General features: G+C 61.2%; 54 protein-coding genes and 1 riboswitch (1 of these 55 running past the window's edge). Of the genes, 34 read left to right on the top strand and 20 right to left on the bottom strand.

What is annotated here, in order from left to right; genetic code table 11:
- Together C4J85_RS19440 and C4J85_RS19435 are read left to right on the top strand one after the other, a co-directional pair.
- A protein-coding gene (locus C4J85_RS19440; RefSeq protein ID WP_124410515.1) for a methyltransferase domain-containing protein crosses the window boundary here: on the top strand, window positions 1-211 show its 3' portion. 551 nt of this gene lie to the left of the window's left edge; the window shows 211 of its 762 coding nt (coding positions 552-762); its start codon lies off the left edge, out of view; its stop codon occupies window positions 209-211.
- 139 nt (window positions 212-350) lie between these two features.
- Window positions 351-1,697, top strand: coding sequence for a DEAD/DEAH box helicase (locus C4J85_RS19435; protein WP_124363855.1), 1,347 nt, complete (start codon window positions 351-353; stop codon window positions 1,695-1,697).
- Window positions 1,698-1,809: 112 nt separating this feature from the next.
- Here the strand turns inward: C4J85_RS19435 and C4J85_RS19430 are convergent, their stop codons facing one another.
- Window positions 1,810-2,082, bottom strand: coding sequence for a hypothetical protein (locus tag C4J85_RS19430; RefSeq protein WP_124371465.1), 273 nt, complete (start codon window positions 2,080-2,082; stop codon window positions 1,810-1,812).
- 156 nt (window positions 2,083-2,238) lie between these two features.
- On the opposite strand from C4J85_RS19430, the gene C4J85_RS19425 reads away from it, so the two are divergent.
- On the top strand, window positions 2,239-2,640 hold the full coding sequence (locus C4J85_RS19425) for a transcriptional regulator (protein WP_124410514.1): 402 nt from the start codon (window positions 2,239-2,241) through the stop codon (window positions 2,638-2,640).
- Window positions 2,641-2,681: 41 nt separating this feature from the next.
- Here the strand turns inward: C4J85_RS19425 and C4J85_RS19420 are convergent, their stop codons facing one another.
- From C4J85_RS19420 to C4J85_RS19410, 3 genes are all read right to left on the bottom strand, one after another.
- The gene (locus C4J85_RS19420; protein ID WP_124407861.1) at window positions 2,682-3,551 is read right to left on the bottom strand and encodes a DUF6279 family lipoprotein; all 870 of its coding nucleotides are present in this window, start codon (window positions 3,549-3,551) and stop codon (window positions 2,682-2,684) included.
- 67 nt (window positions 3,552-3,618) lie between these two features.
- Window positions 3,619-4,341, bottom strand: coding sequence for a TorF family putative porin (locus tag C4J85_RS19415; protein ID WP_124410513.1), 723 nt, complete (start codon window positions 4,339-4,341; stop codon window positions 3,619-3,621).
- A 206-nt stretch (window positions 4,342-4,547) separates the two neighbouring features.
- On the bottom strand, window positions 4,548-4,727 hold the full coding sequence (locus tag C4J85_RS19410) for a hypothetical protein (RefSeq protein ID WP_003193095.1): 180 nt from the start codon (window positions 4,725-4,727) through the stop codon (window positions 4,548-4,550).
- Window positions 4,728-5,051: 324 nt separating this feature from the next.
- On the opposite strand from C4J85_RS19410, the gene C4J85_RS19405 reads away from it, so the two are divergent.
- The 3 genes from C4J85_RS19405 to C4J85_RS19395 all read left to right on the top strand — a co-directional run bounded on the left by C4J85_RS19405 (window position 5,052) and on the right by C4J85_RS19395 (window position 7,980).
- The gene (locus C4J85_RS19405; protein WP_057721276.1) at window positions 5,052-5,888 is read left to right on the top strand and encodes a S1 RNA-binding domain-containing protein; all 837 of its coding nucleotides are present in this window, start codon (window positions 5,052-5,054) and stop codon (window positions 5,886-5,888) included.
- Window positions 5,889-5,941: 53 nt separating this feature from the next.
- Window positions 5,942-6,340: a DUF2177 family protein gene (locus C4J85_RS19400; RefSeq protein WP_124410512.1), complete on the top strand. Its 399-nt coding sequence runs from the start codon at window positions 5,942-5,944 to the stop codon at window positions 6,338-6,340.
- 197 nt (window positions 6,341-6,537) lie between these two features.
- On the top strand, window positions 6,538-7,980 hold the full coding sequence (locus C4J85_RS19395; RefSeq protein ID WP_124410511.1) for an NCS1 family nucleobase:cation symporter-1: 1,443 nt from the start codon (window positions 6,538-6,540) through the stop codon (window positions 7,978-7,980).
- On the opposite strand, the gene C4J85_RS19390 is transcribed toward C4J85_RS19395, so the two are convergent.
- Window positions 7,892-9,091: an MFS transporter gene (locus C4J85_RS19390; protein ID WP_124407858.1), complete on the bottom strand. Its 1,200-nt coding sequence runs from the start codon at window positions 9,089-9,091 to the stop codon at window positions 7,892-7,894. The two genes, C4J85_RS19395 and C4J85_RS19390, sit on opposite strands and share 89 nt — an antisense overlap.
- Before the next feature lie 103 nt (window positions 9,092-9,194).
- On the opposite strand from C4J85_RS19390, the gene C4J85_RS19385 reads away from it, so the two are divergent.
- The 3 genes from C4J85_RS19385 to C4J85_RS19380 all read left to right on the top strand — a co-directional run bounded on the left by C4J85_RS19385 (window position 9,195) and on the right by C4J85_RS19380 (window position 12,830).
- Complete coding sequence (locus C4J85_RS19385) at window positions 9,195-10,088, top strand: LysR family transcriptional regulator (RefSeq protein WP_124410510.1); 894 nt, start codon at window positions 9,195-9,197, stop codon at window positions 10,086-10,088.
- A 143-nt stretch (window positions 10,089-10,231) separates the two neighbouring features.
- Window positions 10,232-10,354, top strand: a complete 123-nt coding sequence (locus C4J85_RS27770; protein WP_017737772.1) for a PA1414 family protein — start codon at window positions 10,232-10,234, stop codon at window positions 10,352-10,354.
- 397 nt (window positions 10,355-10,751) lie between these two features.
- Window positions 10,752-12,830 (top strand): FAD-dependent oxidoreductase, encoded by a 2,079-nt coding sequence (locus C4J85_RS19380; protein ID WP_124410509.1) that lies wholly within the window; start codon window positions 10,752-10,754, stop codon window positions 12,828-12,830.
- 67 nt (window positions 12,831-12,897) lie between these two features.
- Here C4J85_RS19380 and C4J85_RS19375 read toward each other — a convergent pair whose 3' ends face one another.
- Genes C4J85_RS19375 through speB form a run of 4 tightly spaced genes read right to left on the bottom strand, consistent with a single transcriptional unit; the run spans window position 12,898 to window position 17,269 of the window.
- A complete protein-coding gene (locus C4J85_RS19375; protein ID WP_124410508.1) occupies window positions 12,898-14,280 on the bottom strand; it encodes a sodium:solute symporter in 1,383 nt (460 codons plus the stop codon).
- A gap of 23 nt (window positions 14,281-14,303) precedes the next feature.
- The gene (locus tag C4J85_RS19370; RefSeq protein ID WP_124410507.1) at window positions 14,304-15,875 is read right to left on the bottom strand and encodes a cytosine permease; all 1,572 of its coding nucleotides are present in this window, start codon (window positions 15,873-15,875) and stop codon (window positions 14,304-14,306) included.
- Between the two features lie 21 nt (window positions 15,876-15,896).
- Window positions 15,897-16,319 carry a nuclear transport factor 2 family protein gene (locus C4J85_RS19365; protein WP_124407855.1) on the bottom strand — a complete coding sequence of 141 codons (423 nt, stop codon included), beginning with the start codon at window positions 16,317-16,319 and terminating at the stop codon, window positions 15,897-15,899.
- Window positions 16,319-17,269, bottom strand: a complete 951-nt coding sequence (speB, locus tag C4J85_RS19360; protein ID WP_065909690.1) for an agmatinase — start codon at window positions 17,267-17,269, stop codon at window positions 16,319-16,321. The genes C4J85_RS19365 and speB overlap by 1 nt, the downstream gene beginning before the upstream one ends.
- A gap of 152 nt (window positions 17,270-17,421) precedes the next feature.
- Between speB and C4J85_RS19355 the strand changes: the two genes are divergently transcribed.
- The 7 genes from C4J85_RS19355 to C4J85_RS19325 all read left to right on the top strand — a co-directional run bounded on the left by C4J85_RS19355 (window position 17,422) and on the right by C4J85_RS19325 (window position 25,862).
- Complete coding sequence (locus C4J85_RS19355; RefSeq protein ID WP_124367890.1) at window positions 17,422-18,315, top strand: LysR family transcriptional regulator; 894 nt, start codon at window positions 17,422-17,424, stop codon at window positions 18,313-18,315.
- Between the two features lie 5 nt (window positions 18,316-18,320).
- The gene (locus tag C4J85_RS19350) at window positions 18,321-18,920 is read left to right on the top strand and encodes a tRNA-uridine aminocarboxypropyltransferase (protein ID WP_124410506.1); all 600 of its coding nucleotides are present in this window, start codon (window positions 18,321-18,323) and stop codon (window positions 18,918-18,920) included.
- Window positions 18,921-19,696: 776 nt separating this feature from the next.
- Window positions 19,697-20,599 carry a cysteine synthase CysM gene (cysM, locus tag C4J85_RS19345; RefSeq protein WP_124363840.1) on the top strand — a complete coding sequence of 301 codons (903 nt, stop codon included), beginning with the start codon at window positions 19,697-19,699 and terminating at the stop codon, window positions 20,597-20,599.
- The gene (gene rlmD, locus C4J85_RS19340) at window positions 20,599-21,951 is read left to right on the top strand and encodes a 23S rRNA (uracil(1939)-C(5))-methyltransferase RlmD (protein ID WP_124410505.1); all 1,353 of its coding nucleotides are present in this window, start codon (window positions 20,599-20,601) and stop codon (window positions 21,949-21,951) included. The genes cysM and rlmD overlap by 1 nt, the downstream gene beginning before the upstream one ends.
- A gap of 119 nt (window positions 21,952-22,070) precedes the next feature.
- A complete protein-coding gene (gene relA / locus C4J85_RS19335; protein ID WP_124363838.1) occupies window positions 22,071-24,314 on the top strand; it encodes a GTP diphosphokinase in 2,244 nt (747 codons plus the stop codon).
- A 143-nt stretch (window positions 24,315-24,457) separates the two neighbouring features.
- Window positions 24,458-25,291: a nucleoside triphosphate pyrophosphohydrolase gene (mazG, locus tag C4J85_RS19330; protein WP_124410504.1), complete on the top strand. Its 834-nt coding sequence runs from the start codon at window positions 24,458-24,460 to the stop codon at window positions 25,289-25,291.
- 25 nt (window positions 25,292-25,316) lie between these two features.
- Window positions 25,317-25,862, top strand: coding sequence for a DUF2058 domain-containing protein (locus tag C4J85_RS19325; protein ID WP_014719402.1), 546 nt, complete (start codon window positions 25,317-25,319; stop codon window positions 25,860-25,862).
- Between the two features lie 66 nt (window positions 25,863-25,928).
- On the opposite strand, the gene C4J85_RS19320 is transcribed toward C4J85_RS19325, so the two are convergent.
- The 7 genes from C4J85_RS19320 to purM form a co-directional block, all read right to left on the bottom strand.
- Window positions 25,929-28,043 carry a TonB-dependent receptor gene (locus tag C4J85_RS19320; protein WP_124410503.1) on the bottom strand — a complete coding sequence of 705 codons (2,115 nt, stop codon included), beginning with the start codon at window positions 28,041-28,043 and terminating at the stop codon, window positions 25,929-25,931.
- Entirely contained in the window at window positions 28,040-29,266 is a 1,227-nt protein-coding gene (locus C4J85_RS19315; protein WP_124410502.1) for an MFS transporter, read from the bottom strand. Before C4J85_RS19315 ends, C4J85_RS19320 begins: the two co-directional genes overlap by 4 nt.
- Window positions 29,256-31,181 (bottom strand): IucA/IucC family siderophore biosynthesis protein, encoded by a 1,926-nt coding sequence (locus tag C4J85_RS19310; RefSeq protein ID WP_124410501.1) that lies wholly within the window; start codon window positions 31,179-31,181, stop codon window positions 29,256-29,258. Before C4J85_RS19310 ends, C4J85_RS19315 begins: the two co-directional genes overlap by 11 nt.
- A gap of 219 nt (window positions 31,182-31,400) precedes the next feature.
- Window positions 31,401-31,589: a hypothetical protein gene (locus C4J85_RS19305; protein WP_124367883.1), complete on the bottom strand. Its 189-nt coding sequence runs from the start codon at window positions 31,587-31,589 to the stop codon at window positions 31,401-31,403.
- 379 nt (window positions 31,590-31,968) lie between these two features.
- Window positions 31,969-32,682 (bottom strand): DUF3108 domain-containing protein, encoded by a 714-nt coding sequence (locus tag C4J85_RS19300; protein WP_124363833.1) that lies wholly within the window; start codon window positions 32,680-32,682, stop codon window positions 31,969-31,971.
- An 8-nt stretch (window positions 32,683-32,690) separates the two neighbouring features.
- Window positions 32,691-33,341 carry a phosphoribosylglycinamide formyltransferase gene (gene purN / locus C4J85_RS19295; protein ID WP_124410500.1) on the bottom strand — a complete coding sequence of 217 codons (651 nt, stop codon included), beginning with the start codon at window positions 33,339-33,341 and terminating at the stop codon, window positions 32,691-32,693.
- Complete coding sequence (gene purM, locus C4J85_RS19290; RefSeq protein WP_124410499.1) at window positions 33,341-34,399, bottom strand: phosphoribosylformylglycinamidine cyclo-ligase; 1,059 nt, start codon at window positions 34,397-34,399, stop codon at window positions 33,341-33,343. The genes purN and purM overlap by 1 nt, the downstream gene beginning before the upstream one ends.
- Before the next feature lie 340 nt (window positions 34,400-34,739).
- On the opposite strand from purM, the gene C4J85_RS19285 reads away from it, so the two are divergent.
- The 5 genes from C4J85_RS19285 (at window position 34,740) to C4J85_RS19265 (ending at window position 39,343) form a co-directional block, all read left to right on the top strand.
- Window positions 34,740-35,780: a DUF2066 domain-containing protein gene (locus C4J85_RS19285; RefSeq protein ID WP_124410498.1), complete on the top strand. Its 1,041-nt coding sequence runs from the start codon at window positions 34,740-34,742 to the stop codon at window positions 35,778-35,780.
- Between the two features lie 52 nt (window positions 35,781-35,832).
- Window positions 35,833-36,906, top strand: a complete 1,074-nt coding sequence (locus C4J85_RS19280; RefSeq protein ID WP_124404888.1) for an AI-2E family transporter — start codon at window positions 35,833-35,835, stop codon at window positions 36,904-36,906.
- A 205-nt stretch (window positions 36,907-37,111) separates the two neighbouring features.
- The gene (gene hda, locus C4J85_RS19275) at window positions 37,112-37,816 is read left to right on the top strand and encodes a DnaA regulatory inactivator Hda (RefSeq protein WP_124363828.1); all 705 of its coding nucleotides are present in this window, start codon (window positions 37,112-37,114) and stop codon (window positions 37,814-37,816) included.
- A gap of 213 nt (window positions 37,817-38,029) precedes the next feature.
- Window positions 38,030-38,659: a C40 family peptidase gene (locus tag C4J85_RS19270; protein WP_124410497.1), complete on the top strand. Its 630-nt coding sequence runs from the start codon at window positions 38,030-38,032 to the stop codon at window positions 38,657-38,659.
- Between the two features lie 144 nt (window positions 38,660-38,803).
- Window positions 38,804-39,343, top strand: a complete 540-nt coding sequence (locus tag C4J85_RS19265) for a C40 family peptidase (protein ID WP_124363826.1) — start codon at window positions 38,804-38,806, stop codon at window positions 39,341-39,343.
- 134 nt (window positions 39,344-39,477) lie between these two features.
- Here the strand turns inward: C4J85_RS19265 and C4J85_RS19255 are convergent, their stop codons facing one another.
- Window positions 39,478-40,791 carry a sorbosone dehydrogenase family protein gene (locus C4J85_RS19255; RefSeq protein ID WP_124410495.1) on the bottom strand — a complete coding sequence of 438 codons (1,314 nt, stop codon included), beginning with the start codon at window positions 40,789-40,791 and terminating at the stop codon, window positions 39,478-39,480.
- Between the two features lie 99 nt (window positions 40,792-40,890).
- Window positions 40,891-41,149, top strand: a riboswitch (cobalamin riboswitch).
- A 78-nt stretch (window positions 41,150-41,227) separates the two neighbouring features.
- On the opposite strand from C4J85_RS19255, the gene cobO reads away from it, so the two are divergent.
- From cobO to C4J85_RS19190, 13 genes are all read left to right on the top strand, one after another.
- Window positions 41,228-41,839 carry a cob(I)yrinic acid a,c-diamide adenosyltransferase gene (gene cobO, locus C4J85_RS19250; protein WP_124367878.1) on the top strand — a complete coding sequence of 204 codons (612 nt, stop codon included), beginning with the start codon at window positions 41,228-41,230 and terminating at the stop codon, window positions 41,837-41,839.
- Window positions 41,836-43,218 (top strand): cobyrinate a,c-diamide synthase, encoded by a 1,383-nt coding sequence (locus tag C4J85_RS19245; protein WP_124410494.1) that lies wholly within the window; start codon window positions 41,836-41,838, stop codon window positions 43,216-43,218. Before cobO ends, C4J85_RS19245 begins: the two co-directional genes overlap by 4 nt.
- Window positions 43,215-43,865: a 5,6-dimethylbenzimidazole synthase gene (bluB, locus tag C4J85_RS19240; RefSeq protein ID WP_124410493.1), complete on the top strand. Its 651-nt coding sequence runs from the start codon at window positions 43,215-43,217 to the stop codon at window positions 43,863-43,865. The genes C4J85_RS19245 and bluB overlap by 4 nt, the downstream gene beginning before the upstream one ends.
- A complete protein-coding gene (cbiB, locus tag C4J85_RS19235) occupies window positions 43,862-44,770 on the top strand; it encodes an adenosylcobinamide-phosphate synthase CbiB (protein ID WP_124410492.1) in 909 nt (302 codons plus the stop codon). Before bluB ends, cbiB begins: the two co-directional genes overlap by 4 nt.
- Entirely contained in the window at window positions 44,763-45,752 is a 990-nt protein-coding gene (cobD, locus tag C4J85_RS19230; protein ID WP_124410491.1) for a threonine-phosphate decarboxylase CobD, read from the top strand. Before cbiB ends, cobD begins: the two co-directional genes overlap by 8 nt.
- A complete protein-coding gene (locus tag C4J85_RS19225; protein WP_124410490.1) occupies window positions 45,749-47,200 on the top strand; it encodes a cobyric acid synthase in 1,452 nt (483 codons plus the stop codon). The genes cobD and C4J85_RS19225 overlap by 4 nt, the downstream gene beginning before the upstream one ends.
- Before the next feature lie 148 nt (window positions 47,201-47,348).
- Window positions 47,349-47,870 carry a bifunctional adenosylcobinamide kinase/adenosylcobinamide-phosphate guanylyltransferase gene (cobU, locus tag C4J85_RS19220; protein ID WP_124410489.1) on the top strand — a complete coding sequence of 174 codons (522 nt, stop codon included), beginning with the start codon at window positions 47,349-47,351 and terminating at the stop codon, window positions 47,868-47,870.
- Entirely contained in the window at window positions 47,867-48,922 is a 1,056-nt protein-coding gene (gene cobT, locus C4J85_RS19215) for a nicotinate-nucleotide--dimethylbenzimidazole phosphoribosyltransferase (RefSeq protein ID WP_124410488.1), read from the top strand. Before cobU ends, cobT begins: the two co-directional genes overlap by 4 nt.
- Window positions 48,919-49,494 (top strand): alpha-ribazole phosphatase family protein, encoded by a 576-nt coding sequence (cobC, locus tag C4J85_RS19210; RefSeq protein ID WP_124410487.1) that lies wholly within the window; start codon window positions 48,919-48,921, stop codon window positions 49,492-49,494. Before cobT ends, cobC begins: the two co-directional genes overlap by 4 nt.
- A gap of 2 nt (window positions 49,495-49,496) precedes the next feature.
- Window positions 49,497-50,246 carry an adenosylcobinamide-GDP ribazoletransferase gene (locus C4J85_RS19205; protein WP_124410486.1) on the top strand — a complete coding sequence of 250 codons (750 nt, stop codon included), beginning with the start codon at window positions 49,497-49,499 and terminating at the stop codon, window positions 50,244-50,246.
- A 21-nt stretch (window positions 50,247-50,267) separates the two neighbouring features.
- Window positions 50,268-50,672 (top strand): MarR family winged helix-turn-helix transcriptional regulator, encoded by a 405-nt coding sequence (locus C4J85_RS19200; RefSeq protein WP_124363814.1) that lies wholly within the window; start codon window positions 50,268-50,270, stop codon window positions 50,670-50,672.
- A 54-nt stretch (window positions 50,673-50,726) separates the two neighbouring features.
- Entirely contained in the window at window positions 50,727-51,935 is a 1,209-nt protein-coding gene (locus tag C4J85_RS19195; RefSeq protein ID WP_124367868.1) for an MFS transporter, read from the top strand.
- Between the two features lie 150 nt (window positions 51,936-52,085).
- Window positions 52,086-52,637, top strand: coding sequence for a glutathione peroxidase (locus C4J85_RS19190; protein ID WP_124371436.1), 552 nt, complete (start codon window positions 52,086-52,088; stop codon window positions 52,635-52,637).
- A gap of 65 nt (window positions 52,638-52,702) precedes the next feature.
- On the opposite strand, the gene C4J85_RS19185 is transcribed toward C4J85_RS19190, so the two are convergent.
- From C4J85_RS19185 to C4J85_RS19175, 3 genes are all read right to left on the bottom strand, one after another.
- Entirely contained in the window at window positions 52,703-53,980 is a 1,278-nt protein-coding gene (locus C4J85_RS19185) for an OmpP1/FadL family transporter (protein WP_124410485.1), read from the bottom strand.
- 145 nt (window positions 53,981-54,125) lie between these two features.
- A complete protein-coding gene (locus C4J85_RS19180) occupies window positions 54,126-54,608 on the bottom strand; it encodes a hypothetical protein (RefSeq protein WP_124410484.1) in 483 nt (160 codons plus the stop codon).
- Between the two features lie 276 nt (window positions 54,609-54,884).
- Entirely contained in the window at window positions 54,885-55,109 is a 225-nt protein-coding gene (locus tag C4J85_RS19175) for a hypothetical protein (RefSeq protein ID WP_010208698.1), read from the bottom strand.
- Window positions 55,110-55,954: the final 845 nt, after the last annotated feature.

Here is a 55,954-nt window from a genome sequence, read left to right as displayed (position 1 = left end):
CGTCGTACAAACCCCTGATACACCTTACGGCCTGGGCTACATCGTACGTGCCTGCTTGCCACGCATCGTCGCGCTGGGGGTTGCTACACCCGACGAGGTCAACATTGAAACGCTGGAACAACGTCTGGACGATGAGCGAAGCCAGTCAGGCGGAATATACGTCGGGGACGTAATGTTCGGGGCATGGGCCTATAAGCTGGGGCAGTCTTGATCCCAGGCACCTCGGTATGGAGAAAAATGCTGACAAAAAAACAGCTGATTAGCCCTGTTCGCGTAAAGAAACTCGGTTTGGACGCCCGAAACCGGTACCCTATGCAGCTGATATTTTGTATTTCTTCGAGGTAGCACCCGTGTTTTCCCAATTCGCCCTGCACGAACGCCTGCTCAAAGCCGTGGCCGAGCTTAAATTTGTCGAGCCTACGCCTGTGCAAGCAGCGGCCATCCCGCTCGCGCTCCAAGGGCGTGACCTGCGGGTGACGGCGCAAACCGGTAGCGGCAAGACCGCTGCGTTCGTCCTGCCGATTCTCAACCGCCTGATCGGCCCGGCCAAAGTTCGCGTCAGCATCAAGACCCTGATCCTGCTGCCGACCCGCGAGCTGGCCCAGCAAACCTTGAAGGAAGTGGAGCGCTTTTCCCAGTTCACCTTCATCAAGTCCGGCCTGATCACCGGCGGTGAAGACTTCAAGGTCCAGGCCGCCATGCTGCGCAAGGTGCCGGACATCCTGATCGGCACCCCAGGCCGCATGATCGAGCAACTCAATGCCGGCAACCTCGACCTCAAGGAAGTCGAAGTGCTGGTATTGGACGAAGCCGACCGCATGCTCGACATGGGCTTTGCCGATGACGTGCAGCGCCTGGTAGCCGAGTGCGTCAACCGCCAGCAGACCATGTTGTTCTCCGCCACCACCGGCGGCTCGACTCTGCGCGAGATGGTTGCCAAGGTCCTGAACGATCCCGAGCACCTACAGGTCAACAACGTCAGCGATCTGAACGCGACCACGCGTCAGCAGATCGTTACCGCTGATCACAACGTGCACAAAGAACAGATCCTCAACTGGCTGCTGGCCAACGAGACCTACCAGAAGGCGATCGTGTTCACCAATACCCGCGCCGCTGCCGACCGCATCTACGGCCGCCTGGTGGCGCAGGAATACAAGGCGTTCGTGCTGCACGGCGAAAAGGACCAGAAGGACCGCAAGCTGGCCATCGACCGCCTCAAGGCCGGTGGCGTGAAGATCCTGGTCGCCACCGACGTCGCCGCGCGCGGCCTTGATGTGGATGGCCTGGACCTGGTGATCAACTTCGATATGCCGCGCAGCGGCGACGAATACGTGCACCGTATCGGCCGTACCGGGCGTGCTGGCAACGATGGCCTGGCCATCTCGCTGATCTGCCACGGTGATTGGAACCTGATGTCGAGCATCGAGCGCTATCTGAAGCAATCGTTCGAGCGCCGCACCATCAAGGAAGTCAAAGGCACCTACACCGGGCCGAAGAAGGTCAAGGCGTCGGGCAAGGCCGTCGGCGTGAAGAAGAAAAAGACTGACGCCAAGGGCGACAAGAAGAAGGCCGGCGCCAAGTCGCCGACCAAGCGCAAGATCGCCAACCGGCCGAAGACCGACAACCTGTCGCTCGTCAGCAAGGACGGCATGGCCCCGCTCAAGCGCCGCAAGCCGGAAGCACCCGCTGCCGAGTAAGGCCTGCGCTATACGAAAAAACCGGACATTGTCCGGTTTTTTTATGCTCAGTTTGATCGCTCCCATGCTCCGCGTGGGAGCGCAGCCAGTGGCGCTCCGCGCCGCTCTTCATTCATTCAGTCTTGGCAGCAGCTTCCTTCAACTCTTTGAGCCGGGCATCGATCAACTGGCATTTGTCGGGAAATTGCGCGCTTTCGGTGTCCAGATCCATCTTCTGCAACTGGTCATTCATCTCCTTGGCTTTGGCAGGGTTCTGCTCAGTGAGCCGGCTCACTTCCTTGGCCAGCGCCTCACGCTTGGCCGTGGCCTCTTCGGGCGTGCAGGCCCAGGCGGGCAGGGCGCCCAGCAGCGTGGCGGCAATGGCCAGGTTCATCAGGGTTTTCATGGTTCGGACCTCCTTGGCGATGATGTTCGGTTGAGGGGGCAAACGCCTGGAAAGTTCAGGGGAATGACGCCCTGTCCATCCAGCTGAACGGCCAGCGCGCGGGCGGGTCACTAGTTTTGACGGGCTAATTTTTCTACGCCTGCAGGAGGAATCAGGATGACGACTTACAACTGGGATCTGATCGAGCGGCTGTTGCATGAAGTGCAAAACGGCGAGGGCAGTTTTGCTCCCCGCAAATACGCTGAGCAGGAAGTCGCCGAGAAGGCCACGGCGGGTGAGCCCACCGGCAATCTGGATGCGTTGAAGAAGACTGCCGCCGATTATGAAGCGCTGTTGTTCAAGCGCGGGTTTATTGAGTCGCGTCCGGAGGAAGAGGGCGGCAATGGTGAGAATTTCATTCTGACCCCGCGAGGAGCAAGCCTGCTCTCGCTGATCGATAGCTCAATCCCGGGGGAGAATCACCCGCGTCATGTGCTGGACCAGCAGGACGACGCGCTGGATGAACAAACCTTTGATCGTGTCGCGTCCGAGGCGGCTATTGCCGGCGGTGCGATTTAGCGTTCACGCGCGAGTGGTAGCGGGTGTGCCTGCTTCCACGTTTATTGGGAAGGTGTGGCCTTCAGGCACTTCAGCGCCTTGAAGTCGCTGCGCACGGCGTCGATTTTCTGGGTCAGCTTCAGGCGTTGCTGCGCGGTGCTTTCAGCCATCAGGTCAACGATCAGGCTGCGCGCGGCGGCTTCGGTCTGTGCGTAGGCGCTGCGGTACTCCGGGGTCCACAGGCTTTCACGGTCGACCAGCAGTTGCTGCATCTTGCGCGGGAAGTCGACGCTTTGGCGCTGCTGCACGGCGTCGATGAATTGAGCCTGCCAGCGCGCGCGGTTGCCGATCCATTCGGTGTTCTGATCACCCAGCGCGGCGGACCATGCCATCACCCGGCTTTGCTGGCGTGTACTGAGCGGGCCGATCCAGGCGTCCAGGCGCTTGCTCATGCGTTCGGCGCGTTCCTTGATCTGCTGGGGCAGCGGTGGCTTGAGGTATTCGTCCTGGCGCTTGCGCAGGTCCTTGGCCAGGGCGTCGTTCATCTCCTTGACCTGTTGGTCATCCAGACCTTGCAGCAATTGCACCGCAGTCGGGGTGATTTCGCGCGCAATCTCGGCGATGGCCTGCTTGGCTTCGACGGTACGGGTTTGTAAGGCCGCGTCCGTGACCTGATTGCTGTCGACCATCAGTTGCAAGCGGTCCAGCCAATCCAGGTAACCCGGTAATTGCGTGGTGCAGTGCCATGCCAGGTGCTGCTTGAGGCTGTCGTTGAACCAGCTCTTTTGCCCGGCGTTCATGTCCAGGTAGTCGTTGAGGGTCCAGGGGATGATCACATCGAGATTGCGGTAGGCCAGGCCTACGCGGTTGCAGCCGGCGAGCGCCAGGCTCAGGGTCAGCAATAACGCCAGAAATTTGAGCCGACGCAACATGGGCGGGTCCTTGCACGGATGGGGGTTAATGCATGTGAACCTGCGGCGGGGGCGACAGTTCAGCCCATCAATAAAACGATCGCACGGCCTTCAAGGTCAACAGCCCATCACATTGCGAATTGTGTCCGGAGTAGGCCGAACAATCCCCGCCGCTGAGGCTGGAGTCGCTGTAGATCAAGTCCAGGTCAATGCCTTTCCATTCTCGGGAGAACTGTACCGACCAGTCGCTGAACGTGCGGATGGAGCCGTTTTCCACCGAAACCGGGGTGCCCAGCTGATGGGTGGTGTACTTCATGCTGACGCCGATGCCGAAAGGCTGGGTACCGCCGAGGTCGGCAAACAGCGTGCTGTCTTGGCGGTCGGGGTCGTTGCTGAAGGAGGCGCCGAAGCGGTTGCCCAACAGGTTCAGGCCACCGTAGAACTCTTGGCTGTCCAGAGGGCTGAGCTTGGGATAGCTGTAGTGGATCAGGCCGACTTCGTAGCCCAGGGTCTGGTCGAAAGGGTGTTTGAAACCCATGTAGGAATCGATTTCGAGCGTGCTCTTGGAGGACAGGTCCATATTCGGCGAGAACTGCCCGAAATACACGCCGCTGTCGTGGCTCAAGTCCAGGCCGCCGTGGAACGAGTCGCTGCCGGGCGCGGTGGGCTTGACCAGACCCTGGGCCATGCTGCGGCTGGGCGTGGTGCCCAATTTAAGGTCAAAGTCGCCCAATTCGCGCTGGAAGATCTGCGCTTGGGCGAACGGACTGGCAATTAACGCAACGATCAGAAACGTGCAGGGTTTGAACATGCTTCACTCCATGAAAAGCGAGGAGCAGTAACGAAAAATCAGGCGGATGCCCGTGCTAGACGTGTGCAAGGATACCGGCGAATGCGCGCAGATGAGGCCCGTTCGTCGTTTTTGCGCAATAAAGGGTGAAGCAGAGGGTGTTTCGGGGCTCTAGTCCTAGCGCCTTGAAGGCAAGACGCTTAGGGACCAGGTGCGTTGCGCAGGTGTTACTTCTTGCCCAGGCTGATCTGCTTGGACGGGCCGAAAGTCTGGCCGCTTACGCCCTTGGCAATTTGCTGGATTTCGCCACCGGACTTGAGAAACGCAGCAATCTGGCTGTTGATCGATTCGCTGGTTTCGACGGCGGGAGCTGGCTTTGCTTTGCTGTTGGATGCTTTTACACGCATGGCGGCCACTAACCTGTAGAAAATTAACTTGGCCAGGCATCGTACAGGAAATACTTGACAATTGCTTGGCAAATATCCCCCAGGACTTAACCTCGCGTCTGGAAAAGTGCAGAACTTGATCAATGATTTAATCGGCTAACTTACTGTTTTAATTCGAAAGCTTGTGATGACGGGGCGTTGGCGACCGGTAAAATTTGTAGGAATGATCAGACGAGCGGGGCGGTGCCACTGTAGCGCCACGTCAGCCTGCGGATTTTTCAGGCGCGCGGGCGTGCCTGACACAAACCGGGTAGAATACCGCCCACGCAATGAGGGTATCTGGAAATGGCTTTAGTCGGGCGCTACAACAGCTTGCAAGTGGTTAAACACACTAACTTTGGTTTGTACCTGGATGGTGCGCAGGACGGTGAAATCCTCTTGCCTAATCGGTATATCCCCAAAGATATTCCCAGTGAAGATGAAGACTGGCTTAACGTTTTCATTTATCTGGACAGCGATGACAAACTTATCGCCACCACTGAAAAACCCAAAGTTCAAGTGGGCGAGTTTGCCAGTTTAAAAGTGGTGGAAGTCAACAGTATCGGCGTTTTCCTCGATTGGGGGCTGCCAAAGGACCTGTTGCTGCCCTACTCAGAAGAAAAACGTCAGTTGAGCGCCGGTGAGTATTGCGTAGTGCATGTCTACCTCGACAAGCACACCAAACGCATCACCGCTACCGCGCGCCTTGACCGCTACCTCGACAAAACGCCGGCCAATTACCAGGTGGGCCAGGAAGTCGACCTGTTGGTGGCCGAAGCCACGGACATGGGCTTCAAGGCGATCATCAACAACAAGCACTGGGGCCTGATCCACAAGAACGAGGTGTTCAAGTTCCTGCGTCCAGGCAAGGAAGAGAAAGGCTTTATCAAGGAGATCCGCGCCGATGGCAACATCAGCCTGAGCCTGCAGCCGGTTGGCCAGGAAGCGGCGTCCAGCCTCAACTCGAAGATTCTTGCCAAGTTGCGTGACAACAACGGCACCTTGCCGGTCAGTGATAAAAGCGATCCTGCTGTGATCAGCAACTTGTTTGGCGTGAGCAAAGGCAACTTTAAAAAGGCCATTGGTGCGCTCTACAAGCAGGGACAGATTGTGATTCATGCGGACCGCATTGAACTAAGCTGAGTGCGGTTTGCTCTGCTGTAGGAGCACGCTCGCTCCTGCAGTGGACCGGTCAAATGTCGAAGAAAATGCTGTTTGCCTATCTTGGCACCCTGTTCGCCTTCCTGGTGCTCGACGGCCTTTGGCTCGGCGTCCTCATGGGGCCTACCTATAAAAGCCTGCTCGGTTCGCTGATGCTCGATCAGCCGCGTCTGTTGCCGGCCGTTGTGTTTTATTTGCTCTACGTCCTCGGTTGCGTGGTGTTCGTGGTCTTGCCCAGCGCCAGCTGGCAACGCGCTGCGCGTTTGGGCGCCTTGCTCGGGTTGGTCGCCTATGGCACTTACGACCTGAGTAATTGGGCCACGCTGCAAGGCTGGTCTGCGGGCCTGGCGGTGATGGATATGGCGTGGGGCACGGTTCTGACAGCGATCTGTTGCACCGTCGGCTACCTGTGTGCACAACGGGTGCGCCAGTGATTGTGTACAGGATTGTCGTGCACCGTTGCTGCGCATATCCCTTATAGCCAAACCTTGATAATCCCTTTGGAGCGTCGTTCCACGGGGATTGTGTGCCATTGGCACGTATCCTGCTGAATGCCTCGTATACAACCCATGTAGCCGACCGTATGCATACCGCTACGTCAGCGCAGGGCGATATTTCGAGGAGTCCGACGATGAATGAACAATTGCCCAAAGGCTACAGCCCACGGCTGTACAACCAGGACCTGGGCCCACTGCCGCAAAAGTGGACCTGGTACAACATCTTCGCCTTCTGGATGAGCGACGTGCACAGCGTCGGCGGCTACGTCTTCGCCGCCAGCCTGTTCGCCCTGGGGCTGGCGAGTTGGCAGGTGTTGATCGCCTTGCTTGCGGGTATCTGCATTGTGCAACTGATCGCCAACCTGGTAGCCAAGCCCAGTCAGCAAGCGGCGGTGCCTTACCCCGTGATCTGCCGGCTGGCATTTGGTGTGTTTGGCGCGAATATTCCTGCGGTGATCCGAGGCTTGATCGCGGTAGCGTGGTACGGAATTCAGACGTACCTGGCGTCGAGTGCCTTGATCATCGTGGTGCTGCGCTTCTTCCCGTCGATGGCCGTATATGCCGAGCCGCATTTTGCGGGTTTGTCCTACTTGGGCTGGTTCGGCTTTCTCAGCCTGTGGGTATTGCAGGCCGCGGTGTTCTGGGCTGGCATGGAGTCCATCCGCCGTTTTATCGACTGGGCCGGCCCGGTGGTGTACGCGGTGATGTTTGCCCTGGCCGGCTGGATTGTCTGGAAGGCCGGCTGGGCGAATATCAGCTTTACCCTGGCGGAAAAATCACTGTCGGGCTGGCAGGCGTTCGGCCAGGTAATCGTGGCGACGGCGCTGGTGGTGTCGTACTTCTCCGGGCCGACCTTGAATTTTGGTGATTTCAGCCGCTACTGCCGCAGCATGCAGGACGTGCGCCGTGGCAATTTCTGGGGGCTGCCGGTGAATTTCCTGGCGTTCTCCCTGGTCACCGTGGTGATCGTCTCGGGCACCCTGCCGGTGTTTGGCGAAATGCTGCATGACCCGATTGCCACCGTGTCGCGTATCGACAACAGCATGGCCGTCCTGTTGGGCGCCTTTGCGTTTGTCACCGCCACCATCGGTATCAATATCGTCGCCAATTTTGTCTCGCCCGCGTTCGACTTCGCCAACATTGCGCCAAGCAAAATCAGTTGGCGCGCAGGGGGGATGATCGCGGCGGTGGCATCGATCTTTATCACCCCATGGAACCTGTTCAATAACCCGCTGATGATCCATTACACCCTGGATATCCTCGCCGCATTTATCGGGCCGCTGTTTGGCATCCTGCTGGTGGATTTCTACCTGGTCAAAAAGCAGCGCATCGACGTGGATGCGCTGTTCGATGACAGCCCGAGCGGGCGTTATTACTTCGATGGCGGTGTGAACTGGACGGCGGTCAAGGCTTTGGTGCCGGCGACGTTGATGGGCGTGGCGATCACCTTTACGCCGGCGTTGCAGGGCATGGCCAATTTCGCCTGGTTTACCGGATGCTTGCTGGGCGGGCTGTTTTTTCTAGTGCTGACGCGGCGCGAGCAGGTCCGCGTACCGACCCCTGTGGTCGCCGGCTGATCAATACGCTGCCCGCCACCAACAGGCCGCAACCGGCAATCACCAACGCCGGTTGCAGGCTGCCGCTCCAGTGGCTGCTCACGGAAGCCAGCAGCGGGCCGCTCAATTGGCCGATCGCAAAGCTGGCGGTCAACAGTCCGGTGTTGCGTTGATAGCCATTGGGCGCTACCTCGCGCAAGCGTGCCATGACCAACTGCATGCAGGCCAGAAACGGCGCACCGCACAGTAACACCCCCAGCGCCAGCCCCCAGCCATTGCCCAGCAGGCACGTGAACACGCCAGCGGCTTGCAGCCATAGCGTGGTCATCAGCCAGCGCCGGGTGGTGTTCGGGTCCTTGCGGCGCAGGCTGGCAATCACCACGCCCGTTGCGGCGGCCAGACCGAAACAAGGCCAGAACAAGTCGGCCTGCCAGGCGCCTTTGAACTGCGCGCTGGCCATCTGCGACAGGAAGGTGGCCGGAATGATGTAGCCCAGGCCGTACAGGAAGTAGATCCAGCCTAGGTGCGCAATGCTGCTGTTATTGCCGGTGCTGGGAGCGGGTGCAACCGACGCGCTCGGTTTCGGCAAGAAGGGCAGGATGGCCAGTAGCATCACCAGTGCCACTGCCCCATATACCAACCACAGCGTCGCGGAGCTTTGCCCCAGCAGGTTGGAGCCCAACGCCAGCAAACCCGTCAGCAAAATCCCCACCCCCGGCCCCGCAAATACCAGCGCTCCGAGGCGCGGCCTGCCAGCGGCAATCGCCAGTGGCTGGCTCAGGCTGGTGATCATCACTAGGGCCCAGGCGCTGGCGACACCAGTGCCGAAACGCAGCAACAGGTGCGGCCAGAACCCGTGGGCCCAGTATGACGCCAGGGTCAGCAGCACGCAGAGCCACAGGCCACCGTACAAGCGCCCCTTAATATGATGATGACTGCGAGCGAATATCGAGTCCACGGCACCCACGAAGTAACCCAGGTAATTGGCGGCCGCGATCAGTCCGGCGCCGGTCAGGTCGATCTGGCCTTCGCTGAGCAGATGCGGCATCTGCGGGGTGAGGGCAAAGCGGCCGATGCCCATGGCCATCATCAGGGCGACAAAGCTGGCGGTTAAGCGAATCAGCGGTGACATGTTCAGGTGTCCTGCAATAAAGCGAAGACCGTCAGGCTAAAGCGGATTGACTTTCTGTAAAAATGAATAATAGTGATGAACTTGTTCAGTTTTGGAGAAAGTTATGGAGTTCAGTCAACTGCGCATCTTCCAGGCGGTGGCGGAGGAGGGCTCCATTACCCGCGCCGCCGAGCGCCTGCACCGCGTGCCGTCGAACCTGTCGACTCGGCTCAAGCAGATGGAAGAACAGCTCGGCGTCGAGCTGTTTGTGCGGGAACGCCAGCGTTTGCAGCTGTCTCCTGCGGGTAAAGTGCTGTTGGACTACAGCAGCCGTCTACTGGCGCTGCACGACGAAGCCCACGGCGCCGTTCAGGGCGGGCAACCGGCCGGTGATTTTGTACTCGGCAGCATGTACAGCACGGCAGCGATTCACTTGCCGAAACTGTTGGCGCGTTATCACAAGGCCTACCCGAGGGTGAACCTGCAGGTGCAATCTGCGCCGAGCGGCGAGCTGCTGGAAGGCTTGATCACCGGACGGCTGGATGCGGCGCTGGTGGATGGCCCGCTGGCCCTGGCCACGCTGGACGGCGTGCCGCTGTGCGAAGAGCGCCTGGTGATCATTTGCGAAGCCGACCACCCGCCAGTACGCGGCCCCCAGGACGTCGCCGGCCGCTCGGTATTCACGTTCCGCCGCAGCTGCGCTTATCGCACCCGCCTGGAAAGCTGGTTTTCCCACGATCGCGTGGCCATGGGCCGGGCCATCGAGATTGAGTCTTACCAAGGCATGCTCGCGTGTGTCATCGCCGGTTCCGGCGTGGCGTTGATGTCTGAATCGATGCTCGACAGTCTGCCAGGCAAGGACAGCGTGTCCGTTCATCCGCTGACTGGGCCTTTTGCCACTGCTACCACCTGGTTGATGTGGCGAAAGGGTATGCTCGGCGCTAACCTCAATGCATGGATTGAGCTGCAGCAGTCGGACCGGGCAGAGTGCTTGCAAGACAGGCGTGAAATTGCTTGAACGATCCGACAGGATCCAGATCCATTCAGTAATAGTTCGTTGTGCTTTCGCACAAGCAATACGTAAGACTTAGCGCTACTATCAATGTAGGAAACGGCGACAGAACAGGCGCCTACTCGCATTACCCTCAAAGGGGGCAAATCATGAAAGAGAAAATTCAAACCTGGCTCCATGACCTTGGCGTTGCGCTGGGCTTGATCGAGCCTCCGCTGCAGCCGGTACCGATTCGTACCGATGATGAGCAACGCCGCCCTCGTCGGCGCTGATCCCAAGCCAACCCAGGATTCGTGTGGGAGCGGGCTTGCTCGCGATGCGGTGAGTCAGTCGATAGATAGTTGACTGGTTTACCGCATTCGCGAGCGAGTCCGCTCCCACATTTGTTTGTGTCAGGTATGAAAAGCGGTTACGCCACCTGGCTCCTTCACTTTCAACTGTCGGAATTGGACCACTCGTACGTCAGAATTGGCTGGCTTACTCATTTTTCAGGATGAGCGTAGGTTGAATTCCGTTACGGAGCCATGCTCATGGTTCATGGGCTGTTGCAACGCTTATGGAACGACCCATAAAGCTATCGGAATAGAAAAGCGCCTGCTTCCGTAACTCCAAACTTTAGAAAGCCTCTCTGCGAGGCGTGACTAAGTCAGAGTTATTGGAGACAACGCTATGACGCGCTCTTCCGTTCCGCCAGTCGCCGCATCCCTGATCGCCACACTTGAAAGCATTTTGCATATCGCGCCGGTGTCCAGAGCCTGGAAGGCTAACGCTCCCAGCAACATCGTGTTTCTCCCCCCGACAATAAACAAACAGGCATTGCTCACACAGATCGGGCTTTTGCGTCCATCAACGATCGTTGTTGGGGACCAGGCCATGGATGCAGACGTCATAGACCTGTGGCGTACAGCCCACCCATTCGGAAACCTCCATCTGATACGCAGAGGTACGAGTCTGGATAAGGTGCAACTGGATCTGTGCGCATCCAGCGGCATTCAAGTGGTCAACACGCCTGGGGTCAACGCGCCGCACGTCGCGGCTTATATGGTGCACTGGCTGACACTCGCCGACGGTTCGCTACCCCGTGACATCTGCGTACTGGGATATGGCAATGTCGGTCAGGAACTCGTCAAGTTACTGCTTGAACGAGATCCGCAAGTTCGAATCAAGGTATTGAGCCGATACCGTCTGGCGCCTGACAGGAACGTAGTACAAGGCAGTCGAGTGTCATTTGTGGTGGACTGGTTGGAGGCGATGAGAGGGGCCAGTGCAGTCGCCCTCTGCTTGTCTTTGACGAATGACTCTACTCATCGCATTGACCGCGCTCTTATTCAATGTATGCACCCGCAGGCCCGCCTGGTTTGCGTCGCCAAACCGGACGTCTTCAGCGATGACGCTTTGCAGACCCTGGCGCAAGCCGAGGGCATCCAGCTTGTATTGGACTATGGGCCGGTAACACTGGACGCGTTTCGAGTGCGCACGCAAAAGCTCGGTTGCAGTGTCTCTACATGGCGCAACCCGGCGACGCTGACTGCGCAGGCGGCCACTACCGAAGGCTGCCAGTGCGATCTGGACTATGCGGTCTCCATGCAACTGAGCTTGACGGCCTTGCGCGGCGTCGTCAGGCGCAAACTTGCGCAGCCATTGACGATCCCCTCTCAACAGATAGACCCCCAGGCGCCACGCGTATCGATCATCGGTAGAGGGATTAACGGCCTGTTCCAAGCCGTGATGTTTCGCCTGGCGAATTATCAGGTCGACGTGTACGGCGGCAACCGGCAGTGCGACGGCGCCAGTCACAAGCACGTAAACATGCGTCATCTGTCAGCGACGGAGACAACGGCAAAACCGTTGCATAACCCGTTCCTGTTGTCAGGAAACCAGCATCTGGCCGTTGAGTGCAATCGAGCAGGCATCGAACTGTTTGAAAAACTTTTGGCCGATAACCCATCGCTGGCACCCTGTGCACGCGCGCGGATTGTAAGAGCCTATAGGGACGATGCCACTGAGGTAGAGGGCGCGATCCGCGAGCAACGCGATATCCAAAGAAGGCCTTGGCCGAGCGGTAAACCGGGAAGTGAAGTCGCAGAGATCAGCCAACGGCAATTCCAGGCAAGTTATGGCGTCCCTGGCGTCGGTCGGGCCGTGGAAGTATCGGGTTATGAGGTAGCGTTTAATGATCTGACGCGGGAGTTAGAGCGGCTGTTGCAGCGTTCGGGGGTTCAATTTCGGCCCCAATATCTTAATGCGGTACAAATTGCCGAGCTAAGTAAAGATCACTTTGTCGTCACTGCCATGGGCGTAGAGGAACCCAATGTCATCGCGGTCATTGGCTGGTTTTTCAAACTGTGCGCCAAAGATAATGAAGGGGCCGAAATGTGCGGACTCAAGCTGCAGTACGATTTACCCATTGGGGTCATGAATTGCCGCCTGGACGGGGATTACATTCTGATCTCCGGCGGGCAGGTTGCGCCTGGATCGACATTGGAGCATAAGGAACACGTACTCGAGGCGTGCCTTGCCGCGGTATCTCGGCACTTTCCACGGTCCTACCGCAATGCGGTCGAAAAGGGCGACCTGCAAATAATCGAATGTGCCAGGCCGGGTACTTCAGATGGGCTGTCGATAGTGTATTGGTCCGCCCACCATCAAATCGCGGCCGGGGGAACCTATGCAGGGGGCACCACACAGGGATTGGTATGGGCCTCTTTGGTTCAGGAAACGATTCAGGCCAGAGCGCATGAACGGTGAATGATAAAAAACCGGTGCGACATCCGCTGTCGCACCCGCTGAGGGAACCGCTCTAAAGCTGTTTACCTCAAGCCGCCCCCGCCACCACCGCCCCCGGTTTACGCGACAACACACTCACCAGCACAAAACTCACCAACGCCACCGCGAGGCTGTAGTAAATCGGGGTGTTTGCGTCCAGCCCATCCTTGAACATGAATACCAGCGCGGTCACGAAACCCAGCGTCATCGAGGTGATCGCCCCGCAGGTGGTTGCACGCTTCCAGAAAATCGCGCCGATCAGCGGGATCAGCATGCCGCCTACCAACAGGTTGTAGGCCAGGGTCAGGGCGCTGATCACATCGTTCACCACCAGTGCGATACCCAGCACCGCTATCCCGGTCAGCAGGGTGAACAGGCGGTTGACGCCCAGGCTCGACTGTTTGCCACCGCGCACGCGTGGCAGCAGGTCTTCGGTGAGCACGGTAGAGGCGGCGAGCAACCCGGCGCTGGCGGTTGACATCATTGCCGCCAGGGCAGCGGCAATCACCAGGCCACGAATGCCGTCCGGCAGGGAGGCTTTGACGATGGCGGCGAACGCGTTGTTGACGTTATCCAGGTCCGGGATCAGCACATGCGCGGCCATGCCGATCAATGCGCACGCCAGGCCGTAAAGAATGCAGTAGACGCCGGCGAACGTGCCTGCGTACTGGGCGACTTTTTCGTCACGGGCAGTGAATACGCGCTGCCAGATGTCCTGGCCGATCAGGATGCCGAAGAAGTAGATCATGAAGTAGGTGATGATCGTGTCCCAGCCGATCGCGGTGAAGCTGAAGCTCGAGGCCGGCAGCTTGGCCACCAGTTCGTCCCAGCCGCCGACGCGGTACAGGCAGATCGGCAGCAGGATGAACATCAGCCCGACGGTCTTGATCACGAACTGCACGATATCGGTCAGGGTCAGCGACCACATGCCGCCAATCGTCGAATACACCACGACCACGCCACCGCCCAGCAGCACCGAGATCCAGAACGGCAGGCCGAACAGCACCTGCAGGACGGTGCCGATCGCCAGGATCGAGGTCACCACGACCATCAGCGCGTAGGTCAGCATGATCACCGCGCTGGCTTGGCGCGCCATGGGGTTGTAGCGTTTTTCCAGGACCTGGGTGACGGTGAAGATTTTCAGTTTCAATAGCGGCTTGGCCAGGAACAGGTTCAGCGCAATGATCCCCGTGCCCAGCGCGGCGCACAGCCAAAAACCGGAAATGCCGTGCACATATCCCAGGCGCACGGTGCCAACGGTAGAGGCACCACCCAGCACCGTGGCGGCCATGGTGCCCATATAGAGAGACGGGCCGAGGTTGCGCCCGGCGACCAGGTAGTCTTCGTGGGTCTTGGCGCGGCGCATGCCGTAGTAGCCGAGCACGAGCATGCCGGCGGCGTAGACGAGTACGACGAATAAATCCAAAGCCATGACGGCGAGTCTCCGATTATTTTTTATTGTGCAGAAGGCGCTTGCTGTGGCGAGGGAGCTTGCTCCCGTTCGACAGCGAAGCTGGAGCCGGCTTTTTCAGGACCGCTTCGCAGTCCAGCGGGAGCAAGCTCCCTCGCCACAAACGTCGGCCCATAGACGGCAGCCGGTTCCGGAAACAGCCGCAGCAGGCTCAGGTACACCACCGAGGCCAGGCCCAGCGTTACCGGCAAGCTGATGTCGATGCCCTCGGCCAGGTTGCCCAGCGGCCCGACGAACTGCCCCGGCAGGTTGACGAAGCACAGGCCCACCAGCGCGCTCGGGATCCAGGCCCCCAGCCCGCGCCAGTTCCAGCCATGGCTGAACCAGTAGCGGCCGCCGGTTTCGCCACGGGTGAACACCTGCAGGTCATCCGGGCAATAAAAGCCTCGGCGTACGATCAGGCCGATGATCATCATCACCATCCATGGGGTGGTGCAGGTGATGATCAGCACGGCGAAGGTCGACACGCTCTGCACCAGGTTGGCGGCGAAACGTCCGATAAAGATGAAGGCAATCGACATTACCCCGATCAGCAGCGTGGCCTTGACCCGTGACAGCAGGCGTGGAAACACGCTGGACATGTCCAGCCCGGTGCCATACAGCGAGGTGGTGCCGGTGGACATGCCGCCGATCACCGCAATCAGGCACACCGGCAGGAAGAACCAGCTCGGTGCCACCGCGAGCAAGCCGCCCACATAGTTGTTGCTGGCGATGTAGTCCGGTGCCTTGACCGCCACGATGGTCGCGGTAGCCAGGCCGAACAGGAACGGAATCAAAGTGGCAACCTGAGCCAGGACCACCGCCAGCATGATCCGGCGCTTCGGGGTGTGGCGCGGGATGTAGCGCGACCAGTCGCCGAGGAACGCGCCGAAGGAAATCGGGTTGCTCATCGCCACCAGCGCGGCGCCGATAAACGCCGCCCAGAAGCCGCTCTGGCCGAGGGCGACGCTGCCGGCGAATTGGCTGTCGAAGGCCGGCGCAAAGGCGAAGATCCCCAGCAGGAACAACAGGCTCGCGGCCCATACCGCAATCCGGTTGACCCACAACATGAAGCGAAACCCGTAGATGCACACCGTCAGCACCAGAAGGGCGAAGACGCCGTAGGCCAGGCCCAGGGTCAGGTCGGATTCCGGCAGGCCGATCAGACGTTTCGCACCACCCACCAGCGCATCGCCTGAACTCCACACCGACAGTGAGAAGAAGGCAATCGCCGTCAGCAACGACAGAAACGAGCCGACAATCCGCCCATGCACGCCGAAATGCGCGCCGGAAGACACGGCGTTGTTGGTACCGTTGATCGGCCCGAACAGGCCCATGGGCGCCAGGATCACCGCGCCCACCAGCACGCCCAGCACAATCGCCCAGACCCCGGCCTGGAACGACAGGCCGAACAGCACCGGGAACGCGCCCAGCACGGCGGTGGCAAAGGTATTGGCACCGCCGAAGATCAGCCGGAACAGATCCTTGGGGGCGGCGGTGCGTTCGTGGTCGGGAATCTGTTCGACCCCGTTGGTTTCTATGGTGCGAATACTGTTTTGGTTGTTTTTATTATTCATGATCAGCTCCGATCACATTGGCTAAGGGGGCGGCAGCCCTTCCGGCATAGCGGACAAATGTTCGTGACAGGCCAGCCACAGGCCTTGTTGTTGTTCTGTGCGCGACCCTTGCCGTGTGAAGACGATGGTCTCGCGTTCCTGGCTGAAGTGATGCTCCCCGTTCATGCGCAGCTCGGTGGCCACGTCATGCATGAAAATCGCCACGTCACCGTGCAGGCTGACAACGGCATTGCTTGAGGTGCACGACAGCACCTCGAACCCCTCGTCCCGGCGCCAGCAGTCCCACAACGCCTGGTAGGCATCGCGGCTGAGCAGTGGCTGGGGGAGGGTATGGAACACAAAACTCGCATCGGCCGTGAACGCGCCGAAGTAAGCGGCGCGGTCGTTGCGAGCGAAGGCCGAGACCAGCGCGGCCGCTGCCTTTAGCACCGCTTGCGCGTCCATCAGCGATGTGCCACGCCGGGCAGTACGCAGAGCATCTCGTACAGCAGGTTGGCGCCGAGCAGTGAGGTATTGCCGGTGGTGTCGTAGGGCGGCGAAACTTCCACCAAATCACAACCAATCAAGTCCAGGCCCTGGCAGCCACGGATAATCTCGATCGCCTGAATGGTGGTCAGCCCGCCGATTTCCGGGGTGCCGGTGCCAGGCGCCCAGGCCGGGTCGATGCCGTCGATGTCAAAGCTCAGGTACACCGGCCCGCCGCCGACTTTTTCGCGCACTTCGGCCATCAACGGCGCGAGGGAGTGGTGCCAGCATTCTTCCGCCTGAACCACACGAAAGCCCTGTTTGCGGCTCCAGTTGAAGTCTTCAGCGGTGTAGCCCTGGGCGCGCAGGCCGATCTGCACCACCCGGTCGCAATCGAGCAAACCCTCTTCCACGGCGCGGCGGAAGGTGGTGCCGTGGGCGATTTTTTCGCCGAACATATGGTCGTTGACGTCGGCGTGGGCATCGATGTGCACCAGCCCGACCTTGCCGTGTTTCTTGTGGATGGCCCGCAGGATCGGCAGGGTGATGGTGTGGTCGCCGCCCAGGGTCAGGGGAATGACGTCGTGCTCGAGGATTTCATCGTAGGCCTCTTCGATGATGCGCACGGCGTCGAGCAGGTTGAAGGTGTTGATCGCCACATCGCCGATGTCTGCAACCGACAGCGAATCGAACGGCGCCGCACCGGTGGCCATGTTGTACGGGCGGATCATCACCGATTCGGCGCGGATTTCACGCGGGCCGAAGCGGGTACCGGCGCGCAGCGAGGTGCCGATGTCCAGGGGCACGCCGACAAACGCGGCGTCCAGGCCCTTGGCCGTTTGCAGGTGGGGCAGGCGCATCATGGTGGCGATGCCGGCGAAGCGCGGCATTTCGTTGCCGCCCAGTGGTTGGTGGAAAATCTTGTCCACGGGATTGCCTCATCGTTGTTGTGGTTATCTGGGGGCCGATTCTGCGAAATACATGGAAACGAAAGAATCGCCACGGGCAAATACTTAGTTCAGATTTTTCTAAACTAAAGCCTGGGGTAGACTGCGCTGCTTGAGCTGAATCCGGAGAACCCATGGCCAACGCCTTGCCCGACCTGAAACTCCTGCGCATCTTCGTCAGCGTCGTGCGCCACCAGGGGTTCGCCAATGCCCAGCACGAACTCAACCTGTCGACGTCAGCCATCAGCACCTACATGAGCCAGCTGGAAGCGGCGCTGGGCCTGGTGCTGTGCCACCGCGGGCGGGGCGGCTTCAGCCTGACCAGCAAGGGCGAGCTGTTTCATCAGGAAACCTTGCGTTTATTGGCCGAGCTGGAAGGCTTCGAGCAATATGCCGCCGCGTTGAAGGGCGAGTTGCGCGGCACCCTCAAGCTCGGTGTGCTCGACTCCACCGTCAGCGATAAAGCCCTGCCGTTCGCCGAGGTGATTGGCGCCTACAGCCTCGAACATCCGGCGGTACATTTGCATCTGTCGGTGTTGAGCCCTTATGAACTGCAACTTGGGGTGCAGGACAATCGCCTGGACCTGGCCATCGGCGCATTCTCCAACCGCATGAGCGGGCTGATCTATATGCCGTTGTACCGCGAGCAGCACTGGCTGTATTGCAGCACCCGGCACCCGTTGTTCAACGAGCGGCGCATCCCCGAGCAGGTCATCACCCAGCAGCGCATGGTCGGGCGCGGCTACTGGAGCCAGGCCGAACTGGCGCGCCATGGCTTCAAGCACAGCGCCGCGACGGTGGAAAGCATGGAGGCGCAACTGATCCTGGTGCTGTCTGGCGCCTACATCGGCTATTTACCCGAGCACTACGCGCAAGCCTGGGCCGACAAGGGCGACCTGCGCGTGCTGCTGCCGGCGACCTTTGGCTACCAGGCGCCGTTTTCGATGATCATGCGTCGGGGGCGCAGCCGCGAGCCGCTGATCCAGACCTTCCGCGATTTACTCAAAGCCCAGCTCAACCAGGCCTGAAAACCATGTCCAGACCCCAGTGTTCCCGTTGCCTGAGACCTCTCAGCCACTGTTTGTGCTCGCTGATCCCCAGCCTCGACAGTCGCACCCGCGTGCTGCTGTTGCAGCATCCGAGCGAGGTCAACCATGCGCTCAATACTGCGCGATTGGCGGCGTTGGGGCTCAGCAATGCGCAGTTGGTGGTGGGGGAGGTGTTCGATGATCTGGAGACGTTGTTGAGCCCGCCCGGTTATCAGGCGCGCCTGCTGTTCCCGGGCGATGATGCGCAGCCTTTGCAAGCCTATACGCCAGGTGATCAGCCGCTGCTACTGGTGGTGCCCGACGGCACCTGGCGCAAGGCGCGCAAGTTGCTGCACCTCAACCCGTTGCTGGCAGCGTTGCCTCGGGTGACGCTGGCCAACGGCGGCGTCTCCCGGTATCGCTTGCGCAAGGCGCCGGGGCCTGGAGCCTTGTCGACGGTCGAAGCGGTCGTGCAAGCGTTGCAGGTACTGGAAGCGCCGACATCGTTTGAGCCGCTGTTGAAACCCTTTGAAGCATTGATCGAGGGGCAGATTGCGGCGATGGGGGAAGAGGTTTTTCAAAGAAATCATGGCGGTGGGGATTAGAGCCCGGCCGGTTATCGAGGTGCGGCCATCGGGGCATAGGTATCTACACAATTTTGTAGCAGCCTACGGTAGCCACGATGCGAAGCGAGCCGCTCTCGATCTTGCTTTTGATCTAGGCGCCCCGTTAAACCACGCTGGCCGCAATCCGATAGTGATTTGGGGGGTAAACCGGCAGGGATGCCGGTTTAGCCGCCCCGCGCCATGGATGGCGCGTGGCGGCGGCCCCCCAAATCACTGTCGGATTACGGGCACACCGAGCCTAAGCGAGGTGCCGAGTGGTGGGGCAAGAGCGTTTTGCTTACTTTTGCGCTTTTCAAAAGTGAGACGCCGTAAGGGCGGAACCCATAGCAGCCGTTACCGCAGCAACGGATATGTACTCGCCCTGATCCAGCATCCTGGTCGGCTGTCAGGCCGCCATCGGGGGCAAGTCGAATCGTCGCACCGCCCCTCCCACATTTGGATCGCGCGGCATCAGTCAGATAGCTATAGGCCGCCAGGTCGCCACGGGAGCAAGCTCCCTCGCCACAGGTTCAGGGCTACGCCAAAGTTGTGTAGATATCTATGGCCATCGGGGGCAAGCCCCCTCCCACATTCGACCGCATTCTCATGTTGGAACGCGATCAACTGTGGGAGGGGGCTTGCCCCCGATGGCGCCCTCATAGGCACTACACCTCTGCCTTATTCCTATAAGCCATAAGCACCGCACTTTGCGTGATATGGCGCGCCGACCTTTCCCGGTATGATGTGCGCCCCGCAGTCTGGATTGCGAATACGCCATGACCTTGCAGTACCCTACAATCGCCGATTGCGTCGGCAATACTCCCCTGGTCCGCTTGCAACGCATGGCGGGTGAAACCAGCAATACCTTGTTGCTCAAGCTTGAAGGCAACAACCCCGCCGGTTCCGTCAAGGACCGCCCGGCGTTGTCGATGATCACCCGCGCCGAACTGCGCGGGCAGATCAAGCCGGGCGACACGCTGATCGAAGCCACCTCGGGTAATACCGGGATCGCCCTGGCCATGGCCGCCGCGATCAAGGGTTACAAGATGGTGCTGATCATGCCCGACAACGGCAGCGCCGAGCGCAAGGCGGCGATGACCGCCTATGGTGCCGAACTGGTGCTGGTCACCCAGGAAGAAGGCATGGAAGGCGCCCGCGACCTCGCCGAACGCATGGCCGCCGAAGGCCGTGGCGTTGTGCTGGACCAGTTCGCCAACGGGGATAACCCCGAAGCGCATTACACCAGCACCGGCCCGGAAATCTGGCGTCAGACCCAGGGCACCATCACCCATTTCGTCAGCTCCATGGGCACCACCGGCACCATCATGGGCAACTCGCGCTACCTCAAGGAGCAGAACCCGGCGATTCAGATCGTCGGCCTGCAGCCGATGGAAGGCGCGGCCATCCCCGGTATCCGGCGCTGGCCCGAAGAGTACTTGCCGAAGATCTACAACGCCACGCGCGTGGACCGCATCATCGACATGGCCCAGCGCGAAGCCGAGGACACCACCCGGCGCCTGGCGCGTGAAGAAGGCATCTTCTGCGGCGTGTCGTCCGGCGGCGCCGTGGCCGGTATGTTGCGCTTGTCCAGGGAAGTCGAAAACGCGGTGATCGTCGCGATCATCTGTGACCGAGGCGACCGTTACCTGTCGACCGGCATCTTCGACGAACCCAACTGATGGCCAAGCACGAGAGAGGCCTGCGCTTCCAACCGACGGGCGGCAGCCGGGCCCCGCAGATTCCCGTGGGCAAGAAGCAGCGCCTGACTATCGAGCGCCTGGCCAACGACGGTCGCGGCATCGTGTTCTTCGAAGGCCGCACCTGGTTCGTCAACGGTGCGCTGGCCGGCGAAGAGGTGGAAGCGCGGGTGCTCGGCGCCCACGGCAAGGTGGTCGAGGCGCGCACCGAGCGGGTGTTCAAGGCCAGCGAACTGCGCCGCCCGGCTCCCTGCGCCCACGTTGGCCGCTGTGGCGGCTGCAGCGTGCAGCACTTGCCTCACGACGAACAGCTTGCCCTGAAACAGCGCATGCTCGCCGAGCAATTGTCGCGCGTGGCCGGTGTCGAACCACAAGAGTGGGCCGCGCCCCTGAGCGGGCCGGAATTCGGCTACCGCCGTCGTGCCCGCGTGGCCGTGCGCTGGGATGCCAAGGCGAAAAAACTCGAGGTGGGTTTCCGCGCCGTGGCCAGCCAGGACATCGTCGCCATCGATGATTGCCCGGTACTGGTACAGGCCTTGCACCCGATCATGCAGCGTCTGCCGAACATGCTGCGCCGCTTGAGCAAACCTCAGGCGTTGGGGCATGTGGAGCTGTTCAGCGGCTCGTCCATCGCCGTGTTGCTTCGACATATGGCACCGCTGTCTGACGCGGACATGCAGGTACTGCAGGAATTTTGCAGCTTCCATGACGCCCAGTTGTGGCTGCAGGGCGAGGGGCCGCCGCAACCGGTCGAGCCGGGCAGGGCGCTCGGTTTCCGCCTTGAGGCGTGGGATTTGGAGCTGGCTTACCGGCCGGGCGATTTTGTGCAGGTCAACGCCGGGGTCAACGAGGCGATGGTCGCCCAGGCCCTGCAATGGTTGGCGCCGCAACCCGATGAGCGGGTGCTAGACCTGTTTTGCGGGCTGGGCAATTTTGCCCTGCCACTGGCCAGGCAGGTCCGCGAAGTCGTTGCGGTGGAAGGCGTTCAGGCTATGGTGGAGCGCGCTGCAGAGAATGCCATCAGCAATAATTTGCATAATGTGCAGTTTTTTCAGGCCGATTTGTCCCAGCCCCTGACCGACGCGGAATGGGCCAAACAGGGCTTTTCTGCGGTACTCTTGGACCCACCCCGCGATGGTGCCCAGGAGGTTGTGCGCAAACTGGCCGCCCTGGGAGCCAGGCGCCTGGTGTATGTGTCCTGCAATCCCGCTACGCTGGCGCGGGACACGGTTGAGTTGGTCAAGCAAGGTTACCGGCTAAAGCGTGCCGGGATCCTCGACATGTTTCCGCAGACAGCGCATGTCGAGGCCATGGCGTTATTTGAAGCGGGCTAGGATGCCCGTTTAATCCGACTGGCCTGCAGTCTCCAGGGCCGTGAATGCCAGGGAGTCTGCAGCAAGGTCGGCGATGATTTTTGGCGCATCCAAGGTGCGTCGTAGGGAAGGTAAGCAAGATGGTACAGGTGAGAGCACACCAGCCGATCAACACCGACGGCAGTATCAATCTCGAGGCATGGCTGGATCATGCCGTCAGTGTCGACCCGGCACTGGACCGTGAAGCCTTGAAAGCAGCCTGCGAGTTCGCTCGTGAGTCTGAACAACAGGACAATGCGGCCAAGAACCTGTGGGCGGAAGGCACGTCGAGCTTTCGTACCGGGTTGGAAATCGCCGAGATCCTTGCCGATCTCAAGCTGGACCAGGATTCGCTGATCGCCGCCGTGCTCTATCGCGGTGTGCGTGAAGGGCATATCCCGTTGCCGACCGTCGGCCAGCGTTTCGGCGCCGTGGTGGCCAAGCTGATCGACGGCGTGCTGCGCATGGCGGCCATCAGTGCCAGCCTCAGCCCGCGCCAATCGATGGTGCTGGGCACCCAGGGCCAGGTGGAAAACCTGCGCAAAATGCTGGTAGCGATGGTCGACGACGTGCGCGTCGCGCTGATCAAGCTGGCCGAACGTACCTGCGCTATCCGTGCGGTGAAAACCGCCGATGACGAGAAGCGCAACCGCGTCGCCCGCGAGGTCTTCGACATCTACGCGCCGCTGGCGCACCGCCTGGGTATCGGTCATATCAAATGGGAGCTGGAGGACCTGTCCTTCCGCTACCTCGAACCCGATCAATACAAACAGATCGCCACGCTGCTGCACGAGCGGCGGCTCGACCGCGAGCGCTTTATCAGCGACGTTATGGGCCAGTTGCGCGCCGAGTTGCAGGCCACCGGCGTCGATGCCGACATCAGCGGCCGCGCCAAGCACATCTATTCGATCTGGCGCAAAATGCAGCGCAAGGGCCTGGCGTTCAGCCAGATCTACGACGTACGCGCCGTGCGTGTGCTGGTGCCGGAAATGCGCGATTGCTACACCGCGCTGGGTATCGTGCATACCCTGTGGCGGCATATTCCCAAAGAGTTCGACGACTACATCGCCAACCCCAAGGAAAACGGCTACCGCTCGCTGCACACGGCGGTGATCGGCCCTGAAGGCAAGGTGTTGGAAGTGCAGATCCGCACCCACGCCATGCACGAAGAGGCGGAGTTGGGCGTTTGCGCGCACTGGCGTTACAAGGGCACCGACGTCAAGGCCGGTTCCAACCAGTACGAAGAGAAAATCTCCTGGTTGCGCCAAGTGCTGGAATGGCACGAAGAACTCGGCGACATCGGCGGCCTGGCCGAACAGTTGCGCGTGGATATCGAACCGGACCGGGTCTACATCTTCACCCCCGACGGCCACGCCATCGATTTGCCCAAGGGCGCCACGCCACTGGACTTCGCTTACCGCGTGCACACCGAAATCGGCCACAACTGCCGGGGCGCCAAGATCAACGGGCGCATCGTGCCGCTCAACTACAGCCTGCAAACCGGTGAGCAGGTCGAGATCATCACCAGCAAGCATGGCACGCCGAGCCGCGACTGGCTGAACCCGAACCTGGGTTACATCACCACCTCGCGGGCGCGGGCGAAGATCGTGCACTGGTTCAAACTGCAGGCCCGCGACCAGAACGTCGCCGCCGGCAAGACCTTGCTCGAGCGCGAACTGGCGCGCCTGGGCCTGCCCCAGGTGGATTTCGACAAGCTGGCCGAAAAGGCCAACATGAAGATCGCCGAAGACATGTTCGCCGCCCTCGGTGCCGGCGATTTGCGCCTGGCCCAGCTGGTCAACCTGGCCCAGCAACTGGTGGAGCCGGAGCGCGGCAACGAACAGCTGGAACTGATCCCGCGCAAGGCCACCGGCTACAAGCCCGGCAAACGTGGCGATATCCAGATCCAGGGCGTGGGCAACCTGATGACGCAAATGGCCGGCTGCTGCCAGCCGTTGCCGGGCGACGCCATCGTCGGCTACATCACCCAGGGACGCGGGGTGAGCATTCACCGCCAGGACTGCGCCTCGGTGCTGCAGCTGGGCGGGCGCGAACCGGAGCGGATCATCCAGGTCAGCTGGGGCCCGGTGCCGGTGCTCACGTACCCGGTGGACATCATCATCCGTGCCTACGACCGCTCCGGTCTGCTGCGCGACGTCTCGCAGGTGCTGCTCAATGAGCGGATCAACGTGCTGGCGGTCAACACCCGCTCGAATAAAGAGGACAACACCGCGTTGATGTCCCTGACCATCGAGATTCCGGGGCTGGACGCGCTGGGGCGGTTGCTGGGGCGGATATCGCAGTTGCCGAACATCATTGAGACGCGGCGTAATCGCACTCCATGAACGCGGTTTAAAATGTGGGAGGGGGCTTGCCCCCGATGAGGGAGGGTCAGTTGGCACCTTTATTGACTGACCCATTGCAATCGGGGGCAAGTCGAATCGTCGCACCGCCCCTCCCACATTTGATCTTCAGCGGAAAGAGACTGATGTATTCACTTGAAGACCTGCTGCACCTCATGAGCCGCCTGCGCGATCCGCAATACGGCTGCCCATGGGACATCAAGCAAACCTACGCCACTATCGTGCCGCATACCCTGGAAGAGGCCTACGAAGTGGCCGACGCCATCGAGCGTGGCGACTTCGATCATCTGCAAGGCGAGTTGGGCGACCTGTTGTTCCAGGTGGTGTATTACAGCCAGCTGGCGCGGGAAGAAGGGCGCTTCGAATTTGCCGGGGTGATCGACAGCATCACCCGCAAGCTGATCCGCCGTCATCCCCACGTGTTCCCGACCGGCGACCTGTATGCACCGCTGGATATTCCTCAGCTGAGCGAAGAGCAGGTCAAGCAGCGTTGGGAGCAGATCAAGGCCGAGGAGCGCGCGGAAAAGTCCGACGCACCCGAGCAATTGTCCCTGCTCGATGACGTGCCCACTGCCTTGCCATCGCTGTCCCGTGCCGCCAAGCTGCAGAAGCGCGCCAGCCAGGTGGGTTTCGACTGGCCGTCGGCGTTGCCGGTGGTGGATAACGTGCGCGAAGAGCTGGATGAAGTGCTCGAAGCCATGGCCGATAACGATTCGGAAGCCATTGCCGATGAAGTCGGTGACCTGCTGTTTGCCGCGGTCAATCTGGCCCGTCACCTCAAGGTCGACCCGGAAACCGCGTTGCGTGGCGCCAATGCCAAGTTCGAGCGACGGTTCCGATTTATCGAACAGGCATTGCGCGAGACGCATCAACCCATAGAAGATTGCACCCTCGAAACGTTGGACGCCCTGTGGGGCGAAGCCAAACGCCAGGAAAAGAATGTTTTCAGCTGCGGTTGAGCAGTTGCCTAAGTGAGTAAGCACCATGAGCCTTTCCCTTCGCGACCAGTTGCTCAAAGCAGGTCTGGTCAACCAAAAGCAGGCCAAGCAGGTCGGCAAAGAGAAGCAGAAACAGCAGCGGCTGGTCCACAAGGGTCAGGCCGAGGTCGATGACACCCAGGCGCGCCTGGCGGCCGAGGCGCATGCCGAGAAGGTCAAGCGCGACCAGGAGCTGAACCGTCAGCAGCAGGAAAAAGCCGAGGCCAAGGCCCGCACGGCCCAGGTCAAGCAACTGATCGAAACCTCGCGCCTGCCCAAGCTGACCACCGAGGACTACTACAACTTCGTGGATGACAAGAAGGTCAAGCGCCTGTCGGTCAACACGCTGATGCGTAACAAGTTGAGCAACGGCTCCCTGGCCATCGTGCATCACGGCGGCGGCTACGAGGTGATCCCGCGCGAAGCCGCGCTGAAGATCCAGGAGCGCGCGCCGGAGCGTATCGTGCAGCTCAATATCCTGACCGAAAGCCAGGTGCCGGATGAGGATGATCCGTACGCCGCCTACCAGATCCCGGATGACCTGATGTGGTAAACCGCTGAAAACAACAAACCCCGCCAAAAGGCGGGGTTTGTGTTTTTACCGTGCCGCGCCAGCCTGTTACCAATCCACTGCGTAGCTCAAGCTGAAGGTACGACCTTCGGCATTCGGGTACGGCGCGCGGGCGTTGGCCTGGGCGAACATGTTCTGGTAGTTGCGGTCGGTGAGGTTGTACACCGCACCTTCGAGACGCCCCACCGGCAGCCTTACCGAACCCAGCAGGTCCACCAGCGTGTAGCCCTGGATATCGCGCCCGTTGTTGTCCTTGAACGCGGCGTCATAGTTGGCCAGGCGCATGCCCTGCAGGCGCAGGCTGTAGTCGCCACGGTCGTAGCCGACAAACGCGGTGGTCTTGGCCGGGGAGATGCGGGTGGCGGGCAGGTCGATCCATTTGCCGTTCTGCTGGGTCTCGCCTTTGGAATAGGCGTACGTGCCGCCGACCGACCACTGGTCGGTGACGTTATACGTCAGGCTGGTTTCGATACCGCGCACGCGTTCTTTCTGGTTGATCAGGCGTAGCACACGGTCATTGGCATCATAGAACTGCGTCACATCCGAGGTGTTTTCATACGCCGTGACATTGGCCAGCCACTTGTCCCAGTTGCCACGCCAGCCCAGTTCATAGCTGTTGACCTTCAACGCCTGGGCATTGAGGTCTTGAATGTTGTACGTGCTGTTGACGTCACGCAGGAAGCGCTGGATATCCGGCAGTGAAAAGCCCTGGCTGAAGTTGGCGAACACATCCTGGTTTTCACTCAGGTGGTACACCGCGCCGAGGTTGTAGAGGGTGTCGTCATACTTGAGGGTGCCGCCCGGCAGTGTCGCGCGGTTGCCGGTCTGAACGATTTCGCCATAGGCGATGCTGTCGTCGACCTTGCTCTCGATCCATTCACGGCGCACGCCACCGCGCAGGGTCCAGTCGCCGATGTCATAGGACAGTTGGCCGAAGATCGCCTTGGTGGTGGTCTGGATGTCCGGGCCCAGCTCGAAGGTGGTACCGGTCTTGGTGTACGTCAGGCCGTTGACCCGGTATTGGTCGCCGCGTTGGCGCGAGGTTTCATGATCATAGTCGGCCCCCCAGACCAGGTTGCCGGTCGCCGGGCCGATGTCCGGCATTTGCGTGTCGATCGCGGCGCGCAGGCCGTACACATCTTGCACGCTGTTGTTGTCCGACACCCCGGCTCGGCCCCGGGACAAGTCCGGGAAGAACAGCGCATCGGCGCGGCGCCAGTAACTTTCGACCTGCAAGCCCTGGCCGTAGAAGTCCTTGTCGGCGTAATTGAGGTTGACCGCCTGGTTGTGGGTGGACGGCTGGTCGTCCAGGTCCAGGCCTTTCACCGCGACGGCCTCGCTGGTAATGCGTGGGTTCTTGGTGTAGCGGGTGTCTTGTTCGTCTTTGTAGTCCTGCAGCGACAGGCTGAGCTTTTTGTCGTCATCCAGCTCGTAGCCGAAGCGACCTTGCAGGTCGTAGGTGTCGGTGTCCATGTTGCTGCCCTGGGACGTGTCCTGGGGAATGCGCTTGCCGTTACCGTCGAACTGGTCGTTGCGTTGCACGGCGTTGCCCGACACATACCAGTCCAGCGGGCCCTGGCGGCCTGTTGCGCTCTGGAATGCCTGGTAGGAAAAGCCTTTGCGGCTGAGGTTGTCACCGGCGGTCATGCCGATCTTGCTGCTGAAGGCCAGGTCTTCACCTTTGTTGCGCTTGGTGATGATGTTGATGATGCCGCCCGATGCGCCGGCGCCATAAACGCTGCTGGCGCCGGAAATCACTTCGATGCGCTCGATGCTTTCCGGTGCCACGCTATTGAGCTGGCGGAAGTTGTCACGCGTGGCGTTCTGGGAAACCCCGTCGATCAGGATCAGCGTATTGCGCCCGCGAAGCGTCTGGCCGAAGTTGCTCATGCCGCCGCTGGAGGGCGCGATGCCGGGGACCAGTTGCCCGAGAATATCGGCAACCCGGCGTCCTGCCGAGGTCTGCTGGCGGATCTGTTCTTCATTGATGACCTGCACCGAGCCCGGGATCGCCGCAATGCTGGTTTCACTGCGCGTGGCCGAGACCACCGTCGGCTGTAGTTGCAGGCTGGTCGCCGGCGTTTCTTCAGTTTGATCGGCCCAGACGGGCGCACTGATCGACCCGAGCAGGGGCAGCAGAAGGGCCCATTGTGATGTGTTCATGACCTTGCCTTTGAGTTATTAGAAGTAGTGACAGAAAAAACGGACGTCTCAGGTGTTCGGGTGAGCGAACGAATGGCGCGGATGCCCAGCGCAGCCAGGGCATACGTCAGCGCGACCAGCCAGAAGCTGTGCGCCAGGCCCACCATGGCCATGCCGATGCCACCCAGCAGCGCGCCGCACAACGCGCCGGCCTTGGCGGCGCTGTTGCCCAGGCCCAGGGCGAACCCCTGCTGGCTGGGTGCAACGGTGTTGGCGATCAGCGTGTAGGCCACGGGCAACAGCGCGCCTTGCCACACGCCCCACAGCAGCCGGCTGGCGAGGAAGCCAAACCATTCATTCGCCAATGCCGTGAAGGCCAGTGTGAAGGCGCAGGCCCAGGTGACCCACTCAATGATGCGCAGCGTGTGTGCAGGTTGATGTCGGTCAAACAGGCGGCCCCACAACGGCGCGGACAGCGCCAGGGTCAATGCGCTGGCGGCATAGCTGGCGCCGATCAGCCACGCGGGCGCATGCAGAACATCGGCAACATATAAGGCGTAGAACGGTTGCGGCATCATCTTGGCTGCTTGGATCAAGACGATGATCCCCAGCATCGCGCCGAGCCAGCCTTTGGGGAGTGCGGCGGGCGTCGAGGTGCGCGCGGGTCTCGATCGTGGTGAGTCGTTGGGTAAGAAGGCGCTGATTATTGCGCACAACAGGCAGACTGCGGTGGCGCTGTAGCACAGCAATGCGAAACCGGATATGTCCATCAGCCAGCCGCCCAACACCGGCCCGGCCAGGGAGCCCACGGCGGTGGCGGATTGCAGCCGCGCTAGGATATGCCCGCGACCGCCATCGCCGCAGTAGGCCAGCGCATAGGCCTGCGCGGCCGCAATAAAGCCGGCCAGCGCACCCTGCGCCACCCGGATCGCCACCAGCAGCCAGGGATCGTAGGTGATGGCGGCCAGCGCCTGGCATATCGCCAGCGCCAGCAGCGCGCGGATGATCATCGGCTTGTGCCCGGTACGATCACCCAGGCGCCCCCACATGGGCGTAAGCACCATCGCCGCCATCATCGGCCCGGCATACACCAGCGCAGACAGCAGGCCGGTGTACTGGGCGTTCGCGGCGCCAAGCAGCTTCTGGATTTGCAATGGCCAGAAAGGGCCGCTCATTTCCATGGCGCCCATCGACACCAGCTGAATCACCACCAGCAAGCGCAGCGCCGTGCTGTTAGCCGACATTGGCGGCGCTACTCAGCGGGTTGGGCAGGCGCCCGACGATATCGGCATGGCTTTCCATCAGTCGCATGCGCATGAACGACTTGGCCGGCCAGTCCTGTTCCAGCAGCGCGGCACGTTCGGTCAGCCAGCGCTGAGGGTCGACCTCGCTGCGCACATCATCGAAGCACTGGCTGACCTGCGCTGACAGTTCATCCCACAACAGCGCCTGGGAAACCTCGAAGTGGCGCGCGCCGAGCAATACCAGCTCGCCCAAGTGGCACATGAACACTGTGTGCAGCAACTTGTCGCGCACGAAACCGGCATCGTCGTACAAGGTCATTTTCGGATCATGCAGTTCGATATCCAGACCTTGGGCGTGCAAGGTTTTGCGGTCGATCCGGATATCGCCGAAATCGCGCAACAGCAGGCGGCTGACTTGCCCGTCCGCATCCATGACCATAAAGGAATTCTGCTGATGGGCCTCGAAGGCCACGCCATAACGCAGGTACATGCCCAGCAGGGCCGGCACGGCAATGGATGCGTAGTCCTTGAAAAACGCACAGAGGGCCTGTGCATCGTCGGCGCCTTGGCTCAGGCGGACCCACTGCCTCAGCAACGGCTGCCCATGCTGGTCGGTGGCAAACAGGCTGCCCACCGGGACGGCCATTTCCCCGGTTTGGAGCAGGCTCTGCGGGTTGTCGCGATAAAGCACCGCCAGGTGGCGGGAGTGCTCGTCATTCACCGGCTGTGGCTTGAAATGCACGCCCAGGCGCTCGGGGACGATGCTGAGGATGTTCTGCAGCCCGGCCTCACGGGCCAGGATGGTCTGCAGTAGATGGCTGATCCGCGGCCCCATACGCGCCGAGCGTGGCGACACCGTGCGCTGCACGCTGGTCAGGCGCAGCGAAACCGGAAGCTTGACCATGGGCGCATCGCTGCGGCCCTCAGGCAAAACGGTGCGGAACGACATGGTCGGGTGGGCCGTGAATGCAACGATATCGGTGAGCACCAACAGCTGGTCGCCGATTTCATTGGCGAACAGCTGCGGTAGCTCCTGGCGAGCTTGCCAAGGGTGGGCAGGCAGCGGCAAATAATCGCTGGCCTCAAGGCCCTGTGCGGTCAGGTGCGCCGTCAATTGGCGAGCCGCTTGCGGGAAGTGGCCCTGCCACCACTGCCAGTAATCCGCCGTGCCGGCCAGGCTTTCGACATGGGCGTACTGGCGGTGCAGCGCACACAGCAATACCGGGAAACGCGCTTCGAACTCAGGCGAGAATTCGATCACCTGGTCTGTCGCCAAACCCAGCTTGGTCTTGTAGTTGGGGTGCCAGGGATGGCCAAGCGTGCCCCATTGCTCAAGCACTGACGTCGGGTTGCCAGCCTCTGGATCGTGCTTGAGGTAGCTGAGCAGGTTGTGCTGATGCACGGGGTCCATCGAGGCGTGCAGCTCGAGCGTCCATTGCGCGTGGAAGGCCAGGCACAGGGTGTCGTTGATGAAGCTGTCGTCGATCTCTGTGTTGAGGCGGTCCAGTACCTCTGGGGCGGCAGGCGATTCGAGGCGGGTGTTCAGTAAGGTCAGCAACTGCGACGGGAACTGGAGGGTCTGTTCGGGCTGCCCAACCCGCAGGACGCTGACCTTGCCTCGCAAATCCCAACTGGCCATGCGGCCGGGGCGCAGGTGCTCAAAGCGCAGGCGGCTCTGGTCGGGCAGCACCAGCCAGCAGTGGTCGTGTTCGTCATAACTGAGGGTGTTGGGATCGAGCAGGCCTTCACGAAACAGGGCCTGGATCAGGCGTTGAAAACTTCGTTCGCAGGCGGGCGCCAAGGTGGCGACCAGTGTCTGAAGGGTGATGTGCCTGGCCTGGAATTGACGAGTGGCCAGCGCTTCACCCCAGCGGCCAAGCAGCGATTGTTCCGGTGTGGTGAGGTGTCCATGCATGAGGTCAAACTCCGTTTTCGTGGGGCCGAGTGAAAAGCGGAGCGATACTATCGAGAATCATTACCAATTGTCTATTTGTTGTTACGTTTTTATACCGTCGTAGGGATGCAGAGGAAAGCGGCCACTTTATAAAACGAAAAACCCCGCTCAAAAAGGCGGGGTTTCTGTGTGTAGGCGGCCTGGCTGCGTGGGCCGGGGCGTCTACGCGATGTCAGGGTTTCAGGAGCCTTCTGCCTGGCGTCTCATTTCAAGCGATTCAAGTTCGTTTTTATAATTGTGGGCATCGCTCTCGTTGTGGAACATGCCGACCAGCAAATCTTGTTGATGTACGTCCCAGATGTGAATCCCGTGGCCTATCGCTTCATGGGACATATGTTCATCGTCGCGTTCAGTTACTTTTACAGTCATCTGCTTGCTCCAATCTCTGGTTGATCTGCGGCAAGTCGTCGCAGGCCTTTGTTATATGGTTTGTTAGCTTGCTAAGTAAACTGGTTTTGCGCGCAACAATTTATTGCGGGAAACGCAACATTCCTGCAGGCCGCGTAAACCGTGGCATTGGGTCGCAGTGGTGGGGGTTTTATGACAAAAGTTTCATGTTGTGGCAGGGCTTTGGAGGTTGTGTTGCCCCCGCCAATGCCATCGGGAGCAAGCCCCCTCCCACATTTTGAAATGCATTCCAAGTGTGGGAGGGGGCTTGCTCCCGATAGCGGTGGAGGCTTAAAAGCAGAACCTGCAGGCAAAAAAAAGCCCCGCATTCAGCGAGGCTCTTTTTAACTCATCAGGGCGTTCAGCTCCCTTTGACAGCCTTACCGTCAACGGTGCCATCCTGCAGCATGATGTTGTATTCCTTGCCATCCGTTTCAACCTGGCGCAAGGCAACCAGAATGCCACCCTGGTCCTTGGCAAACCACATCTGCGTGATGCGCTTGCTCTGGGATGGATCACGCACGCGTTCAACCTTGATCGCGTCGATGGAGCCTACCTTGGTCTGGACCTTTTCCGGGCCCATGACGCGGAAGTCATAGGTATCCACATCCGTACCTTCGGCCACTCGGTAGCTCATGCTTTTCTTGCCGGCAGCCACATCGCGCTGAAGGGCGAGTTGATAGGTGGACTTGTCGAGCATGCCGCTTTCGAGGGTGACGTTGACCGGGTCCTTGTTTTCAAAGCCGGTGATCTTCTTGGTCGCCTGGTCGAAATCCAGGTTGATCTTCTTCGCCTTGCCCAAACCGCCGCGCTCGAAGCTGTAGCTCTTGGGTTGCAGGGTGTCCTTGTCGAACAGGATCACGCTGGTTTCGGTCAGGCTGGCGATCATCATCGAGGCCTTGAAGTTCAAGGTCCAGGTGCCGTCGCCGTTCTTGGTCAGGCTGCGTTCAGCCGAACCACTCATGGGCAGTTGTTTCCAGTCGGCGGTGTAGCTGACGGAGAAGGGGTGAAGGTCCGCCGCTTGCACGGCAGGCAGAGCGAACAGCGCAAAAGCGAAGAGCAGGGCGCGACGCATAAAATCTCCTAGGTTCGAATCAAGTGGCCGCTGGCCGCGAGTAACTGACCATCCAATAATGCACCCTGTTCACCAAGAATCAACCGACCCTCGGCAAACCAGCGAACAGCCAACGGGTAAATCCTGTGTTCCTGGGTATGAACCCGTTGCGCAAGCGTCTGCGCCGAGTCATCCGACTCTACCGGAACCACTGCCTGTACGACCAGAGGCCCGCCATCGAGTTCCTCGGTGACAAAGTGCACGCTGCAGCCATGCTCGCGGTCGCCGGCGTCGAGGGCGCGTTGATGGGTGTGCAGGCCTTTGTACTTGGGCAGCAGGGAAGGGTGGATGTTGAGCAGGCGCCCTTCGTAATGCCGCACGAAATCAGCGCTGAGGATGCGCATGAAGCCGGCAAGTATGACGAGCTTGGGGTTGAAGGCGTCGATCAGTTCGATCAAGGCGCGGTCGAAGGCCTCGCGACCGTCGAACGCCTTGTGATCCAGCGAGCGGGTCTCGATACCCGCGTCCCTGGCGCGTTGCAGGCCGTGGGCATCGCTGCGGTTGGAAATCACCGCAGCGATGCGCACCGGGCTGTCGCCGGTGCGCGTGCTGTCGATCAGGGCCTGCAAATTACTGCCGGTGCCGGAAAGCAGCACCACGACATCACAGGTGACAGGCATCAATGCGCCTTAAGGTTCTTCAGTTCAACCTGGGCCGCGCCTTCGGCAGCGCTGGCGATCTGGCCGATGACCCAAGGCTGCTCGCCGGCTTCACGCAGTACGTTCAGCGCGGTTTCAACGTGCTCCTGCGCCACGCAGATGACCATGCCCACGCCGCAGTTCAGCACACGGTGCATTTCGGTTTCGTTGACGTTGCCTTTCTCTTGCAGCCAGTCGAAGACCGCAGGGCGCTGCCAGCTGGCCACGTCGACAATCGCCTGGGCGCCTTTTGGCAGCACGCGCGGGATGTTGTCCAGCAGGCCGCCGCCGGTGATGTGGGCCATGGCCTTGACGGCGCCGGTGTCCTTGATCAGCTTGAGCAGTGGCTTGACGTAGATGCGCGTCGGGGCCATCAGCAGGTCGGTCAGTGGCTTGCCGTCGAGCTGGATGTTCTCGATATCGGCGCCGGACACTTCGATGATCTTGCGGATCAGCGAGTAGCCGTTGGAGTGCGGGCCGGACGATGGCAGGGCGAGCAGGGCGTCGCCGGCAGCGACTTTGGAGCCGTCGATGATTTCGGATTTTTCCACCACGCCGACGCAGAAGCCTGCCAGGTCGTAGTCTTCGCCTTCGTACATGCCTGGCATTTCAGCGGTTTCGCCGCCGACCAGGGAGCAACCCGCCAGTTCGCAGCCGGCGCCGATGCCGGTGACCACTTGGGTCGCGGTCTCGACATTGAGTTTGCCGGTGGCGTAGTAGTCGAGGAAGAACAACGGCTCGGCGCCGCACACCACCAGGTCGTTGACGCACATGGCAACCAGGTCGATGCCGATGCTGTCGTGCTTGTTCAGGTTCAGCGCCAGGCGCAGCTTGGTGCCTACGCCGTCGGTGCCGGAAACCAGTACAGGCTGCTTGTAGCCGGCCGGGATTTCGCAGAGGGCGCCAAAACCGCCCAGGCCACCCATGACTTCAGGGCGCGCAGTGCGCTTGGCGACGCTCTTGATGCGTTCGACCAATGCTTCACCGGCGTCGATGTCTACACCGGCGTCCTTGTAGCTCAGGGAGGGTTGCTTGCTCATGATCCAGGCCTTTAGGGGGGATTTCTGGGTAACGACCGAGCGGGCAGGCACTTTTGGCGAAGGCCCAGCCGTTGACGGTCTGCGAAGGCGCGCGATTTTATCAGGCTTGAGGGGCAGCGGCCATCCTCGGGCCGACGGGCAGGGCATATGAGTCTAAAAAAAACCGAATCGGCCCGGTAATGCACCGTATTAAGGTATAGCCTTGAATCCGCTATCGTTATGACAGTATGAAAACTTACCGAGACCCGTGAATGTTTTACCGGTCGCTGTGTCACAGCCTTGCCAAACCGAGATCACGCGGTCTGTTCCAGCCGCTAAATTTGTCGTTCGGGAATCTTCCATGCGTCTGTGTAAATTCTTTTTTGTAGGCTGTTTGTCGTTGGTCAGCCTGGCGAGTCATGCCGAAACCCTCAATGGCCTCTATCAAGTCCTCGAACCGGTCAGCAGCCAGTCACCCCAGGAGCGTGACCAGGCCACCCAGCGCGCCGTGCAGACCCTGGTCATCCGCCTGACCGGCGATGCCAAGGCCGCCGAGGGCCCGGGCCTGGCGGCGATCCGCAAGGACCCGCAACAAATCATCAGCCAATACGGCTACGACGCCGGCCCGCCGGAAAGCCTGCAAGTGGATTTCGACCCGGTCAGCACCGATCGCGCCCTGCGTGACGCCGGCTTGGCGATCTGGGGCAGCAATCGTCCCTCGATCCTCGGCTGGTGGCTGAACGACTCTACCGAAGGCAGCAGCCTGGTCGGCGACGGCCAGGCGGTGGCTCAAGCGCTGCGCCGGGCGGCCCAGCACCGAGGCTTGCCGTTGCGCCTGCCGCTGGGTGACCTGGACGAACAGGTGGTCGCCACCGCGCCGAACCTGGAAAGTGCCGACGCCACGCCGCTGCGCGCCGCCTCCGAGCGCTATGGCGCCGATGCGTTGCTGGCAGTTCATGCGCGCCAGGAAGGCAACCAGTGGCAGGCCAAATGGCGCCTGTGGCTGGGCGACAAGACCGAGCAGGGCAGCGTCCAGGGCGCTGACACTGGCGCGGTGGCTGATGCTGTGTTGCTCGCTGTCAGCCAGAAGCTCGCGCCGCGCTTTGCGGTCAAACCGGGGGTCAGCGCCGAACAGCTGCTGGAGGTGCAGGGCATGACTCTGGAGCGCTACGCCGTCCTGGGTCGTTTGCTCGAGCCCTTTGGTGGCCAGCCGCAGCGGGTGGACGGCAATCGTATTGTGTATCGCGTCAATGGCAGCGCCGATCAGTTGCGCACCCAATTGAGCCTGGCCAAGTTGCAGGAAGTGCCGGCGGGTGAAGCCCCCGCTCCGCAACCGCCGGCCGATGGCGCACAACCGGCTGCCGCGCCTGAGCCCCAGGCGCAGTTACGTTTTCGTTGGTAAGTGGCCTGGCTTCTATATAGAAGCGGCAAGCAAATAACAGAGGAAGTGGTTCATGGCGGATACGCGTCGTTGGGTGTGGCTTGGCGGGATTGTCCTGCTGTGCGTTTTTGTGTTCTTGCTGCATTCGATCCTGACGCCATTTCTGGTGGCGTTGCTGCTCGCTTATCTGTTCGATCCGGTGGTGGATCGCCTGGAGAAAGCCGGCCTGTCGCGAACCTGGGGTGTGATCGCGGTGTTTGCCTTGTTTACCCTGATCATCACCGTTCTGGTGCTGGTGCTGGTGCCCATGCTGGCCAAGCAGCTGTATCGACTTTACGAACTGGCGCCGCAGATGCTCGACTGGTTGCAGCACACGGCGATGCCATGGGCCCAGGCCAAGCTTGGGCTGTCGGACGGGTTCTGGAAGTTCGACAAGGTCAAGGCCGCGATCAGTGAACACATGGACAAGACCACCGATATCGTCAGTATGGTGCTCAGCCAGGCCACCGCTTCCAGCCTTGCGCTGATCGGCTGGCTGACCAACCTGGTGCTGATCCCGGTGGTGGCGTTCTACCTGCTGCGGGACTGGGACATCATGATGGCCAAGATCCGCAGCCTGCTGCCGCGCGACCGCGAGGAGCGCATCGTGTCCCTGGCCGGCGAGTGCCATGAGGTACTGGGGGCGTTCGTGCGCGGGCAACTGCTGGTGATGCTGGCGCTGGGCATCATTTACGCCGCCGGCTTGATGGCGATCGGCCTTGAGCTGGGCCTGTTGATCGGCCTGATCGCCGGCCTGGCCGCGATCGTGCCCTACATGGGCTTCGTGATCGGCATCGGCGCGGCGCTGGTGGCGGGGCTGTTCCAGTTTGGCGGCGACCTGTATCCGATGCTGGGCATCGTCGCGGTGTTCATGGTCGGCCAGGCGCTGGAAGGCATGGTATTGACCCCGCTGCTGGTGGGGGACCGCATCGGCCTGCATCCCGTAGCGGTGATCTTTGCGATCCTGGCGGGCGGTGAGCTATTCGGCTTTACCGGCATCCTGCTGGCGCTGCCGGTGGCGGCGGTGATCATGGTACTGGTGCGGCATGTTCACGATATGTACAAGGATTCGGATGTTTACACGGGCGTTGAAGATCCCGATCTGTAATCGCGCTATCACGAACCCGGCTCATGGCCGGGTTTGTTGTTTAATGTGGCGGGTGCGTCAAACAATTCGCGCAAAACCAACAGGTTAACGCAAACCTTTGATTTTGCTTGTGGTCTGCTGCATTGTGCGCCCGGCGCCACGCGTATAAACTTTGCAAACTTTACACAGAGGCCACTCACGGTTCGATGGGAGCCGTTCAGTCAGCATGAAACCGATTCAGCTGCCCCTAGGTGTGCGTCTGCGTGACGACGCTACCTTTATCAACTACTACCCAGGCGCCAATGCCGCTGCACTCGGCTATGTCGAGCGCCTCTGCGAAGCCGACGCCGGGTGGACTGAAAGCCTGATCTATCTGTGGGGCAAGCATGGCGTCGGGCGTACCCACTTGCTGCAGGCCGCGTGCCTGCGTTTCGAGCAGATGGGCGAGCCGGCGGTTTACCTGCCGTTGGCTGAGCTGATGGACCACGGTGTGGGGATCTTCGACAACCTCGAACAATACGAACTGGTGTGTCTGGACGATTTGCAGGCGATTGCGGGCAAGGCGGACTGGGAAGAGGCGCTGTTTCATCTGTTCAACCGCTTGCGCGACAGTGGCCGCCGCCTGTTGATCGCCGCGTCCACGTCGCCGCGTGAACTGCCGGTGAAGCTGGCCGACCTCAAGTCGCGGCTGACGCTGGCGTTGATCTTCCAGATGCGCCCCTTGTCCGATGAAGACAAACTCCGTGCCCTGCAACTGCGCGCCTCGCGGCGCGGGCTGCACCTGACCGACGAGGTCGGGCACTTCATCCTCACCCGTGGCACGCGCAGCATGAGCGCGTTGTTCGAGTTGCTCGAACAGCTCGATCAGGCCTCGTTGCAGGCCCAGCGCAAGCTCACCATTCCCTTCCTCAAGGAAACCCTAGGCTGGTAGCCAAGCCTTGTGTTTCCAGGCTTTCGGCAAATTCCAGGCGCCAGAAAACCTGCGTTTTGGTCGGTTTGGCCACGCAAAGGGCCTGTAGGTGGGATTAGCGGCTTAGATGGCGTGGTCCAAACAGGAAGTCACAAAGAGTTCGATTGAATTTGCAAATCGATGTGATAGAAGGCATAGTCTCGGCTTCTTTACACATCAGCCACGGTCGTGCCCATGCTAAATCGCTTCGCACCCCTCGTGCCTCTCGCACTCGTTACCCTGTTGTTTGGTTGCGCCTCCCACCCTCAGCAGGTGGCAGAACAGCCAAAACCACAGGTTCAAAGTCAGGCTAAATTCGTTGCTGCACAGTCTGCTTCTGTTTATGAAGAAGAGCTGGCAACCGAAAAAGAGCTGGCCGACTTCTCCGGCAGCAAGCCTTACCAGCTTCCCGTTCTGGCCGACAGCATTCTCGAACGCGGCATGTCCCTGATCGGTACCCGCTACCGTTTTGGCGGCACCTCTGAAGCCGGTTTCGATTGCAGCGGTTTTATCGGCTACCTGTTTCGTGAGGAAGCCGGCATGAACCTGCCGCGCTCCACTCGCGAAATGATCAACGTGAAAGCACCGTTGGTCGCACGCAACAACCTCAAGCCCGGTGATCTGCTTTTCTTTAGTACAGCCGGTCGCGGTCGTGTCAGCCACGCCGGTATCTACTTGGGCGATAACCAGTTTATCCACTCCAGCAGCCGTCGTAGCGGTGGGGTGCGGGTCGATAACCTGGGTGACAGCTACTGGAGCAAAACCTTCATCGAAGCCAAGCGTGCACTCGCCATGGCCCCGTCTACGGTTACCGCCAGTAAGTAAAGTTAAAGTGATACTTGAAGTTTGACGCGTAAGCGCTAGAATCCCTGGACATTGTTGTAATCCGTTCGCGCGAGCTTTGCTTGCGCGTTCTGGTTTTCAGCGTTCGGCAGCGAAAGCCGCATCCAGACCAGGATTGTTCTGCCCATGTCGACCTCGGCCCGCCTCTTTCTTCTCGTTTGCGCCGCACTCCTCAGCGCCTGCGCAAGCCGTCCGCCGCCGCCTGCTCCGGTAGCCGTCAAGCCTAAGCCGGTGTTCAACTATTCCACCCAGAATTTCTCGCCGGCCGCCGAAGACGTGCTCTTCCGCGCGCTGGGCCTGGTGGGCACGCCGTATCGCTGGGGCGGCAACACGCCGGACTCGGGCTTTGATTGCAGCGGCCTGATTGGCTTTGTCTACCGCGATGCGGCCGGTATCACCTTGCCGCGCACTACCCGCGAGTTGATCGTAATGCGTGCCCAGGACGTCAGCGAGCAGAACCTGCAAACCGGTGACCTGCTGTTCTTCGCCACCGGTGGTGGTTCGCGGGTGAGCCACGCCGGCATCTACGTGGGTGAGGGCCGTTTTGTGCACGCTCCGCAGACTGGCGGTACGGTGAAGCTGGATACGTTGTCGAAGGCGTATTGGCAGAATGCTTACCTGAGTGCCAAAAGGGTGTTGCCGGCAAACTTGGCACGCAATCCCTGAATCAAACACCGAACCAAATGTGGGAGGGGGCTTGCTCCCGATGGCGGTGTATCAGTCACTATCTCCAGTGGCTGACACACTGCTATCGGGAGCAAGCCCCCTCCCACATTGTTTTGTGGTGTGCTTGAGAAGGGCTACTTGGCCGCCGACACCCGCCACACCTTATTCCCCACATCATCGGCCACCAGCAAATCCCCTTGCTGATCGATCACCACGCCCACCGGCCGGCCCATGGCGTTCTCATCTTTATCGAGGAACCCGGTCAGCACATCCACCGGCTTGCCTTTCGGCTGCCCGCCCTCGAACGGCACGAAGATCACCTTATAGCCACTGTGCGGCTTGCGGTTCCACGATCCATGCTGGCCGATGAACGCACCGTTGCTGAACTGCGCCGGGAGTGTGTTGCCCTGGGCGAATGTCAGTCCCAGCGAAGCGGTATGCGGGCCGACCGCATAGTCTGGCGCAATGGCTTTGGCTACCAGCTGCGGGTTCTGTGGGGTGACGCGCACATCCACATGCTGCCCGTAATAGCTGAACGGCCAGCCATAGAACGCGCCGTCCTTGACCGAGGTGATGTAGTCCGGCACCAGGTCGCTGCCGATTTCATCGCGCTCGTTCACCGCCGTCCACAATTTGCCGCTCTGGGGCTCCCACGCCATGCCATTGGGGTTGCGCAGGCCGGAGGCGAAAATACGATGCTGGCCCGTGGCGCGGTCCACTTCCCAGATCGCCGCCCGGCCTTCTTCGGCTTCCAGGCCATTCTCGCCGACGTTGCTGTTGGAGCCGACGCTGACATACAGCTTGCTGCCGTCCTGGCTGGCGATCACGTTTTTAGTCCAGTGATGGTTGAGGCTGCCACCCGGCAAATCGACGACTTTGGTGCCGGCCGCCTTGATCGCGGTCTCCCCAGGTTGATAGGGGAAGCGCAGCAATTTGTCGGAGTCCGCCACGTACAGGTCGTTGCCGACCAGAGCCATGCCGAACGGCGAGTTGAGGTTTTCCAGGAACACCGTGCGGGTTTCGGCGACGCCGTCGTGATCGGCATCGCGCAGCAGGGTGATGCGGTTCGGGCTCGGCACGCCTGCGCCTGCGCGGCCCATGACTTTCTCCATGACCCAGCCGCGCACGCCTTTGGCGTCATCGGGCTTGGGCGGCGCATTGGTCTCGGCCACCAGGATGTCGCCGTTGGGCAACACATAAAGCCAGCGCGGATGCTCCAGGCCCTCGGCGAATGCAGCCACCTGGGTGCCGGCAGCGGCCGTCGGCTTGGCGCCGTCGGGCCAGCCGACAGCCGGCGCGATGTTCACGGTGGGGATCAGCGTCTTGTTCGGTTCCGGCAACCTGGGCGAGGGCCCGGTGCCATCGGCTACCTGCAGGGTAGAGCTTTCTCCACAGGCGGCGAGGGTGCCGGCGAGCATGATCAGTAGGGCGAGTCTGGTTTTGTGCATGGTGTTCTCCTGAATACCTGTAAGGGTAGAGAAGCACATCACCTTGATGGTTCAAGTACAGGGCCAGCTTTAATTGACGCTCCACCCCCAACCCACTAACCTTCGCGGCTTGTTCCAGGTGCTCTGTGGCGTTTGCGTCGACAGAGTGAAACAGGGAAGCCGGTGAGTGAGCGCACTTGTACACAGTGCTGCCGCAATTCCGGCGCTGCCCCCGCAACGGTAAATGAGTCAAGACGGCGCTGTTGGCCACTGTATCGCAGGCGATATGGGAAGGCGCGCCGTTGGCATGTCCTGTCTTTTACAAAAGGCAGGGCGCCACTCATGAGCCCGGAGACCGGCCTGAAACATCCAACAGCATCACGGTGGGCGATGCTTGGCTGTCTATTTTTCTTTTTTCCTGCCCGCCGTTTTTGTCCAGCCCCAACGGAGAGCTGCCATGACCGATACCCCCGACCGCGACGAACGCCACCTGGCGCGCATGCTGCGCAAAAAAGCCGTGATCGATGAACGCATCGCCAACTCGCCCAATGAGTGCGGTTTGCTGCTGGTGCTGACCGGCAACGGCAAGGGCAAAAGCAGTTCGGCCTTCGGCATGTTGGCCCGCGCCATGGGCCATGGCATGCAGTGCGCCGTGGTGCAGTTCATCAAGGGGCGCAACAGTACCGGCGAAGAGTTGTTTTTCCGCCGCTTCCCCGAGCAGGTCCGCTTTCACGTGATGGGCGAAGGCTTCACCTGGGAAACCCAGGATCGCCAGCGTGATATCGCCGCCGCTGAAGCGGCCTGGGCGGTATCCCGGGCAATGCTCAATGACCCTTCCATCGGCTTGGTCGTGCTCGACGAACTGAACATTGCCCTCAAGCACGGCTACCTGGACCTCGACCAGGTGCTCAGCGACCTGCAGGCGCGCCCGCCGATGCAGCACGTGGTGGTCACCGGCCGTGGCGCCAAGCCTGAGCTGATCGAAATGGGCGATACTGTCACCGAAATGGGCATGCTCAAGCACGCGTTCCAGGCCGGTATCAAGGCACAGAAAGGCGTCGAACTTTGAATCAGCCCCGTCATTGCCCGGCCGTCTTGATCGCCGCACCGGCGTCCGGCCAGGGCAAAACCACCGTCACCGCCGCGTTGGCGCGTTTGCACCGCAACCTGGGGCGCACGGTACGCGTATTCAAATGCGGGCCGGACTTTCTTGACCCGATGATTCACGAGCGCGCGAGTGGCGCGCCGGTGTATCAATTGGATATGTGGATGGTGGGCGAGCAGGAAAGTCGTCGTTTGTTGTGGGAAGCAGCGGGGGAGGCCGACCTGATCCTGATCGAAGGCGTGATGGGCCTGTTCGACGGCACCCCGTCCAGCGCCGACCTGGCGCGGCATTTCGGCGTGCCGGTGCTGGCGGTGATCGACGGCACGGCCATGGCGCAGACCTTTGGCGCCCTCGCGTTGGGCCTGGCGCGCTACCAGCCGGACCTGCCATTCGCCGGCGTGCTCGCCAACCGCGTCGGCACGCTGCGCCATGCGCAGCTGCTGGAAGGCAGCCTCACCGAAGGGTTGCGCTGGTACGGCGCGCTGTCGCGTGAAACCGGTATCGAATTGCCCAGCCGTCACCTGGGTCTGGTGCAAGCCAGCGAACTCAATGACCTCGACCTGCGCCTCGACGCCGCCGCCCAAGCGTTGGGCAGCAGTTGCGAAGTCGCCGTGCCGCCACCGGTGACATTTGCCGCGCCGCAGGTGATCACCGCCGAGCCATTGCTCGCCGGGGTACGCATTGCGGTGGCCCGTGACGAAGCCTTCGCGTTTACCTACGGTGCCAGCCTCGACTTGTTGCGCGCGATGGGCGCCGAGTTGCGTTTCTTTTCGCCGATCCATGACTGCGCATTGCCTGAAGCCGACAGCCTCTATCTACCCGGCGGTTACCCGGAACTGCATCACCGGGCCCTGTCGCAAAACACACCGATGCTCGCGGCCATCCGCGCTCATCATGCAGCCGGCAAGCCCTTGCTCGCCGAATGCGGCGGCATGCTGTACCTGCTGGACTCGCTTACCGATGTCGACGGCAACCGCGCCGAACTGCTCGGCCTGCTGCAGGGCGATGCAGTGATGCAAAAGAAATTGGCGGCCCTGGCGCTGCAAAGCGTCGAACTGCCCGAAGGCACCTTGCGCGGGCACACCTATCACCATTCCCTGACCAGCACCGCATGCGAGCCGATCGCCCGTGGCATGAGCCCCAATGGTGGGCGTGGGGCTGAGGCGGTGTATCGGCAGGGGCGGATGACCGCGTCCTACGTGCACTTTTATTTCCCGTCCAACCCGACGGCGGTGGCTGCGCTGTTCGCGCCAGGCCCTGACACCGCTATCGGGAGCAAGCCCCCTCCCACAGGGGAATGCATTCCACAGGTGGGAGGGGGCTTGCCCCCGATGACGCCATGACCGACAACGCCTTCCCCGAGGCCGACCGCCAAGCCGTCTACCGCGCCATCGCCGAACGCCGTGACATGCGCCACTTCAGCGGTGGCAGCGTCGCGCCTGAGTTATTGCAGCGCCTGCTCCAGGCTGCCCACCAGGCACCCAGCGTCGGCCTGATGCAACCGTGGCGCTTTATCCGTATCAGCGACCGTCAATTAAGAGGGCGCATTCAACAACTGGTCGAAGAAGAGCGCCTGCGCACCGCCGAGGCCCTGGGCGAGCGCTCCGATGACTTCATGAGGCTCAAGGTCGAAGGCATCCACGACTGCGCCGAAGTGCTGGTGGCAGCGCTGATGGACGATCGCGAGCGGCACATCTTCGGCCGTCGCACCTTGCCGGAAATGGACCTGGCGTCGTTGTCCTGCGCGATTCAGAATTTGTGGCTGGCGGCCCGCGTCGAGGGGTTGGGCATGGGTTGGGTCTCGCTGTTCGAACCCCAGGCCCTGGCTGACCTGCTGGGTTTGCCGGCGGGCGCCAAACCCCTGGCGGTACTGTGCCTGGGACCGGTCGCCGAGTTCTATCCGGCACCGATGTTGCAGCTCGAAGGCTGGACTGAGCCGCGGCCATTGAGTGACATGCTGTACGAAAACCTGTGGGGAGTGAGTCAATGAGTGTGGCCTTGCTGGGTGTTGCCGCAGTGGCGCTGGATGCGCTACTGGGCGAGCCCAGGCGCTGGCATCCGCTGGTGGCGTTCGGCAATTTTGCCGGGCGCATCGAACAGCGTTTCAATTCAGGCGGTCGTGGCTGGCGCAGCCATGGCGTAACCGCGTGGTTTATCGCGGTGGTGCCGCTGACCCTGCTGGCCACCGCATTGTCCTGGGCGCCGTACATCGGTTGGGTCCTGGAAATCCTGGCGTTGTACTGCGCCCTGGGCATGCGCAGCCTGGGGGAACACGTGATTCCGGTCGCCCAGGCCCTGCGCAGTGATGACCTGGAAGAGGCGCGCCGGCGCGTGAGTTACCTGGTCAGCCGCCAGACCAGCGAGCTGGATCGCACCGAGGTCGCTCGCGCGGCCACCGAGTCGGTGCTGGAAAACGGCAGCGACGCCGTGTTCGCCGCGCTGTTCTGGTTCGTAGTCGCCGGCGTGCCGGGCGTGGTGCTCTATCGCCTGAGCAACACCCTCGACGCCATGTGGGGCTATCGCAACGAACGCTTCGAACGCTTTGGCTGGGCGGCGGCGAAGATCGACGATGGGCTCAACTATATTCCTGCACGCCTGGTGGCCTTGACCTACGCGTTGCTGGGCAAGACTCGCCTGGCGCTCAAATGCTGGCGCACCCAGGGGCCGACTTGGGACAGCCCCAACGCTGGCCCGGTGATGGCCGCTGGCGCCGGTGCGCTGGGCGTCGAACTGGGTGGTGCGGCGATTTATCACGGCGAGGTGCACCAGCGGCCGCCATTGGGCGAAGGCCCGCCGGCCGACGCTGACGCCATCGACCGAGGCTGGCAACTGGTGCAGCGCGGCGTATGGTTGTGGCTGCTGGTCCTGTGCGCGGGGGCGCAATTTTATGCTTGAACACGGTGGTCGGCTGCGTAAGGCGGCAATTGAATATGGGATCGCGGAGGCGGATTGGCTCGATTTGTCCAGTGGCCTGGCGCCCTGGCCGTGGCCGATCCCCGAGATTCCCTTGCGCGCCTGGGCACGGCTACCGGAAGCCGATGACGGCCTGGAAAAAGCCGCCAGCGACTACTATGGCGCGGCTCACGTGCTGCCGGTGCCGGGCTCCCAGGCCGCGATCCAATTGCTGCCGCGCCTGCGCCGTTCCGGCAAGGTCGGCGTACTGTCGCCGTGCTACGCCGAACACGCCGAAGCCTGGCGTCGTGCCGGTTATGTGGTGCGTGAAGTGCAAGAGCAGGAAGTCGACTTCTTTCTCGATGGCCTCGACGTGCTGGTGGTAGTCAACCCGAATAACCCCACCGGCTTGAGCCTGGCCCCGGAGCGCCTGCTCGACTGGCATACGCGGCTGGCCCAGCGCGGCGGCTGGCTGGTGGTGGACGAAGCCTTCATGGACGTGACCCCGCACTTGAGCCTGGCCAGCCACACCCAGCAGGTCGGCTTGATCGTGTTGCGCTCATTCGGCAAGTTCTTCGGCCTGGCCGGCGTGCGCCTGGGCTTTGTGCTGGCCGAGCGCCGGTTGCTCAAATTGCTCGCCGAACAGGTCGGGCCCTGGGCGGTCAGCGGGCCGACACGGATACTCGGCCAGGCATGCCTGCGCGACAGCGCCGGGCACGCTCGCCAGCGCACGCGTTGCATCGAGGCCGGCCAGCGCTTGTCCGAGCTGCTTGAGCGTCAGGGTTTTCAACCCCAGGGTGGCTGCGCCTTGTTCCAGTGGTTGATCACCCCGCACGCCGAACGCTTGCACGAATTCATGGCTCAGCGCGGCATTCTGCTGCGCCTGTTCGTTCACGACAGCAGCGTGCGTTTCGGTCTGCCCGACAGCGAGGCCGATTGGCAGCGTCTCGAGACGGCACTGGCCGCCTACAAGGAAGCGACATGACTACGTTGATGGTGCAGGGCACCACCTCCGACGCCGGCAAGAGCACGCTGGTTACCGCGCTATGTCGCTGGCTGGTGCGCCAGGGGGTTGCAGTGGCACCGTTCAAGCCACAGAACATGGCGCTCAACAGCGCAGTGACCGCCGAAGGCGGCGAGATCGGCCGCGCCCAGGCGGTCCAGGCGCAGGCCGCCAACCTGGCGCCCCACACCGACATGAACCCGGTGCTGCTCAAGCCCAACAGCGACACCGGTTCCCAAGTGATTATCCATGGCCGCGCCGTGACCAGCATGAACGCGGTTGCCTACCACGACTACAAAGCCATCGCGATGCAGGCGGTGCTGGCTTCCCACACACGGTTGAGCCAAGCCTATCCGGTGGTGATGGTCGAAGGTGCGGGCTCGCCGGCCGAGATCAACCTGCGCGCCAATGACATCGCCAATATGGGCTTCGCCGAAGCCGTGGATTGCCCGGTGCTGTTGATCGCCGATATCAATCGCGGCGGGGTGTTCGCCCATCTGGTCGGTACGCTGGAATTGTTGTCCCCTAGCGAACAGGCGCGGGTACGGGGTTTTATCATCAACCGGTTTCGCGGGGATATCGCGCTGCTGCAACCGGGGCTGGATTGGTTGGAGGCGCGTACCGGTAAGCCGGTGGTGGGCGTGTTGCCCTACGTGATGGACCTGCACCTCGAGGCCGAAGATGGCATCGACCAGCGCCAGACCGACAAGGCCGCCCAGGTGCTCAACGTGGTGGTGCCGGTGCTGCCGCGCATCAGCAACCACACGGATTTCGACCCGCTGCGCCTGCATCCCCAGGTGAACCTGCAATTCGTCGGGCCGGGTCAGCCGATCCCGGCCGCCGATCTGATCATCCTGCCGGGGTCGAAAAGTGTGCGCAGTGATTTGGCGTACTTGCGTGCCCATGGCTGGGATACCGCCGTGGCGCGGCATTTGCGCTATGGCGGCAAGGTGCTGGGGATTTGTGGTGGCCTGCAGATGCTCGGCGAGCAGGTGCACGACCCGCTCGGCCTGGAAGGGCCCGTCGGCTCCAGCGATGGCCTGGGGCTGCTGGCGTTCAGCACGACGCTTGAGCAAGAGAAGCAGTTGCGCAATGTGCGCGGGCGGTTGTTGCTGGAGGATGCGGAGGTAAGCGGGTATGAGATTCATGCGGGGGTGACGTCCGGCCCCGCGCTGGCGAATGCCGCCGTGCGGCTCGACGACGGGCGCAGTGATGGCGCGCAGAGTGCCGACGGGCAGATTCTCGGCACTTATCTGCACGGCCTGTTCGAGACACCGGCGGCGTGCAGTGCTTTGTTGCGCTGGGCGGGGTTGCAGGACGTGCAGGCAGTCGACTATCACGCCCTGCGTGAGCGGGATATCGAGCGCTTGGCGGATCTGGTGGAAAATCATCTGGACACTGAATTGTTGCGTCAATTGTGCGGAATCTGACGGCATGTACGCAGTACCCATGTGGGAGGGGGCTTGCTCCCGATTACGGTGTATCAGTCGATGCATCCGCGTCTGAAGCGCCCTTATCGGGAGCAAGCCCCCTCCCACAATGGGCGGTCTTTCGGCTGACTGGAAAAGGTAGTGGCTCATGCGTCAATTGATTCTCGGCGGCGCCCGTTCGGGCAAAAGCCGTCTCGCTGAAACACTCGCCGGCGCCAGCGGTTTACCGGTGATGTATATCGCCACCAGCCAGCCGCTGGACGGTGAGATGAACCAGCGCGTTGCCCTGCACCGTGCGCGTCGCCCCGACCATTGGGGCCTGATCGAAGAGCCCATCGAACTGGCGCGGGTGTTGCGCGACAACGCCGCTGCCGAGCGTTGCCTGCTGGTGGACTGCCTGACCCTGTGGCTGACCAATCTGCTGATGTTGGAAGACCCTGAGCGCCTTGCTTCGGAGCGCGACCAGTTGCTCGATACCCTGGCTGCACTGCCGGGGCAGATCATTTTTGTCAGCAACGAGACCGGACTGGGTGTCGTGCCGCTGGGCGAATTGACTCGCCGTTATGTGGATGAAGCCGGTTGGCTGCATCAAGCCTTGGCCGAGCGGTGTCAGCGCGTAGTGCTGACGGTTGCCGGCCTGCCCCTGACTTTGAAAGGTACTGCGTTATGACGGATTTCTGGTGGCTCAACCCCTGCAAGGCCATCGACGCCGCTGCGCAAGCACAGGCGTTGGCGCGTCAGCAGCAGTTGACCAAACCCGCCGGTTCGCTCGGCCAGCTGGAAGCGCTGGCGGTGCAGTTGGCCGGGTTGCAGGGCCGGGTCAAACCGTCGGTGGAGCAGCTGTGGATCGCGATTTTTGCCGGCGACCATGGCGTGGTCGCCGAAGGTGTGTCGGCGTTTCCCCAGGCCGTGACCGGGCAGATGCTGCACAATTTTGTCAGCGGTGGCGCGGCCATCAGCGTATTGGCTCGCCAGCTGGATGCGCAGTTGGAAGTGGTCGACCTCGGCACGGTCACGCTCTCCCTGGATCTACCCGGCGTGCGCCACCTGAATATCGGCGCGGGCACGGCCAACTTTGTCCACGGCCCGGCGATGACCCAGGTGCAGGGGCACCAGGCCTTGCAGGCCGGCCGAGACAGCGCACGCCGCGCTTTGGAGCACGGCGCACAGCTGTTTATCGGCGGTGAAATGGGCATTGGCAACACCACCGCCGCCAGCGCGTTGGCGTGTGCGCTGCTCGATTGCCCGGTGAGTGACCTGACCGGTCCGGGCACGGGGCTGAATGCCCAAGGCGTCAGCCACAAGGTGGCAGTCATCGAGCGCGCGCTGAGCTTGCACGCGGCCCAGCGTGGCGACGCGTTGCAGACGCTGTTCAACCTGGGGGGCTTTGAAATTGCCGCGCTGGTCGGTGCCTACCTGGCCTGCGCCCAGGCAGGCATCGTCGTGCTGGTGGACGGCTTTATCTGCAGCGTCGCCGCGCTGGTGGCCACGCGCTTGAATCCGGCCTGCCGCGACTGGTTGGTGTTCGGCCATCGTGGCGCCGAGCCGGGCCATCGTCACGTGCTGCACAGTCTTGACGCACAGCCGCTGCTGGACCTGGGCTTGCGCCTGGGCGAAGGCAGCGGTGCGGCGCTGGCGGTGCCGTTGCTGCGCCTGGCCTGTGCGTTGCACGGCCAGATGGCGACGTTCGCCGAAGCCGCCGTGGCGGATCGCCCTGCATGACCTTGCACCTGGACCTGCTGCGCCACGGTGAAACCGAGCTGGGCGGCGGCCTGCGCGGCAGCCTGGATGATGCCTTGACGGCCAGGGGCTGGGAGCAGATGCGCGCGGCTGTGCTGGGGCAGGGGCCGTGGGACCGGCTGATCAGCTCGCCGTTGCAACGCTGTGCGCGTTTTGCGCAGGAATTGGGCGGGCGTCTCAACCTTCCAGTCAGCCTGGAAAAAGACCTGCAAGAGCTGCACTTCGGCGCCTGGGAAGGACAGAGCGCGGCGGCGCTGATGGAAACCGACGCCGAGGGCTTGGGCTTGTTCTGGGCGGATCCCTACCGCTTTACGCCGCCAGAAGGCGAGCCGGTGGAGGCCTTTTCCGACCGGGTGCTGGGCGCCGTCTTACGTCTACAGCAGGCCTATGCCGGTGAGCGCGTGCTGTTGATCAGCCACGGTGGCGTCATGCGCCTGTTATTGGCGCGTGCGCGCGGTTTGCCGCGTGAGCACTTGCTGAATGTCGAAGTCGGTCACGGCGGGCTGTTCAGCCTGCAAGTGGCGACCGATGGCACGTTGAAGGAAGGGGCCTGAACATGCTGCCATTCTGGATCGCCCTGCAGTTCCTGAGCAGTCTGCCGATTCGCTTGCCAGGCATGCCGCAACCCCAGGAACTGGGGCGTTCGTTGCTGTTTTACCCGGTGGTGGGTTTGCTGTTTGGCCTGCTGCTGTGGGGCCTGAACAGCCTGTTGATGGGTGCGCCACTGTTGCTGCACGCCGCGCTGCTATTGGCCGCCTGGGTGCTGCTCAGCGGCGGCCTGCACCTGGACGGCCTGGCGGACAGTGCCGACGCCTGGCTCGGCGGCTTCGGCGACCGCGAACGCACCCTCAGCATCATGAAGGACCCGCGCAGCGGGCCGATTGCCGTGGTCACCCTAGGCCTGGTGTTGCTGCTCAAATTCACCGCGCTGGTGGCCTTGATCGAGCAGCATAACGGCGCCGCGCTGATTCTCGCGCCGTTGATCGGCCGGGCTTCGATGCTGGCGCTGTTTCTCACCACGCGCTATGTGCGTGCGGGGGGATTGGGCCAAGCGTTGTCGGATCATTTACCGAGGATTGTCGGTCAGCAGGTACTGATCCTCAGTGGACTGGCCTGCATCCTGATCGGTGGTTTCAGCGGTGGGATAGCGGTACTGCTCGCGGCGGGCTGTTTTATCGGCTTGCGCCATTTGATGGTCAAGCGCCTCGGTGGCACGACCGGCGATACCGCCGGCGCGCTGCTGGAGTTGCTCGAAACGGCAGTGTTGATCGGGCTGGCGCTGTTACACTTTCTTGCATTTGCTTAACTCCGGGTATATACACGCTCTATGCTTGCTTCCCAATGTTTGTGCACCAACCTGCGACGCGCCGCCCGTGGCGTCAGCCGGTATTACGACGGCGCCCTCGACGGCTTCGGGATCAACGTTGCCCAGTATTCCTTGCTGAGCAACCTGCAACGTCTCGATCAGCCGAGCATTTCCAGCCTGGCAGAAGCCATGGGCCTGGACCGCAGCACCTTGGGGCGCAACCTGCGCGTACTGGAAGGTGATGGCCTGGTCCGGTTGGTGGAAGGCGATGACCTGCGCAACCGCCTGGTGCAGTTGACCGAGGCCGGTCAGCAGCGGTTGGCTGCGGCCTTGCCGGCATGGGAAGCGGCGCAACAGAAATTGATCGATCAACTGGGCGCCGAAAAGCGCGAAACGTTGTTGGCCTTGCTGGATGAACTCGCCTGAACGGCGGTTTGTCCGACTATAAGCGGGTATATACCCGCGAGCGGAGAATAAGAAATGACCTCGATGTGGCGCACCAGTGGCTGGGTTCTTGTGGGGAGTGCGCTGATCCTGGCGTTGTCATTGGGCGTGCGGCACGGCTTCGGCCTGTTCCTGGCACCGATGAGCAGCGAATTTGGCTGGGGGCGCGAGACGTTCGCCTTTGCTATTGCCTTGCAGAACCTGATCTGGGGTCTGGCGCAGCCGTTCACCGGGGCCCTGGCTGACCGTTTCGGCGCGACCAAGGCGGTGTTCGTCGGTGGCGTGTTGTACGCCGTGGGCCTGGTGCTGATGGGCATGTCGGACTCGGCGTGGTCGTTGTCCCTGAGCGCAGGGTTGCTGATCGGCATTGGCCTGTCCGGCACGTCGTTTTCAGTGATCCTCGGTGTGGTCGGCCGCGCCGTACCAGCGGAAAAACGCAGCATGGCCATGGGCATCGCCAGCGCCGCGGGCTCCTTTGGCCAGTTCGCCATGGTGCCGGGCACCCTCGGCTTGATCGGGTGGCTGGGCTGGTCTGCGGCGCTGCTGGCGTTGGGCTTGATGGTCGCACTGATCCTGCCGCTGGTGGCCATGCTCAAGGACCGGCCGCTGCCGACCACGGTCGGTCAGCAAACCCTGCGCGAAGCGTTGAAGGAGGCGTGCTCCCATTCCGGGTTCTGGCTGCTGTCCTTCGGCTTTTTCGTCTGCGGTTTCCAGGTGGTGTTTATCGGCGTGCATCTGCCGGCGTATCTGGTGGACCAGCATCTGCCGGCTACGGCTGGCACCACGGTGCTGGCGTTGATCGGGCTGTTCAATGTATTCGGCACCTACACGGCCGGCTGGCTGGGTGGGCGCATGTCCAAGCCGCGCTTGCTCACCGGTTTGTACCTGTTGCGTGCGGTGGTGATCGTGCTGTTCCTGTGGGCGCCGGTCACCGAAGTCACGGCTTACCTGTTTGGCATGGCAATGGGGTTCCTGTGGCTGTCTACCGTGCCGCTGACCAACGGCACTGTTGCGACCTTGTTCGGTGTGCGCAACCTCTCGATGTTGGGTGGGATTGTGTTCCTGTTCCATCAACTCGGCTCGTTCCTCGGTGGCTGGTTGGGCGGGGTGGTCTATGATCGAACCGGTAACTACGACTTGATCTGGCAAGTGGCGATTCTGCTCAGCCTGCTCGCGGCGGCCCTGAACTGGCCAGTGCGTGAACGGCCAGTGGCGCGCGTGCAGGCGCAAATGGAGGCGGCATGAGTGCAGCACTGCGGTGCATGGCCCTGGTGGCAGGGCTGGTGTTGTTGCTGCTGGCCTGGTGGGGCTGGCAGCGCGGCGGCCTGGCGTTGATGCAGTTGGGCATGGCGATCTGTTAAGTTCTATGTCTGAACCCATGCAAGGACTTTTCCCATGTTGATGCGCTGGCTCGCTGTACCCGTCCTGATGGCTGCTGGCAGCGTGGCCCTGGCGGCCAGTTGCCCGCCGTTGCTGGAGGGCCAATTGCCCAAGCTGCGGGCCAAGGAATCCATTGACCTGTGCCAGCGTTTCGCGGGTAAGCCCCTGGTCATCGTCAACACGGCGAGCTTCTGCGGCTTCGCCCCGCAATTCAAAGGCCTCGAAGCGTTGTACCAACGCTATAAGGGCCAGGGCCTGGAAGTGATTGGCGTGCCGTCCGACGACTTCAAGCAGGAAGCCAAGACTGGCGAAGAAACCGCCAAGGTCTGCTACGTGAACTACGGCGTGACCTTCACCATGACCGAGCCGCAGAAGGTCAAGGGACCGGACGCGGTCAATTTGTTCAAGGTGCTGGCGCAACAGACCGACACGCCGCCCAAGTGGAATTTCTACAAGTACGTGGTGGATCGCCAGGGCAAGGTCATCGCCAATTTTTCCAGCCTGACCAAGCCTGACAGTCCGGAGTTGATCAAGGCGGTAGAAGAGGCGTTGGCGTCCAAACCCTGATCGCCGCCCATTGAAAAGCCCCGCCTCCTGTGCAGGAGAGCGGGGCTTTTTTATACCGCAACCAATCAGAAGCGGTAGGTCATGCCCAGGCCGAAACCGTTGGCACTGTTTTCATACTTGGCGTTGTAACTGGCCAATTGGTTGGAGCGCGCAACCTTGACGTCCTCTTCCTTCAGGTAGGAGTAGGCCACGTCGATGGTCATGTTCGGCATGACCTCGTAGCCCAGGCCCAGACTGAAGATGGTGCGGTCGCCGGTAGGAATGCGCGGCGAGCGATCAGTGTTGTTGGTCGGCGACTGGTCGAACGTCAGGCCGGTACGCAGCACCACTTGCTTGGTCAGCTGGTACGAAGTACCCAGGGCGTAAGCCCAGGTGTCGTGCCAGTTCTGGTCTTCCTTGATGGTGCTTACCAACGCTGGGGCCAGCCCACCACCGGTTGCGCCGGTGACGCCGTCGTTCTTGACGGTAATGTCTTTCAGGCGGCTCCAGCGGGTCCAGGTTGCACCGGCATAGAGTTTCCATGCGTCGGTCAGGTCTTGGGTCACCGACAGGTCGTAGGACTCAGGTGTATCGATCTTCAGCGAAGCGTCGTAACGGTTGCTGCGCAGGAACGGAGAGGTCGCGGTCGGCGCGGTGACTTCGGTGTGGCCCTCCAGCTTGTAGCTGACCTTGGAGTGATAGGTCAGGCCGACGCGGGTGGTATCGGTGGCTTGTACCAGCACACCGACGTTGAAACCCAGCGCGGTGTCGTCACCCTTGATCTTGATATTGGTGTCCGGCGCGGCAGGGTTCAGCGTGATGTCCGATTCCAGGGTACCGCCAATGCGGTTGATGGTCGGGCCGAAGCCGACGGAAACGCGATCGTTGAAGGCGTAGCTGACCGTTGGTTGCAAGGTGATGACTTTCACTTCGCTCTTGCTGCCAAAGCCACGGCCCTGGAAGCCGCTTTCGTAGTCGGTTATCAGGCCGAACGGCGCATACACGCCAAAGCCGACGGCCCACTGGTCGTTGAGCTTATTGGTGTAGAAACCAAAAGGTACGGCGGTGAACGGCACCATGTCGCCTTTGTTGCTGCCGCGAGAGCGACCGCTTGTGTCGCTGAGATCGGTAGAGGCATCGATGGCTGCGACACCGCCGGTGATTTGCTGGCCGTTCAGGCGAGCCATACCGGCAGGGTTACCGTAGACAGTGCTTGCGTCATCGGCAGAAGAAGAGCGACCTGCGAAGCCAGTACCCATTCCGCTGACGCTCTGTTCGTTCAGGGCGAAGCCGCTGGCGAACAGTTGGGAGGAGGCCATGGCAACGGCGAGGCTAAGTGTGGTCTTGAGCATTACTTTTTTCATTATTAGAACTCCGTGTGATCACCGCTGCGGAAAGTATCAATAAATTTAACATCGCGCTATAGGCTGTAATGCAGGAGATAGAGCGGTTTTGTAGGACAATCCGACCAGATTTCCGGTTTTTTGGCGAATCTTGCAATTTGCCCGGTCAACAGGCCACCTGTTTCATTGGGCTGACACAGCTTTGCCAGGCCTGGGAGAAATCTCGCAGGCGGCCTTGAGGGTGAAATATTTCTTTCCAGATACGTGCCATCGCCAATACATCGCCGGGCGCGGGGAGGGCAGGGCGGTGTTGCTCCACCAGCAACCAGGCGATTGCCGTGGCGTAACGCAGGTTCACCGTCAGTTCCAACTGGGGCGCACTGAGGAACGCATGTTGGCTGGCCAACCCGCGCACCAGGCTTGCACGTTCAGGGTCGAGCGCCAGGTAGCTATCCCAGAGGGCGCGGTGACGCGGTTCGGTGATGCGGTAGAGGCCATGGCCGCGTCGATCATGCAAGGCCGAGCCCAGTTCCGACTGGCTGGCGGCGATGCCCAGCAGCAGGGCTTCGGCGGTCGGGTTATGGCGGCCGAGGTACAGCAAGGTCGGCCTGATCACATAACGACACAATTCGCTGGCGGCAATACCCATACAAACCTCAGTCCGTGGGAATGAATGACGAGCCTGAGAAGGAGGGCTTGGCAGCGGTGGATCGGATCTCAGGCCCGTCGCAAGCGGATCATGCCGCTTGAGTTGAAGTGTAGTGTCATATTCATCCTGTAAAGGACTGTTTTTAAAACATCTTCTTTATCCGGTTATAACGTTTATATCTATTCGTGCTTAGTAAAAAATCCCGGGACTAAATTCCAGGCAATAAAAAACCCTGTTTTTCAGACAGGGTTTTTGTGTTTCAGCGACTCGGGTCGATCAGGCAATCAGTGCCTGACGGGTACGCTCGATCACGGCCTGCAGCGGTTCTGCGCTGGAGTATTGATCGGGGTACAGGCGTTCGCTGTGACGTGCGATGCCGTGTTCGTTGACCAGGGTGAAGCTGAAGCAGCCTTTGCGAGCGGCCATGATCAGGCAGTTCATTGGGGCAAAAGCGTTGGTGAGGGTGCGGATGGCATCCTGAGTGTGGATTTGAGCGTTCATATTATTGGTGTTCCTACAAATGACACGGATAAGAACCGTGCAACGTTAAAACGTTCCAGAAACGCTGATCACCATTGATCAAGCGAAAGAACCTAGTCTGGAACAAAGCAGCCAGTTTGAAGCGCTATTGGATTAGGCGCGCTTGGGCTGGCAGGTAGGTACTTAGGAGGGCAGGCAACACAACAGGGGCAAAGGTTCTGGGCCCAGGGTGAAGATCCTGATCAATTTGCAGGTTGGTTCGGTCAGAGTATGCAGACTTCGCGGCACCCTTTGCTTGTTCAAAGGCAGTGTCGTCGCAAGTGATACCTGGAAACCATCGAGGTGGTCGATCCCATGAAGTTCTAGGGATATGTCGACCAGAATTGACTTTCAGCTTGGTACTAACGCTGCGGATAGTAACGGATCGAAACAAGGAAAGGAAGTGGCTTGGCAAAAAAACCATCAGCCGTCCACCCTCCAGTTTCCTGGCAGTAACATTTCCTGAGCGTGTCGGATCAAAAAACGCCGGGGATATAACCGTTGGCTGGGTACTTGTGCACATTAGTCGCAGCGCCGGTAACTTCGCTGGTAACTGTCCTGAAGCCTGCCCATTTGCCTGCAATCAAAATTTAAGTCAATGAAAAATCTGGCTTTTTTTTATTGGTGAAAAAATCGTCAGTTTGACTGCGGCCCCCATTCCATGGGCCTTTGCGCGAGTTAAAGGCGGGTTGTCCACTGAGTTATCCACAGCTTCTGTGGATTGTCCCAAGCGCTTGCTCTAGAACGGGCGTGCCGGGTTTTTTCAGCTTTACCTGTACGAAAAAAAGAGTAGAGTGGCGCGCCTTCCGTTCTGTCCCACAGTGCTT

Origin of the sequence: Pseudomonas sp. R4-34-07 (assembly GCF_003852375.1) — a bacterium.
Taxonomy (GTDB): Bacteria; Pseudomonadota; Gammaproteobacteria; order Pseudomonadales; family Pseudomonadaceae; genus Aquipseudomonas.
This window is presented reverse-complemented; position numbering and strand designations above follow the sequence as displayed.

Bases quoted from the DNA above. Each gene is read 5' to 3' on its own strand.
- mazG (WP_124410504.1), top strand. From the start codon at position 24,458: ATGTATTCACTTGAAGACCTGCTGCACCTCATGAGCCGCCTGCGCGAT.
- cobT (WP_124410488.1), top strand. From the start codon at position 47,867: ATGACGGATTTCTGGTGGCTCAACCCCTGCAAGGCCATCGACGCCGCT.
- C4J85_RS19200 (WP_124363814.1), top strand. From the start codon at position 50,268: ATGCTTGCTTCCCAATGTTTGTGCACCAACCTGCGACGCGCCGCCCGT.
- C4J85_RS19180 (WP_124410484.1), bottom strand. From the start codon at position 54,608: ATGGGTATTGCCGCCAGCGAATTGTGTCGTTATGTGATCAGGCCGACC.
- C4J85_RS19280 (WP_124404888.1), top strand. From the start codon at position 35,833: ATGGCGGATACGCGTCGTTGGGTGTGGCTTGGCGGGATTGTCCTGCTG.
- relA (WP_124363838.1), top strand. From the start codon at position 22,071: ATGGTACAGGTGAGAGCACACCAGCCGATCAACACCGACGGCAGTATC.
- C4J85_RS19320 (WP_124410503.1), bottom strand. From the start codon at position 28,043: ATGAACACATCACAATGGGCCCTTCTGCTGCCCCTGCTCGGGTCGATC.
- C4J85_RS19410 (WP_003193095.1), bottom strand. From the start codon at position 4,727: ATGCGTGTAAAAGCATCCAACAGCAAAGCAAAGCCAGCTCCCGCCGTC.
- C4J85_RS19365 (WP_124407855.1), bottom strand. From the start codon at position 16,319: ATGGACGCGCAAGCGGTGCTAAAGGCAGCGGCCGCGCTGGTCTCGGCC.
- purM (WP_124410499.1), bottom strand. From the start codon at position 34,399: ATGAGCAAGCAACCCTCCCTGAGCTACAAGGACGCCGGTGTAGACATC.
- C4J85_RS19390 (WP_124407858.1), bottom strand. From the start codon at position 9,091: ATGTCACCGCTGATTCGCTTAACCGCCAGCTTTGTCGCCCTGATGATG.
- C4J85_RS19270 (WP_124410497.1), top strand. From the start codon at position 38,030: ATGCTAAATCGCTTCGCACCCCTCGTGCCTCTCGCACTCGTTACCCTG.
- C4J85_RS19325 (WP_014719402.1), top strand. From the start codon at position 25,317: ATGAGCCTTTCCCTTCGCGACCAGTTGCTCAAAGCAGGTCTGGTCAAC.
- C4J85_RS19265 (WP_124363826.1), top strand. From the start codon at position 38,804: ATGTCGACCTCGGCCCGCCTCTTTCTTCTCGTTTGCGCCGCACTCCTC.
- C4J85_RS19190 (WP_124371436.1), top strand. From the start codon at position 52,086: ATGTTGATGCGCTGGCTCGCTGTACCCGTCCTGATGGCTGCTGGCAGC.
- cobO (WP_124367878.1), top strand. From the start codon at position 41,228: ATGACCGATACCCCCGACCGCGACGAACGCCACCTGGCGCGCATGCTG.
- C4J85_RS19225 (WP_124410490.1), top strand. From the start codon at position 45,749: ATGACTACGTTGATGGTGCAGGGCACCACCTCCGACGCCGGCAAGAGC.
- C4J85_RS19380 (WP_124410509.1), top strand. From the start codon at position 10,752: ATGACGCGCTCTTCCGTTCCGCCAGTCGCCGCATCCCTGATCGCCACA.
- C4J85_RS19300 (WP_124363833.1), bottom strand. From the start codon at position 32,682: ATGCGTCGCGCCCTGCTCTTCGCTTTTGCGCTGTTCGCTCTGCCTGCC.
- C4J85_RS19310 (WP_124410501.1), bottom strand. From the start codon at position 31,181: ATGCATGGACACCTCACCACACCGGAACAATCGCTGCTTGGCCGCTGG.
- C4J85_RS19375 (WP_124410508.1), bottom strand. From the start codon at position 14,280: ATGGCTTTGGATTTATTCGTCGTACTCGTCTACGCCGCCGGCATGCTC.
- C4J85_RS19405 (WP_057721276.1), top strand. From the start codon at position 5,052: ATGGCTTTAGTCGGGCGCTACAACAGCTTGCAAGTGGTTAAACACACT.
- C4J85_RS19255 (WP_124410495.1), bottom strand. From the start codon at position 40,791: ATGCACAAAACCAGACTCGCCCTACTGATCATGCTCGCCGGCACCCTC.
- C4J85_RS27770 (WP_017737772.1), top strand. From the start codon at position 10,232: ATGAAAGAGAAAATTCAAACCTGGCTCCATGACCTTGGCGTTGCGCTG.
- bluB (WP_124410493.1), top strand. From the start codon at position 43,215: ATGACCGACAACGCCTTCCCCGAGGCCGACCGCCAAGCCGTCTACCGC.
- C4J85_RS19175 (WP_010208698.1), bottom strand. From the start codon at position 55,109: ATGAACGCTCAAATCCACACTCAGGATGCCATCCGCACCCTCACCAAC.
- C4J85_RS19355 (WP_124367890.1), top strand. From the start codon at position 17,422: ATGGCCAACGCCTTGCCCGACCTGAAACTCCTGCGCATCTTCGTCAGC.
- C4J85_RS19370 (WP_124410507.1), bottom strand. From the start codon at position 15,875: ATGAATAATAAAAACAACCAAAACAGTATTCGCACCATAGAAACCAAC.
- cysM (WP_124363840.1), top strand. From the start codon at position 19,697: ATGACCTTGCAGTACCCTACAATCGCCGATTGCGTCGGCAATACTCCC.
- C4J85_RS19385 (WP_124410510.1), top strand. From the start codon at position 9,195: ATGGAGTTCAGTCAACTGCGCATCTTCCAGGCGGTGGCGGAGGAGGGC.
- C4J85_RS19185 (WP_124410485.1), bottom strand. From the start codon at position 53,980: ATGAAAAAAGTAATGCTCAAGACCACACTTAGCCTCGCCGTTGCCATG.
- C4J85_RS19395 (WP_124410511.1), top strand. From the start codon at position 6,538: ATGAATGAACAATTGCCCAAAGGCTACAGCCCACGGCTGTACAACCAG.
- C4J85_RS19205 (WP_124410486.1), top strand. From the start codon at position 49,497: ATGCTGCCATTCTGGATCGCCCTGCAGTTCCTGAGCAGTCTGCCGATT.
- C4J85_RS19415 (WP_124410513.1), bottom strand. From the start codon at position 4,341: ATGTTCAAACCCTGCACGTTTCTGATCGTTGCGTTAATTGCCAGTCCG.
- C4J85_RS19305 (WP_124367883.1), bottom strand. From the start codon at position 31,589: ATGACTGTAAAAGTAACTGAACGCGACGATGAACATATGTCCCATGAA.
- purN (WP_124410500.1), bottom strand. From the start codon at position 33,341: ATGCCTGTCACCTGTGATGTCGTGGTGCTGCTTTCCGGCACCGGCAGT.
- C4J85_RS19350 (WP_124410506.1), top strand. From the start codon at position 18,321: ATGTCCAGACCCCAGTGTTCCCGTTGCCTGAGACCTCTCAGCCACTGT.
- C4J85_RS19400 (WP_124410512.1), top strand. From the start codon at position 5,942: ATGTCGAAGAAAATGCTGTTTGCCTATCTTGGCACCCTGTTCGCCTTC.
- C4J85_RS19430 (WP_124371465.1), bottom strand. From the start codon at position 2,082: ATGAAAACCCTGATGAACCTGGCCATTGCCGCCACGCTGCTGGGCGCC.
- cobC (WP_124410487.1), top strand. From the start codon at position 48,919: ATGACCTTGCACCTGGACCTGCTGCGCCACGGTGAAACCGAGCTGGGC.
- cbiB (WP_124410492.1), top strand. From the start codon at position 43,862: ATGAGTGTGGCCTTGCTGGGTGTTGCCGCAGTGGCGCTGGATGCGCTA.
- hda (WP_124363828.1), top strand. From the start codon at position 37,112: ATGAAACCGATTCAGCTGCCCCTAGGTGTGCGTCTGCGTGACGACGCT.
- C4J85_RS19420 (WP_124407861.1), bottom strand. From the start codon at position 3,551: ATGTTGCGTCGGCTCAAATTTCTGGCGTTATTGCTGACCCTGAGCCTG.
- C4J85_RS19195 (WP_124367868.1), top strand. From the start codon at position 50,727: ATGACCTCGATGTGGCGCACCAGTGGCTGGGTTCTTGTGGGGAGTGCG.
- C4J85_RS19285 (WP_124410498.1), top strand. From the start codon at position 34,740: ATGCGTCTGTGTAAATTCTTTTTTGTAGGCTGTTTGTCGTTGGTCAGC.
- cobU (WP_124410489.1), top strand. From the start codon at position 47,349: ATGCGTCAATTGATTCTCGGCGGCGCCCGTTCGGGCAAAAGCCGTCTC.
- C4J85_RS19315 (WP_124410502.1), bottom strand. From the start codon at position 29,266: ATGTCGGCTAACAGCACGGCGCTGCGCTTGCTGGTGGTGATTCAGCTG.
- rlmD (WP_124410505.1), top strand. From the start codon at position 20,599: ATGGCCAAGCACGAGAGAGGCCTGCGCTTCCAACCGACGGGCGGCAGC.
- C4J85_RS19425 (WP_124410514.1), top strand. From the start codon at position 2,239: ATGACGACTTACAACTGGGATCTGATCGAGCGGCTGTTGCATGAAGTG.
- cobD (WP_124410491.1), top strand. From the start codon at position 44,763: ATGCTTGAACACGGTGGTCGGCTGCGTAAGGCGGCAATTGAATATGGG.